Source organism: Pseudoalteromonas sp. 20-92 (assembly GCF_030847595.1).
GTDB lineage: Bacteria > Pseudomonadota > Gammaproteobacteria > Enterobacterales > Alteromonadaceae > Pseudoalteromonas > Pseudoalteromonas fuliginea.
The window spans coordinates 1-41504 of sequence record NZ_JANJGQ010000032.1 but is presented as its reverse complement, the minus strand read 5'-3'; the positions used below and the strand labels follow the sequence as shown (position 1 = coordinate 41504).

At 39.1% G+C, this 41504-nt stretch carries 41 protein-coding genes and 2 tRNA genes; 18 read left to right on the top strand and 25 right to left on the bottom strand.

All coding sequences use genetic code 11. The features are described 5' to 3' along the window. Positions 1-484 precede the first annotated feature (484 nt). Entirely contained in the window at positions 485-1624 is a 1140-nt protein-coding gene (locus NRL14_RS19315) for a hypothetical protein (RefSeq protein WP_306725396.1), read from the top strand. Between the two features lie 215 nt (positions 1625-1839). Here NRL14_RS19315 and NRL14_RS19310 read toward each other — a convergent pair whose 3' ends face one another. Beyond that, positions 1840-2922 (bottom strand): endonuclease/exonuclease/phosphatase family protein, encoded by a 1083-nt coding sequence (locus tag NRL14_RS19310; protein ID WP_306725395.1) that lies wholly within the window; start codon positions 2920-2922, stop codon positions 1840-1842. A 114-nt stretch (positions 2923-3036) separates the two neighbouring features. Next, a complete protein-coding gene (locus tag NRL14_RS19305) occupies positions 3037-3285 on the bottom strand; it encodes a TIGR03643 family protein (protein WP_033038018.1) in 249 nt (82 codons plus the stop codon). A gap of 125 nt (positions 3286-3410) precedes the next feature. On the opposite strand from NRL14_RS19305, the gene NRL14_RS19300 reads away from it, so the two are divergent. The 3 genes from NRL14_RS19300 to NRL14_RS19290 all read left to right on the top strand — a co-directional run bounded on the left by NRL14_RS19300 (position 3411) and on the right by NRL14_RS19290 (position 6994). Then, a complete protein-coding gene (locus tag NRL14_RS19300; protein ID WP_007377049.1) occupies positions 3411-4112 on the top strand; it encodes an ABC transporter substrate-binding protein in 702 nt (233 codons plus the stop codon). A 90-nt stretch (positions 4113-4202) separates the two neighbouring features. Continuing rightward, positions 4203-4859, top strand: coding sequence for a YoaK family protein (locus tag NRL14_RS19295; protein ID WP_007377050.1), 657 nt, complete (start codon positions 4203-4205; stop codon positions 4857-4859). Positions 4860-4933: 74 nt separating this feature from the next. Beyond that, on the top strand, positions 4934-6994 hold the full coding sequence (locus tag NRL14_RS19290) for a TonB-dependent receptor (RefSeq protein ID WP_306725394.1): 2061 nt from the start codon (positions 4934-4936) through the stop codon (positions 6992-6994). Positions 6995-7001: 7 nt separating this feature from the next. Here NRL14_RS19290 and NRL14_RS19285 read toward each other — a convergent pair whose 3' ends face one another. Then, positions 7002-7796, bottom strand: coding sequence for a helix-turn-helix domain-containing protein (locus NRL14_RS19285; RefSeq protein ID WP_306725393.1), 795 nt, complete (start codon positions 7794-7796; stop codon positions 7002-7004). Between the two features lie 107 nt (positions 7797-7903). On the opposite strand from NRL14_RS19285, the gene NRL14_RS19280 reads away from it, so the two are divergent. Next, the gene (locus tag NRL14_RS19280; protein WP_306725392.1) at positions 7904-9100 is read left to right on the top strand and encodes an MFS transporter; all 1197 of its coding nucleotides are present in this window, start codon (positions 7904-7906) and stop codon (positions 9098-9100) included. Here the strand turns inward: NRL14_RS19280 and NRL14_RS19275 are convergent. From NRL14_RS19275 to NRL14_RS19265, 3 genes are all read right to left on the bottom strand, one after another. Beyond that, entirely contained in the window at positions 9089-9310 is a 222-nt protein-coding gene (locus tag NRL14_RS19275; protein ID WP_306725391.1) for a hypothetical protein, read from the bottom strand. The two genes, NRL14_RS19280 and NRL14_RS19275, sit on opposite strands and share 12 nt — an antisense overlap. A 97-nt stretch (positions 9311-9407) precedes the next feature. Continuing rightward, a complete protein-coding gene (locus NRL14_RS19270; RefSeq protein ID WP_007377055.1) occupies positions 9408-9821 on the bottom strand; it encodes a GFA family protein in 414 nt (137 codons plus the stop codon). A 305-nt stretch (positions 9822-10126) separates the two neighbouring features. Next, positions 10127-11116, bottom strand: coding sequence for a fatty acid desaturase (locus NRL14_RS19265; RefSeq protein WP_306725390.1), 990 nt, complete (start codon positions 11114-11116; stop codon positions 10127-10129). A gap of 533 nt (positions 11117-11649) precedes the next feature. Between NRL14_RS19265 and NRL14_RS19260 the strand changes: the two genes are divergently transcribed. Further along, positions 11650-12033 carry a DUF1842 domain-containing protein gene (locus tag NRL14_RS19260; protein WP_008134994.1) on the top strand — a complete coding sequence of 128 codons (384 nt, stop codon included), beginning with the start codon at positions 11650-11652 and terminating at the stop codon, positions 12031-12033. Between the two features lie 363 nt (positions 12034-12396). Here NRL14_RS19260 and NRL14_RS19255 read toward each other — a convergent pair. Beyond that, positions 12397-12481: transfer RNA gene (locus tag NRL14_RS19255), tRNA-Leu, on the bottom strand. Positions 12482-12763: 282 nt separating this feature from the next. On the opposite strand from NRL14_RS19255, the gene NRL14_RS19250 reads away from it, so the two are divergent. Continuing rightward, positions 12764-13258, top strand: coding sequence for an RDD family protein (locus NRL14_RS19250; protein ID WP_306725389.1), 495 nt, complete (start codon positions 12764-12766; stop codon positions 13256-13258). A gap of 91 nt (positions 13259-13349) precedes the next feature. Here the strand turns inward: NRL14_RS19250 and lptG are convergent, their stop codons facing one another. Next, positions 13350-14417, bottom strand: a complete 1068-nt coding sequence (gene lptG, locus NRL14_RS19245; RefSeq protein ID WP_033015376.1) for an LPS export ABC transporter permease LptG — start codon at positions 14415-14417, stop codon at positions 13350-13352. Further along, positions 14414-15526: an LPS export ABC transporter permease LptF gene (gene lptF / locus NRL14_RS19240; RefSeq protein ID WP_007377062.1), complete on the bottom strand. Its 1113-nt coding sequence runs from the start codon at positions 15524-15526 to the stop codon at positions 14414-14416. The genes lptG and lptF overlap by 4 nt, the downstream gene beginning before the upstream one ends. 288 nt (positions 15527-15814) lie before the next feature. Between lptF and pepA the strand changes: the two genes are divergently transcribed. From pepA to NRL14_RS19225, 3 genes are all read left to right on the top strand, one after another. Further along, complete coding sequence (gene pepA, locus NRL14_RS19235; protein WP_096793662.1) at positions 15815-17326, top strand: leucyl aminopeptidase; 1512 nt, start codon at positions 15815-15817, stop codon at positions 17324-17326. Positions 17327-17484: 158 nt separating this feature from the next. Continuing rightward, positions 17485-17931 carry a DNA polymerase III subunit chi gene (locus tag NRL14_RS19230; protein WP_007377064.1) on the top strand — a complete coding sequence of 149 codons (447 nt, stop codon included), beginning with the start codon at positions 17485-17487 and terminating at the stop codon, positions 17929-17931. A 60-nt stretch (positions 17932-17991) separates the two neighbouring features. Then, entirely contained in the window at positions 17992-20847 is a 2856-nt protein-coding gene (locus tag NRL14_RS19225; RefSeq protein ID WP_306725388.1) for a valine--tRNA ligase, read from the top strand. A 112-nt stretch (positions 20848-20959) separates the two neighbouring features. Here NRL14_RS19225 and NRL14_RS19220 read toward each other — a convergent pair whose 3' ends face one another. Continuing rightward, entirely contained in the window at positions 20960-22228 is a 1269-nt protein-coding gene (locus NRL14_RS19220; protein ID WP_033031415.1) for an outer membrane protein transport protein, read from the bottom strand. Between the two features lie 284 nt (positions 22229-22512). Here NRL14_RS19220 and NRL14_RS19215 point away from each other — a divergent pair, with 284 nt between their 5' ends. After that, on the top strand, positions 22513-22836 hold the full coding sequence (locus NRL14_RS19215; RefSeq protein ID WP_033031413.1) for a YwiC-like family protein: 324 nt from the start codon (positions 22513-22515) through the stop codon (positions 22834-22836). Here NRL14_RS19215 and NRL14_RS19210 read toward each other — a convergent pair. Further along, positions 22796-24010, bottom strand: a complete 1215-nt coding sequence (locus tag NRL14_RS19210) for an HD-GYP domain-containing protein (RefSeq protein WP_007378485.1) — start codon at positions 24008-24010, stop codon at positions 22796-22798. The two genes, NRL14_RS19215 and NRL14_RS19210, sit on opposite strands and share 41 nt — an antisense overlap. Before the next feature lie 363 nt (positions 24011-24373). Further along, positions 24374-24448 (bottom strand) — tRNA-Arg (locus NRL14_RS19205). A gap of 245 nt (positions 24449-24693) precedes the next feature. On the opposite strand from NRL14_RS19205, the gene NRL14_RS19200 reads away from it, so the two are divergent. Further along, positions 24694-24876, top strand: a complete 183-nt coding sequence (locus NRL14_RS19200) for a hypothetical protein (protein WP_007378484.1) — start codon at positions 24694-24696, stop codon at positions 24874-24876. Here NRL14_RS19200 and NRL14_RS19195 read toward each other — a convergent pair. The 3 genes from NRL14_RS19195 to NRL14_RS19185 all read right to left on the bottom strand — a co-directional run bounded on the left by NRL14_RS19195 (position 24873) and on the right by NRL14_RS19185 (position 26752). Next, positions 24873-25679 (bottom strand): phosphotransferase, encoded by an 807-nt coding sequence (locus NRL14_RS19195; RefSeq protein ID WP_306725387.1) that lies wholly within the window; start codon positions 25677-25679, stop codon positions 24873-24875. The genes NRL14_RS19200 and NRL14_RS19195 overlap by 4 nt on opposite strands. A 3-nt stretch (positions 25680-25682) precedes the next feature. Further along, complete coding sequence (gene pnuC / locus NRL14_RS19190; RefSeq protein ID WP_008135692.1) at positions 25683-26300, bottom strand: nicotinamide riboside transporter PnuC; 618 nt, start codon at positions 26298-26300, stop codon at positions 25683-25685. 200 nt (positions 26301-26500) lie between these two features. Continuing rightward, entirely contained in the window at positions 26501-26752 is a 252-nt protein-coding gene (locus NRL14_RS19185) for a hypothetical protein (protein WP_008135690.1), read from the bottom strand. Between the two features lie 100 nt (positions 26753-26852). Here NRL14_RS19185 and NRL14_RS19180 point away from each other — a divergent pair, with 100 nt between their 5' ends. Next, positions 26853-27092, top strand: coding sequence for a DUF2960 domain-containing protein (locus NRL14_RS19180; RefSeq protein WP_007378480.1), 240 nt, complete (start codon positions 26853-26855; stop codon positions 27090-27092). A gap of 18 nt (positions 27093-27110) precedes the next feature. On the opposite strand, the gene alr is transcribed toward NRL14_RS19180, so the two are convergent. The 9 genes from alr to rpsF all read right to left on the bottom strand — a co-directional run bounded on the left by alr (position 27111) and on the right by rpsF (position 33516). Further along, positions 27111-28190 carry an alanine racemase gene (gene alr / locus NRL14_RS19175; protein WP_306725386.1) on the bottom strand — a complete coding sequence of 360 codons (1080 nt, stop codon included), beginning with the start codon at positions 28188-28190 and terminating at the stop codon, positions 27111-27113. Further along, positions 28190-29569: a replicative DNA helicase gene (dnaB, locus tag NRL14_RS19170; RefSeq protein ID WP_002963050.1), complete on the bottom strand. Its 1380-nt coding sequence runs from the start codon at positions 29567-29569 to the stop codon at positions 28190-28192. Before dnaB ends, alr begins: the two co-directional genes overlap by 1 nt. 112 nt (positions 29570-29681) lie before the next feature. Continuing rightward, positions 29682-30620 carry a DUF4097 family beta strand repeat-containing protein gene (locus NRL14_RS19165; RefSeq protein WP_306725385.1) on the bottom strand — a complete coding sequence of 313 codons (939 nt, stop codon included), beginning with the start codon at positions 30618-30620 and terminating at the stop codon, positions 29682-29684. Positions 30621-30629: 9 nt separating this feature from the next. Next, the gene (locus tag NRL14_RS19160) at positions 30630-31112 is read right to left on the bottom strand and encodes a hypothetical protein (protein ID WP_007378477.1); all 483 of its coding nucleotides are present in this window, start codon (positions 31110-31112) and stop codon (positions 30630-30632) included. After that, positions 31099-31647: an RNA polymerase sigma factor gene (locus NRL14_RS19155; RefSeq protein ID WP_033038111.1), complete on the bottom strand. Its 549-nt coding sequence runs from the start codon at positions 31645-31647 to the stop codon at positions 31099-31101. Before NRL14_RS19155 ends, NRL14_RS19160 begins: the two co-directional genes overlap by 14 nt. 437 nt (positions 31648-32084) lie before the next feature. Beyond that, entirely contained in the window at positions 32085-32537 is a 453-nt protein-coding gene (rplI, locus tag NRL14_RS19150) for a 50S ribosomal protein L9 (protein ID WP_002962755.1), read from the bottom strand. Between the two features lie 35 nt (positions 32538-32572). Next, positions 32573-32800 carry a 30S ribosomal protein S18 gene (rpsR, locus tag NRL14_RS19145; RefSeq protein WP_007378475.1) on the bottom strand — a complete coding sequence of 76 codons (228 nt, stop codon included), beginning with the start codon at positions 32798-32800 and terminating at the stop codon, positions 32573-32575. A 12-nt stretch (positions 32801-32812) separates the two neighbouring features. After that, the gene (gene priB / locus NRL14_RS19140) at positions 32813-33130 is read right to left on the bottom strand and encodes a primosomal replication protein N (protein ID WP_033015549.1); all 318 of its coding nucleotides are present in this window, start codon (positions 33128-33130) and stop codon (positions 32813-32815) included. Positions 33131-33174: 44 nt separating this feature from the next. Next, positions 33175-33516 carry a 30S ribosomal protein S6 gene (gene rpsF / locus NRL14_RS19135; RefSeq protein ID WP_007378473.1) on the bottom strand — a complete coding sequence of 114 codons (342 nt, stop codon included), beginning with the start codon at positions 33514-33516 and terminating at the stop codon, positions 33175-33177. Positions 33517-34277: 761 nt separating this feature from the next. On the opposite strand from rpsF, the gene NRL14_RS19130 reads away from it, so the two are divergent. Continuing rightward, positions 34278-37331 carry a hypothetical protein gene (locus NRL14_RS19130; protein ID WP_306725384.1) on the top strand — a complete coding sequence of 1018 codons (3054 nt, stop codon included), beginning with the start codon at positions 34278-34280 and terminating at the stop codon, positions 37329-37331. Between the two features lie 234 nt (positions 37332-37565). Here the strand turns inward: NRL14_RS19130 and NRL14_RS19125 are convergent, their stop codons facing one another. Then, on the bottom strand, positions 37566-38243 hold the full coding sequence (locus NRL14_RS19125) for a glutathione S-transferase family protein (protein ID WP_306725383.1): 678 nt from the start codon (positions 38241-38243) through the stop codon (positions 37566-37568). 177 nt (positions 38244-38420) lie between these two features. Between NRL14_RS19125 and NRL14_RS19120 the strand changes: the two genes are divergently transcribed. The 4 genes from NRL14_RS19120 to NRL14_RS19105 all read left to right on the top strand — a co-directional run bounded on the left by NRL14_RS19120 (position 38421) and on the right by NRL14_RS19105 (position 41204). After that, the gene (locus tag NRL14_RS19120) at positions 38421-39191 is read left to right on the top strand and encodes a DUF1223 domain-containing protein (protein WP_306725382.1); all 771 of its coding nucleotides are present in this window, start codon (positions 38421-38423) and stop codon (positions 39189-39191) included. 306 nt (positions 39192-39497) lie between these two features. Continuing rightward, complete coding sequence (locus NRL14_RS19115) at positions 39498-40178, top strand: CsgG/HfaB family protein (RefSeq protein ID WP_306725381.1); 681 nt, start codon at positions 39498-39500, stop codon at positions 40176-40178. After that, positions 40178-40525, top strand: coding sequence for a DUF4810 domain-containing protein (locus tag NRL14_RS19110; RefSeq protein ID WP_306725380.1), 348 nt, complete (start codon positions 40178-40180; stop codon positions 40523-40525). Before NRL14_RS19115 ends, NRL14_RS19110 begins: the two co-directional genes overlap by 1 nt. 1 nt (position 40526) lies before the next feature. Beyond that, positions 40527-41204 (top strand): DUF799 domain-containing protein, encoded by a 678-nt coding sequence (locus NRL14_RS19105; RefSeq protein WP_306725379.1) that lies wholly within the window; start codon positions 40527-40529, stop codon positions 41202-41204. Positions 41205-41504 lie beyond the last annotated feature (300 nt).

Here is a 41504-nt window from a genome sequence, read left to right as displayed (position 1 = left end):
ATCGACGTCATTACTAGGTGCGTAGTCATATTTAAATTGAGTTTAAATAATAAGAACACTTGGTTTTTGAATAAAAAAGATCAAGAAAACACAGCTGCCTGCTTGACCGGAACTTTCTAATGGGTGACCCTATTGGTTGCATTGGTTGACCCCATTGGTTGCATTGATTCCTGACCCCATTGGTTCCTAGTATTGTGTCCAGTTTCAGTGCTGGGGATCACTTCCAAAACGCCCATTAAAACAAAACCAAGTCCTCTTTTTATATTTTACTATAAATCAAAGTAACCGATTGAACCAAAATAGGAACTCAGCTATGGTTGAACCAACAATAAAAATAAATTACAAGCGAGTTATTCTACAGGCTCGTTACATGTACATCCAAATACATAACTAAATCTGAGTTAGCTAAGAGAGAAAAATGGGGCCTAAGAGGAGTTTCCGAAGAAATCAGCAAAATTCCTCGAGTGAGGATTTAGAGAAGGCTTTGAGCCGCCTCGCCAAAATATTGGATGAAAGAAAAAATAGCTCTTCATCGGGCTTTGAAAAATATAGCGCTATTATAGCCAATTTCTCCCAAGTCTTGATGCTCGTTGTTGTTGTATGGGGCTATCTCTACACAGTGTTACCGGTGTTCCAAAAGGAAAAATTAACAGAAGACTTGGCGCGCCTAGAGATCGAGAAGTCGCGCTGGGAGCAGGAGATCGAAAACTATGCTAAAAATATCCAGCGGAATCAAGCAGAGCTGTCATTACTGGAGTCGGATAAGTACGAATTAGAAAATTCATTAACCCGAATTAGATCCGAGAAGGAGCAGGGTGAGAGGGAATTAGAGCTATTGGCAGGTCGGGAAAAAATTTCTAGGGAAAAGCTTAAGACTACTGCTGATGCGTTAGCTGATGCAGAGAACCAACTTTATGAACAGCAGCGACTCAGACTACTCGGAAAAACCCCTATTTCCATAGAGTTCGTTTTTCTTTTAAATAAAGCGCGCAATACTTTTAGTATCTTTGAGCGTGATTCAGCTAGTACGGTAGCCGATGGATTAGCTTCCGCATTTATTCAGCCCATAGAATTTGTGGATAAGAAACTTGATAAGCTCCAAGAACAGGCAAACTCTGTCTCAAGCGAAATATATAGAAATGTTCAACTGCGTCTCATAGACGAGTTTAAGGCGGGAATTCAGAGGAACGCGTCAGTCCTTCAGTGCCCAGAACCAAATTTTCAATCTTGGGAAGCTGAGTTTGGTGGCGCGCTGTCCTTAGGCAATGAAATGGTTGAAAGCTGTATTGATTTCCATTTCAAGGTGAGAGCAGAAGAAGAGGATTGGTCTCAGCGTGAAATTTCGTCACTTCAAAGTTCAGAATTCTGGAATGAGCAGAGAGGAATCTATTCTCGAAGCTGTTCAATTGCAATTGATTACAAAATTAGAGATCTATATCGTAAACGTTGGATACATGTAAATAAACCATGCGAAGAGAGATTGAGAGAGATGAGTTCAATTGCACTGGAACCAGAGCCAATATTGAGCCTAACGCCTTTTAGGGATATGTCTCCACCTTCAGAATCTTATATAAGATCTGAAGTTCAGGCCTTAATTGATGGCTGGGATAAGCGCACGAACTAAAACATGTAACTGTAACAATCTACAGCACAGCGACCGATTTTACGCTGCTTCGCGGCTCAAAACCGGAGCGTGAGCCGAGCGTTACCAATGTCCGCAATTGGCACTTTCTAGCCACTCGACAACATAAACGTGATAGTCGTGTTGTTGCTAGCCAATTCATTATTTTTGTCGGATGGCGTGGCTTCGCCACTTATCCGACCTACACTGCCTAATAGCTATAACTCTTCCTCAAATCTTGGCACTTTTCGCTTGTCTGCTTTATTCATAGCAAGCTCTTGAATTTCTTCTTGCTTAAGTTCATCGGATTTAGTTTCTAATGATTGCTGATTAGCGTTTTCGTAGATAAGCTCAGTGAGTAGCGCAAAGTGATCAGACCCATATTTAGCTAGGCGCTTAATACGCTTTACTTTAAAACCTGGGCTGTGAAATAAGTGATCGAGTGGCCAGCGCATAAAAAAGTAACTTGCATGAAAAGTATTATAAAAACCTCGGCCTTTTCGAGGGTCTAAAAAGCCACTTATTTGCATAAACAAACGGGTGCTGCGCGACCAAGCTACATCATTTAAATCACCGGCAACTATGGTAGGTCGTGTTGGGTTTTTAAGCGCTTTAGCGACCATTATTAGCTCCGAGTCGCGCGGGCGCGATGAGTCTTCCTCTGTCGGGCTTGGTGGTGCGGGGTGAATAAAGTGCCCTTGCATTTGCAGGCCTTCATCGTTTTCAAACAAAATATGAATTGAGGGAATATCTTTTTCTATTAGCTCACATACTTGTGCATCGAGTATTTTAAACTTGCTGTATAAGTGCATGCCGTAACGATTGTCTTTAGGGCATTCTATGTAATATGGGTAATTTTTTTTAATGACTGATAATTTATTTTCCCACCAGCTATCGCTCTCAAGCGTAATGAGTAGGTCGGGTTGATGCTCATCAACAAGGCTAATTAACTGCTCACTTTTATGGTTCGACATAAGTACATTTGCCGACATAATTTGTATGCTATGGTCGATGTGCTTAGGTGCGCTTTGCACTTCTTTTTTAGCAAGCCACGTATACGGGTAAATCCATTTACCTTGTAAAATCATTATAAGCAATGAGGTTAAGGCTATAAATACATAGCCTATTGCGCTACTTTGCCATAATAAAAATAACGAAGTAACAGTGACTAAACTGGCAATATAAAACACTTGTAAGCGCACAAAGTCGCAACTACGCACCAAATAGTGTTGGCTGTAAGACATAGGTAACAAGGTAACCAGTAAAAAAAAGCCGATGATGATAGCCAGCGCAATGAGCATTTTAATATCCTTATAAGTTAACTTAGTGAATTTAATAACTGGAATTAATTTATGAGTTTAACAAACGGGTATGAACAACGAATGAAATTGCCAGCCATTAAAATTTAAGCTAACTCATCGCTGTTTATATTGTGTTTTACAGTGACTACGCATAATAGCAGGGTCACGTAGTTTTAAGTGTTTTGTTTTGCGACCAGCATGGCGTTTACGCCAAACTTTAAAACTACCATTTGAGATATTTTCACGCATAAAAACCACCAATTGCGGGTATTTTAATCCGTATAACTGCTCTATTGCCTCGTAAGGGGTTCTGTCTTCCCATGCCATTTCTATAATTCGTGATTGTTGCTCTGTGTTAAACATTTAGATTTGCTCAAATTGTGTTAATACGCTTTTTATATTTACTTAGATCAGTACAGTTAAACGCACCAGACTGGATAATCAAACATAATCTTCTACACTAATAAAAAAAACTGGGTTTTGGCTTAATGCGTGTAATTTTCTTTTTTATAATTTTATATTCAACACCGTTATTTGCATCGCAAAATAAAATCATACGCTGTGTTACTACTCACTACCCCCCTTTTACAATATATGACACTAACACCGAAACATTTACTGGTTTAGATATTGAATATTTAAGGTTTATTGAGCACAACCTAGAATTAAATATTGAACTAGTGCATTTACCTTGGGCACGTGTTCAAAAAGAAATGAAAAAAGATAACTTTGACTGTTATTTTTCATTAGGCAATAATCCAGAGCGTGCTAAATACTTAGACTTTACAACGGTGCCGCTGCATATAACTAAATTTGGCTTGTTTACGATTAACGATCAAAACGTTATTAATAATAATTTATCTCAAGCTGCAATATCAATGCTCAGAGGCGTTGATTTACCAGTAGAAATTGCCAAAAAGTACGCAATAGATTCAAATAATATAATGCGTTCACTTTCTAGCGAAGACACGTTTAAGCTCCTTAAAAAAGGGCGAGTGCAGTACGCTATTACAAATTACCAAGCTGGCCTTTGGTACACACAACCTTTCAAAAACATCACCTCTATTGAATTAAATGAATTTCAACTTCCTGTGTATATCGCATTTAAATTTGGAGTCATTGATACACATAAGGTCGATCAGCAAATTAAAGCTTTTCAAGCAAAGCGACTTAACAAAAACGATGACTAAATGCGTTTATCTTTATTTTATGTTCCTAAAAAAAATATCTTTAGGTGTATGATATAAACCTATCTACATAGAAATTATAAGATCTAAGCAATGTTTACAAAACTACCAAAGTGGGTTGAATATGGCGCGTTTACACTCGCATTTATAGCGGGCATAGTAAACGCTGTAGGCTTATTAGGATTTGAGCACCAGGCTATTTCGCATGTATCTGGCTCTGTTACTTTACTTGGTATTAAAGCAATAACTAATCCCAGTACTGCCTTATTGTTACTTTCAATAATTGTTAGCTTTATGTTGGGTTCGGCACTGTCGGGCTTTTTGCTCTCTGGTGGCTCATTAAAACTTGGTCGTCATTACGACACTTTGCTTTTTATTGAAGGATTGCTACTACTTGCGAGTGCTTATTTACTCAAAAACACATTCGTTTACGGCATTGTTTTAACGTCTGCTGCGTGTGGGTTACAAAATGCGCTAGCAACTAATTACAGTGGCGCAGTAGTTCGTACCACACACTTAACCGGTATTTTTACTGACCTTGGTTTAATGCTAGGTAAAGCGCTTAAAGGTGAGCAATTTGATACCCGTAAAGGCGTTATGTTTTTACTCATTATTGCAGGCTTTTTACTAGGCGGTATAACCGGCTACGTTTTATTTAAGCATTACTTAGTGCTGGCTTTGGTGTTTCCTGCTGTGGCTTGTTTTGTTTTATCAATTACGTATCGGGTTTATAGGTTACGTACGCTTTAACGCAACAAGTTTAAATGCATATTAAAACCGCATATTATAGAGGCAATGCAATATAGATTACTTTCAAGGAATGTATGAAACCTTATTTTCTGCCGCTGATATTACCCTTTAGCCACACTGCGTTTGCCGATAATAAAAACAACGATGCAATAGAAACCATAACAACTACGGCATCACGTATTGAAGCGCTATCTACCCCGCTTCCTTTATCAATAAGTACACTAACTCAAGCGCAGCTAAATAGCATAGCGCCTACGCATATTGAAGAAGCCCTGCAACGTGTAGCGGGTGCTAATATTCAACGCGGAAATGGCCAAGAGTATTTACCCGCACTTCGCTCCCCGGTACTTTCGGGCGCAGGCGCATGTGGTGGCATATTAACCTTAGAAGATGGCATACCACTTAGAGCCGCTGGGTTTTGTAACATAAACGAGTTATTTGAAGCGCACAGCGAAATGGCGCAGCGTATTGAAGTGCTAAAAGGCCCTGGCTCTGCACTTTATGGTTCAAACGCTGTGCATGGTGTTATTAATGTAATAACGCCCGACACTACTCAAGGCGGTGGTTTAGTTGGTTTAGACTATGGCTCGTACGGCTATACTCGCTACAAATTACGTGCAGGACAAGATTACGGCAAAAGCGGTATCGGCATTAACGCAAGTGTTACCGATGATAGCGGTTACCGCGACGACGAAAGCGTAGAGCAACAAAAAGTAAATATTCGCCATCGCTATTCAAATAATAATTTATTACTTACCTCAGGCCTTACTTACACAAATCTTGATCAGCAAACGGCTGGATTTATTACAGGCTTTGAAAGCTATAAAAACGAAGATCTCGCGCAAAAAAACGCTGACCCAGACGCATTTAGAAAAGCACGTGCATTTAGAGCATGGAGCAATGCAACATGGCAATTAAATAACGATGATGTGCTCTCTACTACGTTATATTTTCGCGACCAAAGCATGGACTTTTTTAAGCACTTTTTACCCGGCACACCGCTTGAAACAAACAGCCAAACAGGTTTTGGCGTACAATCGCTTTATCAATATAATTTACAAAGTAATATAAAAATAAACCTAGGGCTTGATGGCGAATACACGCAAGCCGACTTTACTCAAAGCCAAAACGAGCCCACTCAAGGCTCTGCATTTTTAGTTGCTACAGTACCCCAAGGTAAGCATTACGATTACGATGTAAACGCCACGCTTTATGCCCCTTTTGCATCGGTTGATTGGCAATTAAATAAATGGTTACTTACCGCAGGTGTGCGCTACGAGCATATGCAGTACGACTACACCAATAATATGCTAGCAGGTAGAACAAAAGACGATGGCACAGAATGCGGCTTTGGTGGCTGCCGATACAGCCGCCCAGCGAGTGCTAAAAATAGTTTTAGTAATCTATCGCCAAAGCTTGGGGTAAGTTATCAGTACAATACAAATAACACGCTTTATGCAAACTTTTCTCGCGGTTACAGAGCGCCACAAGCGGCTGAGCTATACCAATTACAACGCGAGCAAACTACTGCAAATTTAAGCGCCGAAATAGCCAATAACGCAGAGCTGGGTATTAAAGGGATTTACGAAAAACTACGTTATGGTGTGTCACTTTACGCTATGAGTAAACACAATACGATTTACCGCGATAGTGATTTTTTTACAGTAAATAATGGCAGCTCTCGCCATCGTGGTATTGAGCTTGAGCTTGACTACCAGCTCACTAAGTCGCTTGCACTTAACTTTGCTGGCACTCACGCAAAGCATACTTACACTAACAACCAAATACTTAACGGTTTAAATATAAACGGCAACGATATAGATACCGCGCCGCGTAATATTGCTAATCTCGATTTAACATGGCAGGCACTCAGTAATACGCAATTTGCTTTGCAGTGGCACCGCGTTGGTAACTACTACACCGACCCAGAAAACTTAAATAAATACCAAGGGCATGATGTTTTAAGCCTACGCGCACAGTGGCAAGTTACTAGTAATCTTGAGCTACTTGCTCGTATTATTAACTTAACTGATGAGGCTTATGCGGAGCGCGCCGATTACACCAGTTTTACCGGCGACAGATACTTCCCTGGCAAACCACGTAACGCCATGCTTTCAGCAACTTATACGTGGTAATGCTTACTTAAGGGCTAAGCTGATTTAAGTCGCTCATGTATTTCATGGGCGACTTTTTCATTACCTTTTTAAACATAGTAATAAATGCACTCACCGACTCATACCCTAATAATTCCGACACCTGCTGCACACTTTGCTTATCAGAAAGCGCTTTTAAGGCTGTAATTATATGCAATTGCGTACGCCACTTTCCAAATGTCATACCTGTTTCTTTTTTAATTAACCGCGCTAATGTGCGCTCAGTTAATGCAAACTGCTTAGCCCATTGTGGTAGTGTTTTTCGGTTATTTGGCATATTTATAAGCTGATCGCTCATGGTTTGAATTACCTCGTTTTTAGATAATACAAAATCAAGTGGTTGTACGGGCATTTCAATAAGTTGATCAAATAACACCTGCGCTAAACGCGCTGTTTTACTATTTAAAGTATAGTGCTGATTATGCCCAGCCAACTCACACATTAGCTCTTTAACCAGCGGCGTAATAGCTAACGTACAGGTATTTGGCGGCATACCGTTTTTACTACTATCAATAAATAAATGACAAAGCTGCGCGTTATCAGACGCCCTATTGCTATGCACCTTTTGTGCTGGGATCCAAATTGCACTGTGCGTGGGCACCATCCACATTTTGGCCGACACTTCACACGTTACATAACCATGTAGCGCTAAAATTAATTGCCCTTTTGGATGGGTATGCAGTGGTATTTCGTGACTGGCATGCGCGTGCTCTATTTTGGCTATTATAGGCTGCGCCATAGTTTCAAAATTTTTAATATCGTCCCAGCCAATTGCATCAAACATAGTTTTGTCTGTTTTTTAGTTATTTAATGTCATTATCTCTAAATTATAGTTTTTGCTAAGCCTTTATACTAGCGCCCATTAAGTATTAGCTTTAATGGTCTTCCCTTTTGTTAAATAACACACCTAAACCACGCTTTGCTGGCATATTACTTGTGCTTGGCATATTACTTATTGCCGCAAATTTACGCGCCACATTTACAGGTATTGCACCTGTGCTTAAACAAATTATTAATCACTTTGGGCTTAGCGCATCGCAAGCCGGTTTTTTAACAACACTGCCACTCATTGCCTTTGCGGTTGTATCGCCAATGGCCGCAACTCTTGCTAAAAAGCAAGGGCTAGAGCGCACCTTGTTTGTGGCTTTGTTATTTATACTTGCAGGGGTTGCAGCGCGGGTAATAAATACCTCAGCCATGCTTTTTGTAGGCACCGCTATTATTGGTGTAGGTATTGCCATCGCAAACGTATTATTACCAAGTTTAATTAAGCGCGACTTTCCTGCAAAGGTTGCGTTAATGACCTCAGCCTACGTGCTTACTATGGGCGTGGTATCGGGTGGGTTTTCCACTTTGGTATTTCCGCTTAGTCAGTTAAACGGATTAGGATGGCAACTTGCGCTGGGCTCATCAGCTCTTATTACTCTGGCGAGTATTATTGTATGGATGTCACAATTAAGTAAGCACACAAAACCCGCGAGTATTGCTCAACACGCTGACACGTCAAAAAGTGTATGGCGCTATTTACTAGCATGGCAAATTACCCTACTGCTGGGCTTAAACTCATTCTTAAATTATATAATTATCACGTGGTTACCTAGCATATTAATCGAAACAGGCCAAAGTGCCACGCAAGCAGGTGCTTATCATGGTGCTTTTCAAATAGCGACTGCATTACCGGGTTTAATATTAATTCCGTTACTTGCCAAATTAAAAGATCAAAGCGCGCTTAGCTTTATTTTAGCCATGTTGAGTGCACTTAGTGCATTGGGGCTGCTTTACATGCCTAACTTTGCCTTTGTTTGGACCTTAATGCTGGGTTTTTGCTCTGGAGCATGTTTTATACTTGGGCTGTCGTTTATTAGTTTACGAACCGATGATTCGCAACAAGCAGCGTCGCTTTCAGGCATGTCGCAAAGCGTAGGTTATTTACTCGCGGCTATTGGTCCTATGCTAGCTGGTGCATTACACACGACTACGGGAAGTTGGAGTGCGCCATTATGGCTGTGCGCTATTGCCGGAGTACTGTGTGCATTATGTGGTTTAGGCAGTGGTAAAAACACTACTTTAGCTAAATCAGCTAACTAGTTGCTGTAACCACGAAAATAAACCAGACGAAGTTTTATTACTCGCGTGCTTTTGCTCGTAGCGTTTATTAGTTGCTTCACGCTGTTCACGGCGCTCTTGCGCTAAATTAGCCTTTGCAGCAAAACGTAAACGCTGTTCTTGAGTAAGCTCATCATTAAAGTTTATTGCAGTTTTATTTACTGCTCGGCTGCTTTTAGGTGAACTACACATATTATTCTCCAAATGACTGACTTATAAGTAGACAGTCATTTGGTTAAATAAATTTCAAACCGCTTACTAAAAAAGTAATACTGATAACCCCAACTAACTAGTTTTGTGGTGTTGTATCAAATGCAGGTACTTCGTGTAAGCCGCTCAACCAGCTCAATGTTGATTTAGCCCAAATTTGTGCTGTTGGCGTAAATTGATCACGCTGATCAACCGCACCAATACGCAAACCATATACACGGTCAGCTTTAGCTTCGTTAGTTGCATAAAGTGTTGTACCACATGTGCCACAAAAACCTTGCGCACGCTTGTTACCACTTTGCGCTGTTTTAACAAACTCTTTTGGCTCACCTTGGGTAAACACCACTGAATTTGGCTCTGCAATTATAACGGCTCTAAATGGGCCGCTCGACATACGTTGGCAATCGCTACAATGGCAAACAAGTGCATTGTTATTTTGAGACTTTGCCTGGTATTTAATTTCACCACAGTAACAGCTTCCAGTAATTTCCATTATTTAAATCCTTAATGCTTATGAAGATTGAATCGAGATATAAGACCGGCAGTATCGATTCATTATTTTTAAAATATAAAAAACTGCTCGCCGGTTCATTTGTATATTCGGTTAGATTTTTAATTTTTGAGAGTGATTTTTTAAAAGTTGAGCAAGTGCTACAAACATAATCCGATGTTTTAAATAAAACAGCAATACCACGTTAAGCTAATAGCGTAACGTGGTACATCTAAATTATTTTTTATATGCGTTTAGATAATAAAATAAGAATAGCAATGTAGAGCCTCCCCTTATGTTGGGAGTAATTATTTAAATGCGTTAGCATTTTTTATGCTATCAAAATCGTTAAAGCGCACGTTATGCTGCGCCATTACTTTAAGTATTTTTTTACTTAGCATTTGGCGTAAATAAAACGGCTGATTTGGCACAAAATGATGGATAGTATGCGTTTTGCCAAAGTTAAAACAAAACAAGTGAAACGGCATAAATAAACGACTCGTTAGCACGTGAGTTTGCTCAAGCATGTTATTAACGCCGCCATAGTAATGCATGCTTGAGGTAACAAAGTTAAGCGAGCTTGAACGAATAATATTAGGCAAAATGAGCACGACCATTAAAAATTCAAACACATTCATTGTACTTAACAACCAGCTTGGTGAATTTAGCGAAAGTGGTATAAAAAAATCAACGCTATGAAACACAATAACGCTGTATAAAATAGCAAAATACACAGTTGTTACCGGAAATCCTGCATTAAAAATACTCGAAAAACTAAAGCCATTAATTTCTTTTCTAAAACGTTTACTAGAAATAATCAGCCCTAACAAACCATCAACAATAACTAGCGCACGTAAAAATGGGTTTTTGATGCCATTTCCAACCAAGCGCTCTTCTAGGTCTTGCTGTGTGCCGGAAGTTTTATGATGGTGTAAATGCATTTTACGCCGGTACCATGGGCTAATAGTATTTGGGCGCATTAGCCATACTGTCAACATCATAAAATTATGCATGAAAGGCTTATTACTAAAGTATTGTTTATGTATAAGGTCGTGTTCTAACTCATGGGAAATAGATGCAGCAATAGCCGCAAGTGCTATACATACCCAAGCCGGTATTATCGCTAAATAATATAAAACACCAACACCAGTTAATGCGCTAAGCGACAGCAATAAAATAATTAACCCTAAGGTATTTTGATGTGCAAGTAATGGGTGTTTTTGACGAAGTAACACTTCTTCTGCCTTGATTGCTTTAACAATCGCTTGAATGTTCTGTTTGGCACTTAATTGGGTCATGATGATGTCTTAAAAAACTTGATGTACAAATAATACCTGAATTAAGCGTAACATCTAAAAAAATGACAATAAAAAATGACAATACGCTTGATGCTAAAGTGTGCTTTCGCACAGCAATAAATACAATAATAACGAGACCACACACGACTAAACTCATACCTACTATATTTTATATTCAACTACTCTGGCTTTAATTACATGATTTTCGAGATCCAAACATCTAATTAGGGACACCTTTGCCTGTAATGTTCTGTAATACATATTTAGCTGCAATCGTTCTACACTTTCCTTAGTTAACCTGAGTTCTGGATAATAAATCAATCTCAAGCAACTATTTTCAGCGCTAACTGAGTTGAATTCATTTGAATCAGATCCGCTATTGGCGGTGAATTCACCTTATTTTCACTGAAAAAACCTAGCTATAAAAAATATCAATACAGTTCAATATGTTAGTAAATCTTTACCTGGGTTTTAGGTTAGTTAGTGAATAACCACTAAATATTGTTCATACACACTTAAAAAGGAAGATTAAAATGTCTAACGAAAGCTTATATCTGGTTAAACTACAGTTTAAATCTGGCGTTGTTGGTGGTGGTTCTATGGAATTACAATTATCAGTAGATCCAAAAACAGGAGCATTAAATGGTAGAGCAAATGGGGCCATTTTAGAGGGAACTCAGCATGCGCCGCAATTTACTTCTAGCGCATCAGGGCATATGCATGCAACAGGTTACAATGACGTAACCAAAGTTGGTGCAGTCACTGGCCAAGCCATTGTATCCTTCCCACCACCTGCAATTGGTAGCTATCAGTCGCCATTCACGGCAAGCTTCGCAGTAGATAATCAATGGAATGGTAAAGGTAGCTTTTCGGTTGGTGATAATACTTACCAAGGCCAAGTAAGTTTAATCGACTAATATAAAGAAAATATTTTTAACGGCACTTAATACATTTAAGTGCCGCTGTTACAGTCTTGCAAAACCCCCTCATTACAACAAAAATAAACAGCACGTAAGTAAAGCAATCAAAAGTTAAAACAGAGTACTTAAACTATACCGTTCTGCTTATTGTATGGGGCCTATTTTTAGGTAAAAAACCTTGCCGATAACAAGGCAGGAATTTCAAATGCAGTTGATATCAGGTTTAGTCCCTAAAATTAATTAAGAATTATCACGAATTGATATTATATCTGCGCTATATTATTAGTAATACTTTAAGCTAATCACTCAAAATTCAGGCATAAAAAAACCCCTGCTAAATCTAGCAGGGGCTATAAAAAGTGGTACCAGCGGCCGGACTCGAACCGGCACTCCTTTCGGAAGGGGATTTTGAATCCCCCATGTCTACCAATTTCATCACGCTGGCGTCATTTTTCTTTAACCTTCTAAACACGAGAAGATAAAGAAAAACCACTTTAGAGCTAAGGTTTGTTTATATGCCTTCGTCTCTATGCCAAGCATTATACAAACAATACATGCAGCAGCAAGCGTTTTATGACATTAGCATGATCAACCGCTTAACATTTAGCCATCTATTAACATTTACAAAAGAGATTGTTAGGTTAAATAGTATCGCTAAACTATAGCACTTAGTATTTGTAAGCTTTTTTGCTAAACTAGCGAGCATATTAATAGTGAGAGTGTCTTTATGTCTGGTAAGTTTCCACGGGCGAGTTTTTGGCGTCGTTTTGCGTCTTTAATTTACGATGCCTTAGTCGTAATTTCTTTATCTATGCTTACAGCCATACTTTATTTTGCAGTAATTCAAGGACTAAGTGCCTTGGGTTTTATTGCTCAAGCAGAAGATCCTGCAGCTTATATACAGGATTCCCCACTGCTATACAGTATTAGAAGTACGTTATTTGTAGGTATAAACATTTTCTTTTTTGCTTACTTTTGGACTAAAAGTGGCCAAACCATTGGTATGCGCGCATGGCGTTTAAAAGTACAAACACTCGACGGTAACCTTATTAGCTGGCCTCAAGCGATTATCCGCTGTGTAAGCTCACTACTTGGGTTAGGCAATTTAGTGGTGTTAGTTGATTTTAAAAACAAAAATGCATTACAAGATTATATTTCTAAAACCGAAGTAATTGCACTAACAAAAGAAGAAAACAAGCGTATTTATCGTGAGCTAGATTGAACCTATATCACTTATTTTAAAGTAAAAAAGCGTGGCTACTGTCACGCTTTTTTATGTTTATAAGTTTATTACCTACACTATTTTAAAAGCATTAAACTCGTTTATTCATCAAGTATGTCGCAAAACTTATAAATATTATGCTTGGTAATACAGCACCTACAATAGCTGGTATTTGATAAACCATAACCACTGGGCCAAATATTTCGTTAGTTAAATGAAACACGATACCGGTTACAACACCCATAATAATACGCGCCCCCATAGTAACGGTACGTAGTGGGCCAAATATAAACGAGAGCGCCACCAGCAGCATTACCGCAACAGATACAGGCTGCATAAACTTACGCCAAAGGGCAAGCTCGTAGGTACTAGTGTCTTGCTCATTTTGTTCTAAATACCCTAAATACGACCATAAACCAGTAAACGATAACGACTCTGGCTTGACTGATACAACACCCAGCTTTTCAGCGGTGAGTTGTGAGGCATAAAATTCTTCAGGCACCTGTTCTGTGGTAATTTTTTCGTCGGTGATAATTACCTTATTTATATCACGAAGTAGCCAACCGTCATTACGACTCAAAGCATTTTTTGCTTTAGTGATTTGAGTCAAATCTAATGATTTGTCAAAATGATACATATACACACCATGCAGCATTCCATTTTGATCAACATCTTCTATGTTAATAAAGTTATTACCATCTTTAGCCCATACGCCTTTTTGCGCATTAAATACATCACCGCCATGTATTGCCTGATTACGCATTTCTTTAGCGTGCAGCTGTGCCTCTGGTGCACCCCACTCGCCAAGTGCCATCATACAAAAAGCCATAAATACGGCCGTTTTCATTACCGAGCCGATTATTTGTAAACGCGACATACCAGCCGCTTGCATTACCACCAGCTCACTGTTTGAGGCGAGTGCCCCTAAACCCGTTAATCCGCCAATTAGCGCAGCCATAGGGAAAAATACAACAAGGTCACCCGGTATAGTATATAAAGTGTAAAGCATTGCGGTAATTAAGTCGTAACTACCACGCCCTACCGATTTTAACTGTTCAATAAATTTTATGAGGGTACTAATACCCACTAATACCAATAAGGCAAAGCCTGTTGTTTGTAAAATACTGCGGCCTAAATACCAATCAAGCGTTTTCATCATGAGCCTAGTTCTCGCTTAGTTACAACAGCTTTGAGCCAAGCGCCCAATGGACGCCCTTTAATTATTAATAGCCCACCTATAAATAGGGCACTTATGTGGATCCACCACAACCCTATTGATGGTGGTATTTTACCATCCTCAACTGCAAATTTAGCTGCATTAAGTAAAATAAAGTAACCCAAATACAAGCTAATAGCGGGCACTAATTTAGCAAACTTACCTTGACGCGGGTTTACAACACTTAATGGCACAGCGAGCAAAGTAAGCAGTGGAATAGAAAGTGGAATAGCGAGACGCCACTGCCATTGTGCTATAGATTCAGGGGTATTTATTGCCAGTAACTGATTAGTTGGCACCGCTTCTAGCTTACGGCGTTGATGCTCTATTTCTTGATCGCGGATTTGTACGCTATAGCCGTCAAATTCAGTTAAATTAAGTGCAGGTGTTAAACCGTCAGTTTCATAACGTTTACCATCAGTAAGCACTAACTGCTGTTCACCATTAACGGCTTCTACTACTACGCCTTGTTCTGCGTAAACTAGGCGTGCAAGGTTATCTTTTTCGCTGTTAGGTAGTTGCGCTACAAATACCTTATTAAGCTCTTTGCCGCCTTTTTCAATATTGTGAATAAATACCACGGCTTTTTCGTTACCGGTTTCTTGAAATCGCCCCGCTCTTAGCGCGGATAAACCGGCATCGGCTTTAGCTTGTTCTTTTAATTGGTATTCTTGCTCACTTGCCCATGGTGCTATGTACATGGTGAGCGCTGCGGCTAAAAATGCCAACCCTGCACTTGATATAAGCGTAACGCGCACAACGTACCATTCACTTACGCCACAGGCTTTAAGCACGGTCATCTCGCTATCAGCATAAATACGGCTGTAAGCTAAAATAATGCCTAAAAATATACTCAGCGGAAGTATTAAAGAGGCTAATTGCGGTAATTTAAGTGCAATCATCGACAGAACTAGTTTGGCAGGGATACTACCCTCGGAGGCATCGCCTAAAATAACAACTAACTTTTGTGACAAAAAAATGGTCATTAAAGTTAAAAATACGGCGACCTGCGATTTTAAAACCTCTGAGGTCAAATAACGGAAAATTAGCAATGCTCGCCCCTGTTAAACATGGAATTTCACTAAGATAGTGATAATTTAATAGTTAAATAGCTATTTTACGCAGCTTGTACTGGCAAATTAGCCATTATTATAAGCCATCAAATTTAATTATCCTACCTAAGAGCACGATATAATGTTGCATTAGTAGCCCTTAAGCATATAAAGTTCAATTACACAGTAAGAGTCTAGCAAAATCAGCTAATATTAGAGTTATTAGACTAGAAATCTTTTTTTTAGCCCCTATTTAATAGCCTAATCGACTCAAAACCAGGAGTGACAATGGAATTTAGCGTAAAAAGTGGTAGCCCAGAAAAACAACGTAGCGCATGTATTGTAGTTGGCGTTTACGAGCCACGTAGGTTATCCCCCATTGGTGAACAACTCGATAAAATCAGTGACGGTTATATCTCAAACTTACTTCGCCGTGGTGATTTAGAAGGTAAACCAGGTCAAGTTTTATTATTGCATCATGTACCTAATGTATTAAGCGAGCGCATATTGCTTGTAGGCTGTGGTAAAGAACGCGAACTTGACGATAAACAATACAAACAAATTATTTCTAAAACAATAAATACCTTAAACGATACTGGTTCAATGGAAGCGGTATGCTTTTTAACAGAACAACACGTTAAAGGTCGCGACACCTACTGGAAAGTGCGCCAAGCGGTAGAAACTACGCAAGATTGTTTATATACGTTTAACCAATTAAAAAGCAAAAAAGTAGACCCTCGTCGTCCATTACGTAAAATGGTATTCAACGTGCCAACACGCCGTGAACTAACTATTGGCGAAAGTGCCATTGAGCATGGTTTAGCCATTGCTGCAGGTAGCAAGTTATGTAAAGACGTAGCCAATATGCCACCAAATATTTGTAACCCTGCTTACTTAGGTGAGCAAGCACAAGAGCTGGCAACTAATTTTGACAACATCACTGTTGATATTATTGGCGAAGAACAAATGGCAGAGCTAGGCATGAACTCTTACCTAGCTGTTGGTCGTGGTAGCGTTAATGAATCTGTTATGTCGATTATTAACTATAAAGGCGCAGCCGATGACCAAGCTCCAATTGTACTTGTTGGTAAAGGTTTAACGTTTGACTCAGGCGGTATTTCATTAAAACCAGGCGAAGGCATGGACGAAATGAAATACGACATGGGCGGCGCTGCAGGTGTTATTGGCGCAATGCGTGCGCTTGCACAAATGCAATTGCCAATTAACGTTATTGGTGTTTTAGCGGGCTGTGAAAACATGCCTGGTCCAAATGCTTATCGCCCGGGTGATATTTTAACAACCATGTCGGGGCAAACAGTTGAAGTGTTAAACACCGATGCTGAAGGCCGTTTAGTATTGTGTGACGCGCTAACGTACGTTGAACGCTTTAATCCAGATACGGTTATTGACGTAGCAACACTTACTGGCGCTTGTATTGTAGCCCTTGGCGCGCATGCGACTGGTTTACTATCAAACCATAACCCACTTGCACACGATTTATTAAAAGCGTCTGAGCAAAGTGGTGACCGTGCATGGCAGTTGCCACTGTGGGACGACTATCAAGATCAGCTAGATAGCCCTTTTGCTGATTTTACTAACTTAGGTGGACGTTCTGCTGGCACAATTACCGCTGCATGTTTCTTGTCTAAATTTACTAAAAAGTATCATTGGGCGCATTTAGACGTAGCCGGTACAGCGTGGAAAAGTGGAGCTAAAAAAGGCGCAACTGGTCGCCCTGTTCCTATGCTTACTCAGTACTTGTTAAATAGAGCTGGCGTAAGTGAAGCCGCTCAAGATTAAAGTGAACACTTAACTTTAAACCTGTTTATAAGGCGCCGTTTGGCGCCTTATTTATTTGTGTATTAATTGAAGCAAAACGCGTTATATGGCAAAATCTGCCTCTTAATTTATGTGTATCAACTTAGTGCACATTTAATGTTATGGGAAACCCCGATACAATGAACATGAACGCCCAATTTTTCGTTCTAAAGCAACAAGATGAATCGTTGGCAAAGCCAGACGATCATTTTGCTTTGGCAGCTCAAATTGCAGCCGATCAGTATCGAAACGGTCAACGCGTATTTATATGTGTCGATAACAACGAGACCGCCTGTGCCATTGATGAAATAATTTGGGCATTCGATCCCGACAGTTTTGTACCTCATAACCTACAAGGTGAAGGCCCTAAAGGCGGCGCACCTGTAGAAATTGGTATAACGCCTCCTGTTGGTAATCGTAAAGTTTTAATTAATTTGGCTAATAACTTACCGGATTTTATTCGTCGATTTAACCAAGTTTTTGATTTTGTACCCGTAGAACCCGTTGCTAAGCAAGCTGCTCGCGAGCGCTTTAAAAAGCTGCGCCAACTCGGTGCCAATCTCACCACGCAAGATATTAATAACTAAAAACACGTTTAGTTAAATAGCTAACCAACTAATTTAAGTACTTATTTAAGGTTCTGTGTAATGGATAAAACCTACAATCCGCAAGATATTGAACAGTCTCTATATCAAGACTGGGAACAAAAAGGCTACTTTAAGCCATCTGGCAAAGGCGTACCATATTCAATTATGATCCCGCCGCCAAATGTCACAGGTAGCTTACACATGGGCCACGCCTTCCAAGATACAATAATGGATACCTTAACGCGTTTTAAACGTATGCAAGGTAACAACACATTATGGCAAGTAGGTACTGACCACGCAGGCATTGCAACGCAAATGTTGGTTGAGCGTAAATTGCATGCTGAAGAAGGCAAAACACGCCACGATTTAGGCCGTGAAGATTTTATTAATAAAATCTGGGAATGGAAAAAAGAATCAGGCGGCACTATTACTAAGCAGCTTCGTCGCCTTGGCGCATCGGTTGATTGGGATCGTGAACGCTTTACAATGGACGATGGTTTATCTGAAGCCGTTAAAGAAGTGTTTGTACGCCTTCATAAAGAAAACCTAATTTACCGTGGCAAACGCCTAGTAAACTGGGATCCTAAATTACACACTGCTATTTCTGATCTTGAAGTTGAAAACAAAGACAAGCAAGGCCACATGTGGAACTTACGTTACCCACTGGCTGATGGCGTAACAACACAAGACGGAAAAGACTACATAGTAGTAGCTACAACTCGCCCTGAAACCATGCTTGGCGACTCGGGTGTTGCAGTAAATCCAGATGACGAACGCTATACAGATTTAATCGGTAAAGAGATTTTATTACCAATCGTTAATCGTCGTATTAAAATTGTTGCTGACGAACATGCCGATAAAGATAAAGGCACGGGCTGTGTAAAAATAACCCCAGCGCACGACTTTAACGATAACGAAGTGGGCAAGCGTCATCAAATGCCGATGATCAACATTTTCGATAAAGACGCCGCTATTCTTACCCAAGGTGAAACATACACCTTTGACGGTAAAGGGCTTGAGTTTGATGCGCCAATTCCTGAGCGCCTACACGGCCTTGATCGTTTTGCTGCGCGTAAAGCAATTGTGGCAGAATTTGAAGAGCTAGGCCTACTTGAAAAAATTGAAGACCATGGTTTAACCGTTCCTTACGGCGATCGCTCTGGCGTGGTAATTGAGCCACTACTTACCGACCAATGGTATGTACGTGTTGCACCACTAGCTGAACCTGCAAAAGACGCAGTTAAAAACGGCGACATTCAATTTGTACCTAAGCAATACGAAAACATGTACTTCTCGTGGATGAACGACGTACAAGATTGGTGTATTTCACGCCAGCTTTGGTGGGGTCACCGCATTCCAGCTTGGTACGACAGTGAAGGCAATGTATTTGTTGGTCGCGACGAAGCTGAAGTACGCCGTGAAAACAACATTGCAGACAGCGTAACGCTAAGCCAAGACGAAGACGTACTTGATACGTGGTTCTCATCAGCGCTTTGGACGTTCTCTACACAAGGTTGGCCAGAAAATACCGATGATTTAAAAACCTTCCACCCGTCTGACGTGTTGGTAACTGGTTTTGATATTATTTTCTTCTGGGTTGCGCGCATGATTATGATGACGCTGCACTTTGTAAAAGACGAAAATGGCAAACCACAAGTTCCGTTTAAAACCGTGTATGTAACTGGCTTAATACGTGACGACAATGGCGATAAAATGTCTAAGTCAAAAGGTAACGTACTTGACCCATTAGACATGATTGACGGCATTGAACTTGAAGACCTAGTACAAAAACGTACTGGTAACATGATGCAGCCAAAACTTGCCGCTAAAATCGAAAAAGATACGCGTAAAGTATTTGCAGGCGGTATTGAAGCACACGGCACCGACGCCCTTCGCTTTACACTTGCTGCAATGGCATCTACCGGTCGTGATATTAACTGGGATATGAACCGCCTTGAAGGTTACCGCAACTTCTGTAACAAATTATGGAACGCGAGCCGTTACGTATTAATGAACACAGAAGAGCAAGACTGTGGTTTTGCAAACGGTGCTCAAACGGAGCTTTCATTAGCTGATCGTTGGATTTTAGGTCAATATGAAGCAACCGTTAAAACCTATACAGAGCATTTAGATAACTACCGCTTTGACTTAGCTGCTAACACGCTTTACGAATTCACTTGGAACCAATTTTGTGATTGGTACTTAGAGCTCACTAAGCCGGTATTATTTAAAGGTAATGAAGCGCAGCAACGTGGTACCCGTAATACACTTATTACCGTACTTGAAAGCTTACTGCGTTTAATGCACCCAATGATGCCATACATCACTGAAACTATTTGGCAACGTGTTGCACCACTTGCAGGCCTTAAAACAGAGAACACCAGCATTATGGTTCAGCCGTTCCCTGTATATAATGAAGCAAGCGTTGATGCTAAAGCGATGGACGATTTAGAGTGGGTTAAACAATTCATTTTAGCTATTCGTAATATTCGTGGTGAAATGGATATTAGTCCAAGTAAACCACTTAGCGTATTACTTGCTAATGCATCAAGCGATGACGTGCGCCGCATTGAAGAAAACAAATCATTTTTAGCATCACTTGCAAAAATTGAAGAGTTTACAATGCTTGAAAACAAAAACGACGCACCAGCATGTGCGACTTCTTATGTTGGCAACCTTGAGATCATGATCCCAATGGCAGGCTTAATTGATGTGGAAGCCGAACTTTCGCGTATTAATAAGCAACTCGAAAAAGCCGAAAAGGGCCTAGCACAAGTGCAAAACAAACTCGCTAACGAAAAGTTTGTTAATAACGCTCCTGAAGCGGTACTTGCTAAAGAAAATGCAAAATTGGCTGAGTTTAGCGATGCTAAAACTAAGCTACTTGAGCAAAAAACTAAAATAGAAAGCTTATAATTTTAGTTATTATGCCTATTAACACTATTTAATAGGCATTAAAAAAGCCGCTCACCTTAATAAAGTGAGCGGCTTTTTTGTGCCCTGTGATTAACCACAAGACACTCCTACATTAAAATTTGTAGTTATACTGAGCACCAATTAGTACTGCGTGGCCTTTAGATTCGAAGCCCCACTGGCTGCCTGAGTCATCAGCTTCTGTAAACGTTTGTGTTTTACCACGGATAATACTTACACCAAGATCAACATTAGAGTTTTGATCGATAGTGTAGTTACCACCAAACGAGAACCAGAAACGGTCTGTATCAGGAATCGAAATTGATAGATGTGTTTGTGATACAGGAGACTCATCAAATGCAACACCGGCACGTAGTAATAAATCTTCGTTTAACTGGTAATCTGCACCGACTGAGTAGCGGAATGAATCGCTAAAACTCTCGTTCTTTTCAAACGCGGTAAACTTGTTACCTGTTGGTGCTGTTACTTGCGCTTCTAAAGACTCAAAGCTACTCCAACCAGTCCATAATACACTGTAGTGCAGCCCTAATTTTTCGTCTAACTGATGCGAACCAGAAAACTCAGCAATAGCTGGTAAAGTGATTTCTACAGAACCAGGAAGCACTGTGCCTTGTGTGCCGCCAGCGGCTGCAGGTAGCCCATTAGAAAAATCACCATCAAACGTGATATCAGTTTCTGTTCTGTAGTTAAAACCAAAACGGCTGTTTTCATCTAATTGATACATTAAACCTACGTTTAAACCAAAACCAGTATCATCACCTTGAAGATTTACTGCATCAGTACCAAAGTCAAAGCCACTTGCATTTGCGCCAACTTTACGAATAACTGTTGCATCAGCATAAATAGCATTTAGGCCTATACCAAAGCTAAATTGTTCAGATACTTTATAAGCAACGCTTGCATTAAGATTAACAGTAAATATTTCTGTTTCACCTGCAATTTGCCCTGCTACGTAGTCATTTTTAAACTCAGTAGATAAACCAAAGTTAGAAAAAGCACCAAAACCAACTGATACTTTGTCGTTATAAGGCATAGTAAAGTAAATTGCAGGAACAACGGCGCTAGGAGCAATGCTGTCATCATCTAATGCGCTTGGGTCAATACCGTTATTAGTACTTTCACCTTCAAGACTTACATCAGGAATAACGCCAATAGCAGCAACACTTAGTTGCTTGTCTTTAAATAAAGTCATTAGTGCTGGGTTACGTGCAACAACAGATGCGTCGTCTGCAATAGAAGCTTCACCAGCATATGCACGGCCTAAACCTGATGCATTTTGTTCTGCTAGTTGAAATGCAGCTGCAAAACTGTCTGCAGAAACAAATGCAAGCGAAGCTGCAATAAGAGTTTTAGTAAATTTCATTGTTGTGTCCTTAACCAAACTAACTGTTTGGATAGCTATGTGTGTTGTTATTAGGATTTCAAACCAGGCTACACTACCTGATTTTTTTATAAAAGACTCTATGAATACGTCAAAATACTATGAAAAACATGGTTTTTAACGACATTTTAACAACTAATTAAAACTCATCGGACTAGATCTGTGCTATTAGAGTATATACTCTAAATGTAATTAGTTATCATTTAGATTGACTTGAAGTAGTTAGCAATTTACACTCACTACAAAATCACAAAGGAAATAAAACTGTGATCATTTCACTTATTGTAGCTGGGCTTATTTTTTGTGGGGCGAGTGTATTTTGTTTTTATAAAGCAAATTACTGCGCATGTACGCAAGCAGGACAATGCGACAATCCAGTAAATCACTATTGGCTTGGTGCTATGCTAAGCGCACTAATTTCGCTCGCATTTTGTTGTTTAGCACTGCATGTAGAGCTAGGCACTTTATTGTGGCTAACACTGATGGGAAGTTGTTTTTTAGGGGCATTTATTTCAGCTAAGAAAAGCAATCAACGAAAGTGTACAAACACTACGCAAGCAGATGCTCTTTTAGTAAACGAGACAAATTAATTTTATAGTCTAGTGGTTTAACACTCGCTAAAATTTTAAGCTCTTGGTTACTGTCACTTAAATCAATATCTTTGGCAGTTACATGATGCCCATGTTTAGCATTAAAAAATAACTTAATTTTTGGCTTTATCGGATTCAAGTTATTCCCCTCCAATACTAACGCTAGGCGTTCATTAGTTAGCTTCACAATAGTCCCTACGGGATGCACGCCCAAGCACTTTATAAAACGCTGCACTAATTCAGCATCAAACATTTGCTTGTTAGCCAATAAGTAACGCAGTGCATTAATAGGTTCTTCGCCATCTTGATGAGGCCTGTCTGCTGTCATCGCATCATATACATCTACAATTGCCATTATCCGTGCGGGACGGCTTATTTTTTCTGCAGCAATGCCCCGGGGATAACCTGAACCATCTAATCGTTCATGGTGATTGACTATCATATCTAACATAAGTGGCGAAATACTCTTTTCACCTTTGACCAGACCCAGCCCTAAAGCAACATGTTTTTTAATACTCGCCATTTCGTTATTAGTAACTTTGCCTGGTTTTGATAGTATGCCTTGCGGTAGTTTAGATTGCCCTAAATCATGCAGTAGTGCGCCCATAGCAAGCTCCTGCACAAGCGCTTCTTTGTAACCTAGGTATTTAGCAAATACACTCGTAAAAATGGCGCAGTTGATCATATGACGCCAATTATAGCTGTGCTTATCTTTAATTCGAGTAAGGATTGTCATCGCATTAGCATTACGAAATACTGAAGCAACGATTTCATTTGCTATTTCATCAAGTACTTTTACGTTAAGAGTTAATCCGGCTATTAAATCGCTATATAAAGATTGTATTTTACGGTTATGTTGGTCGTAACTTACACTCGCTTTAGCAAATTCTTGCTGTACCGTTATTGCAGATTTGGCCTTAACTGGTTTTTGTTGGCTGCTCGATGTTTTAGGTTTATTTTGTGGCTTATATTTGGCGGGGATTGCGACTTCACTCTTAGCGAAATCAATAAGAAGTTCAAGAACCCCTTCTGCAATTAAACGCTTAATTATAGATTTGTCTCTGACTAACCCGCTAGTCTTAATTTTTATACTATTAATCCCTTCATGTTGCTTAGTAACACTGTCGACATACATGCCAGGTATTAGCTCAGGGATAGGTAAAGTTATTAGCATAAAAGCGGCTATTTCTACAATTAATGAATATGTACCTTAAATAGCATTGTTTAATACTTAAAGTCCATTCATTCGTACTTTAGTAGTTATAATTCACTAAAAAGTAGTAATTTATATTATTAAATAATATCTCATTTAATTTTGCGTTATTTTTAATTTAATGGGGAACGCTAAAGGGTTTTGAACTGAGATACTAAAAGTTTATTTTCATTCAAGTTTAAGTGTAATTAATAAGAACACTATTTTTATAAAAATGAAGTTCAATCAATGTTATCTAGTATCGTTAACCAATTTTAGATATTGAAAAGAGTTTGATTATGCAAAAGTACTGAAATAATTTAGGTCATAAACATATAAAGCAAATGGCGCTCTCGGTAGGGATCGAACCTACAACTCAGCCTCCGGAGGGCCACGTGATATCCATTTCACCACGAGAGCACATTTGTTGCCGCAGCACTAACTCGCGATATCAATGCTTTGGCGTCTATAATGATAAAGATATCCGTCGTTAATTGCCAGCACCATGCGTTTAGATGCCTATTAATTAAGCGATTTAGAATAAAACACTTCACAATTAGTTAAAAACACGCTTTTTATCAATATTAGATAAAAAAAAGTAACTGTTTAGCAACATTTTAACTATTATAGTGACTATGTGATTTGATTTAAAAGAGGAAGTGATTATGAGTTTGATGTCTACTGAGCAAGTTGCTGAGTTTTTAGGTGTAAAAGTAGAGCGTGTTAAACGCCTTACTCGTGAAAGTTTACTAATTGCGAAATCGCAGGATGAAAATGGCGAACCGCAATTTGATGCTGATGAAGTAAAAAAATATAAAGAACTAGCTGCACGTTTTGGTGGTCTTTAAAAACTCATAGATAAAGTGAGTTTATTTAGTTGCGCGCGTAATTCAATTAAGTGATTAGTTATGTCGCGCTGCTCATACCACCCTATACTCAATATTAAAAAAAACAGCTTAAAAAAATCAAGTTTATTTACTGATTTAAAAAAGCTTACACCGGCTCTACTGTACTTACTATAATTATCTAATAACTCACCTTCACTTTGCCCATCCAAATTAAAGCTCACGCACAGCGCGGCTAAATCAAAATACACATCGTTAGTTTGTCCGTACTCAAAATCAATTAAATACATACCCGAAGCATTTACAACAATGTTGTCTCTTACTAAATCGTTATGACAAAAGCCCGCATTAAATGGCATCGCTGTAACTGCTTTTAGTGCCCGCTCTATTTGTGATTTGTATAACGTATATACATCCGTATTTTGATAAAAGTGCAGCTCTTTGGCTATATCCATTGGTGTAGTCGTTGTGCTGTAACTGTGTACTTGGGCTAATTTATTAACTAAGCTGAGCGTTATATCTGACTGTGCGGTTTCACCCTCAATATAATCAAATACCGCACGACTATTCTTTTTATCGAGCCAAATAGGCGCAGGGCATATATCCAAGTCACTTAAAAAGCGCTGCGCTTCAAGGCCGTCACTTGGCCAACGGCTTTTATAACACTTTAACAAATACCCTTGTTGCTCGGTACGTATTAAAAAATTATCGTTGCTAAAGCCATTCAGCAATCGCTCGCTTGAAACAATGCTTTTAGGCTCTATAAACGCACTACACATTTTTACTAACTGATTATACTCAATCATTAATTAAAGCTGCGCTAAAGGCTTAGCTTGGCTTTGTTCGTACTCTTCGTACCAGGTTTTGAAGCCCCACGCTGCCATAATGGTATAAAATATAAAGAGTGCTAGCGTTGGGTAATAGCCTTTTTCGTAGTATAGATACATAGAAGCGGCATCTATTACAATCCAGTACAGCCAGTTTTCGAGGACTTTTTTAGCAACTAAGTAAGTAGTTACTACTGCAAAACATGTTGTAAAGCTATCAAGATAAGCAAAGTCGGCATGAGTATAGTTTTGCATAACGTAACCAATAACTATTGCAGCTACGGTTGTTAAACTGATTAAAACAGCATGACGGTTCATCGACCAAGACGTAATATTTAGATTTTCAGCTTTGCCTTTTCGCCATACAACCCACCCAAATACAGCCATATACATATAATAAAAATTAAGTAATGACTCCATTAATAATGCACCATTCCAGTACATTATTGTATAAATGAGTGTGCTAAAAAATGCTGCAGGCCAACACCATAAGCTTTCTTTTATTGCCAATAATAAGTACGCCATCGACAACCCCACCGCTATGTATTCCCAATGCGACATCGCTGTAAAACCACTTAAGGTTTGTGTTAAAAAGTCCATACTATGCAATCACCGTTCAGTTGTGCCGATTGTTATACCAATCTGCTTATATACAGGGTCTATTTAACGTTAAGAAAATTACGCTAGAACTAGGCAAAAATTTTTGTATCTAGTTGTTCTAAATAAAAATTTTTAACGACGTTATAGTGCGATTTAATTCGTTAAATTGATCAAAGATTTATGCAGGTTGGTATTATAGATTATTCAGGCGATAAGTCGCCAGAGAGAAACTTACATACAAAAATAGCTTTACCAAATTCTTCATATGAACGCTTAATTTCGGTATTTAACACCTGCATAACTAAATCGTAATCACCAAAAATTTGCGTTGATAACGTATTAGTAATCACTTTTAAATCTTCGTATTCGTTTAAGCGGTCGATAAAGCCTTTAATAAACGGAATGTAATCTTGGTGAAGTGGATATTTACTGATCTCTACTGATAATTTCATTTTAAACTCTACTTTTTAATTATTTGATTTAAACAAATCATTCAATGCCAGTTCAATACAGTGTAAAATTATACTAACACTCAATTTAACTGAGCTTATTATGGCACGTAGAATAACGTATACGTTTAAAAACCAACCGCGCGAAATTAACTTCGCAAAAGATAAATACCACGACATGTATCAAGCAATTGCTGCCGCCGAAGGTATTGATTTAACAAATTACTTAAGCATGGTACGCCAAATAGAAATGACCTCAAAAGGGTCTGCTTCTGTGCGTAACTTTCGCGACCAAGAATTTGCCCGTATGGGCTTTAGCGACATTTACTTTATAAAAGAGTAAGTATCGCTTATAGCTGTATTAACGCTGATACTCATAACTTACGCGTGGTGTAATATTACATAATAGCTCGTAAGGAATGGTACCAGCGCACAGTGCTATTTCTTCAACGGGTAGCTCAGGGCCCCACATAGTGACTCTGTCGCCAACTTTAATATTATGCTCATTAGCGCCTATATCAACGCTGATCATGTCCATAGCTACGCTTCCTACAATACCATAACGCTGCTTACCAATTATTACCGGTGTCCCCTCTTTAGCATGCCGAGGATAACCATCGCCATAACCCATAGCCACAACAGCTAACTTGGTTGGTTTATCGCTTTTCCAACGACCACCATATCCAACAGCCTCATTAGCAGGCACATCACGCACTGCAATTACGCGCGTAGTTAAACGCATAACTGGTTTTAATTTGTGTTGTTGCCCAATGCTATTTGCCATTGGCGATACACCATAGAGCATAAGCCCAGGACGTACCCAATCACCATGACCGCTTGGCCAGGCAATAATACCAGCCGAATTTGATAAACAATGCGCTTGCTCAATGCCATTCACTAAATTATCAAACAACGTAATTTGTTGAACCGTCTTAGCATTATCAACGTCATCAGCACACGAAAAGTGGGTCATTAAATTAACGGTATTTTTAGCGTTAGGTGTTTTTTGTAAGCGGTTATAAAACGCTTCAAACTGCTCTGGCGCAATACCTAATCGATGCATACCTGTATTTACTTTTAACCAGCATGTTATTGGCGCATCGAGCTTTGCTTTTTCAAGCGCAGCTAATTGGTATTCATCATGAATAATAGTTTGAAAGTTATTAGCGAGTAAAATAGGTAAGTCAGCTTTGTTAAAAAAGCCTTCTAGTAAAACTATTGGCTTTGTTAAGCCCCCAGCTCGAAGGGCAAGCCCTTCATCAATACGCGCCACAGCAAATGCGTCAGCATTATTTAAATGCTGCGCAATCGTTACTAATCCATGCCCGTAGGCATTTGCTTTTAGCACCGCCATTACTTTGCTGTTAGGTGCAAAGCCCTTAACTTGCGCTAAATTATGCGCAAGTGCAGCTAAATTAATTTCAGCAGTGGCTAAGCGCATTAGTAATCGTCATCTACCGCTGGTCCCGCATAGTTATCAAAGCGAGAAAATTGACCTTGGAATGTTAAACGCACTTTACCAATTGGGCCGTTACGTTGTTTACCTATGATGATTTCGGCAATACCTTTATCGGTACTGTCTTCGTTGTAAACTTCGTCACGGTAAATAAACATGATTAAATCGGCATCCTGCTCTATCGACCCTGACTCACGTAAATCTGAGTTAATTGGGCGTTTATCGGCACGTTGCTCTAGCGTACGATTTAGCTGCGAAAGCGCAACAACCGGACATTTTAGCTCTTTTGCTAGCGATTTAAGTGAACGCGAAATTTCAGCAATTTCAAGTGTTCGGTTATCAGCAAGGCTAGGTACGCGCATTAGCTGCAAGTAATCGACCATGATCATACTAATGCCGCCGTGGTCACGCGCAATACGACGTGCACGAGAACGAACATCGGTAGGTGTTAAGCCCGAGGCATCATCAACATACATTTTGCCTTTTTCCATCAACAAGCCCATTGTTGATGAAAGTCGCGCCCAATCGTCATCATCTAACTGACCTGTACGCACCTTAGTTTGGTTAATACGGCCAAGAGACGCTAACATCCTCATCATAATTTGTTCTGAAGGCATCTCTAGCGAGTAAATTAGCACGGGTTTGTCTTGAGTCATTGCGGCATGTTCTGCAAGGTTCATCGCAAAGGTGGTTTTACCCATAGATGGACGCGCTGCCACAATAATTAAGTCAGACGGTTGCAGGCCCGTCGTCATTTTATCAAGATCGGCATAACCTGTACTCACACCCGTTACACCATCTTGTGGCGATTGATAAAGCTCTTCTATTTTATCAACGGTTTTTTCGAGTATGTTATGAATACTTTGCGGGCCTTCCGTACTTTTTGTACGTTGCTCGGCAATTTTAAATACTTTGCTTTCGGCAAAATCGAGTAGATCGTGACTAGTACGCCCTTCGGTATTAAAACCCGCTTCTGCAATTTCATTTGCCACGCCAATCATTTCACGTACAACAGCACGCTCTCGTACAATGTTTGCGTAGGCATCAATGTTGGCTGCACTTGGGGTATTTTTAGCAATTTCGGCTAAGTAAGCAAAACCACCAATGCCTGCAAGCTTATTATTTTTTTCTAAACTTTCAGAAATAGTGATTAAATCTATCGGATCGCCAATCTCAGCAAGTGCCGTCATCGCCTCAAAAATTAACTTGTGCGTGCGGGTATAAAAATCCTGTGATACAACAAGCTCAGCTACGCGGTCAAAAGCTTGGTTATCAAGCATTAAGCCACCTAAAACAGATTGTTCAGCTTCTATTGAATGGGGAGGAACTTTAAGAGTATCGACTTGCTTATCTGGTTTGGCCATAACTTCACAGTAGTAAAATTGAATGGCTCTATTCTATCGACTTGCAGGGGCTGTGCAAATAGAAAAGCAGGAAATCTTTCCTGCTTTTTGTAATCGTGATGGGGAATGAGTGTTATTTGGTACGCAGCTCTATTCGCCCACTAATGGTATTCATTTCAACATTTGCATTACCGCCATTAATACTAAACTCTAAATCACTGGCTGGGCCATATTTAGCTTTACTGACTTTGTCACTACTGACTTTGTTAATGATTTTACCATTAGCATGGGCTTCAATTTCAAACTTTGCTGATACACTTTGTGGGAAATAAAAGTCGGCATCACCACTTACTGATTCAAAACGTACATCACCGCCTTTTAAAAGCTCGTTAATCTGTACTTCTGCTTCGCCATTGACCGTATTAATACGTAGGTTTTTAATAGCCGATAGCGTAAATTTTATATCGCCATTTACGTTTTCAAGGCGTACATCATTAGCGCTTGAAGTTGATTTAATATCACCATTAACAGCGCTAAAACGCAGCTCTCCACCTGATTGCCTATCGTTAATTTCACCATTTACGGTTTCAAATTGAATATTACCGTTTAAGTTTTCAGCGTTCACATCACCATTTACAGTGGTGAGCTTAATGTTGCCAGTAATATCATCTACCGTAATTTCGCCGTTAACCACATCAACTTCAGCGCCATTTTTAAGCTCTTTTGCAGTCACCGATACATTTACGCCAGCAAACTCTAAGCTACTGCTTTTAGGCATAAATATGGTTAAGCTTGAGCCATCGCCATTATTACCCCAATTTGATTTACGTGGCATTTTTACAATAAACTGTGTTTTATCGCCATTTGTTTTAAGCTCATAACCCTCGGCTTTGTCATCAAGTTCGCCAGATACTTTAAATTCGTTTTTATCCCAGCCTGTAATATGTATATCACCGCGTTGGTTTTCAATAAAAATAGTGCCGCCACTTGGTACGTCTATTTGCTTATCTATTTTTTCACCCGCAAATACTGCCAATGGAAATAAGCTCAGTCCTAATAAAATCGCTTTCATGTCGTACTCCTAAATGTGCTGCCAACGTGGCGCGTGCACCTTGTTAATTAAATCAAGTTGTTGTTGATATATTTGCGCTAACATTGTCAGTAGCGCTTGGTTTTGTGGTTCGTTTTCAAGAGCTTGCTTTATTGCTTGCTCAGCTTCTTCCAGTTCTTGTAGTTGCGTTTGCCAGTTAGTGGTCAATGCTTCTTTATTTTCGTATTCAACCAACAAACTGTTTTTTTGCGCCGAAAAGTAATCACTTATAGCCACTACGGGTTGTGGCTCGGGCGCTATAACAATTAGATTTACAGCAATTAAAGCAGCTAATGTGCAGGCAGCTATTGCTGTTAGTTTTGGCCAAATAATAGTGCTGTTTGGACTCTGCTTATTATTAACAATTGCTCGCTCAATCCCCGCCCATAAATCTTTTTGTGGCGTAATTTCTTTATCAAGCGTGTTTAATGACTTATTTAAGTAGTCGTTAAAGTTTGGTTTACTCATTTTCATACCACTCTTGTAATAACTGCCTAGCACGATGATATTGTGACTTACTTGAACCAACAGCCATACCTAATTGCTCCGCGATTTCCTCGTGCCTGTAACCTTCAATAGCAAATAATACAAATACCATACGTGCGCGCTCAGGAAGCCTTACTATTAACTTATCGAGGCCATTTAAGCCTTTGCAGTCGTTAGCTGATTGCTCATCCATACCGCTGTGTTCAATACTTACTACTTTTTGTAACCAGTTTTTTTGCTTGCGCAGGTAACTTATCGCTACATTACTGGCAACACTATATAGCCAAGTAGAAAACTGCGAACGCCCATCAAACAATGCTATTTTATGCCATACCTGTACAAATACCTCTTGGGCGGCGTCTTCGGCGTGTGCTTGGTCTGCTAATAAGCGTAAACATAAACCGTATACTCGTTTTATATGTAACTCATAAAGCGTTGTGTATGCGCCTTGATCACCCGATTTAACTCGCTCAATGAGTGCAGCTTCGCACAAAAGCGTTGGTTCGGGTTTAACGTGTAACATCCGTGATGCCGCCTTTTAATTATTATTGTTGAATTGCTATTTAAGTGTATTGATAAGTTAGACGTAATGACAGTTCGAAAAGGTTTAAGGAGAATGAAAAAATAATTGAATAAAAAAGGGGCTTATACGAGGCTTTATACCAATTCGCTTAATTAAGTGATCTATTTTGAGGATGGAAAAACGTGTTGATAGCTAGACAAAAAATTCGCTATTTAGTTGTTCTCGGCAATTGCTCCTGCATTGCTCTACCTTCTGCATCCATGCAGTCGTAAATGAGAATTTTTTAACACAGGTAGCGACACGTTTAGCCCCGCAACATGATTAAGTATTATTGCGGATTGGTATTATTTAACAGTGCCCTTAACTAATAAAGTTAGTCAAATTATAGGCACAAAAAAGCCGTGCTAATAGCACGGCTTTTTTCGCTTAATTAAAAATTAAGCTTCAGCGATTACGATTACTTTGATAGTAGCCGTTACGTCTGAGTGAACTGAAATTGATACGTCAAATTCACCAGTCTCACGGATAGTACCTAGAGGCAAACGAACTTCTGACTTAGCAACTTCAACACCAACAGCTGAGATAGCGTCAGCGATGTCACGAGTACCGATTGAACCGAATAACTTACCTTCGTCACCAGCTTTAGATACTAATGTAACTTCTGCTAATGCTTCTAGTTTTTCAGCGCGTGCTTGTGCAGCAACTAACTGTTCAGCGATTTTCGCTTCAAGTTCTGCACGACGAGCGTCAAACGTTTCAATGTTAGCTTTAGTCGCAGGAACTGCCTTACCTTGAGGGAAAAGGAAGTTACGTGCGAAACCAGATTTAACTACAACCTGTTCACCTAGGCTACCTAGGTTAGCGATCTTATCTAGTAGAATAACTTGCATGTTTCTACACCTTTTAAAAACTGTTAATCCGCTGCTTACTTATGTAAGTCAGTGTATGGAAGAAGGGCTAAGTAGCGAGCACGCTTAATAGCAGTTGCTAGCTGGCGCTGAAATTTAGCGCTAGTACCTGTGATACGGCTAGGTACGATTTTGCCACTTTCTGTAACATAGTTTCTAAGAGTAGCTAGATCTTTGTAATCGATTTGTTTTACGCCTTCCGCTTTAAAGCGGCAGAACTTACGACGTCTGAAATAACGTGCCATGAGATTAATTCCTCAAATAATTCTTTCGATATGCTGAGCATGCAAAACCAATTGGCTAAGGCCGTTACGACCTTCGTGGCGATTTAAAAAACCACTCACTTGCAATGCCTGCCCAACGTGCAAATGTTGAGTCTGTTGTTGCATTTGCTTTCCACTGGCAACTACCTGAAGCCTCACGTAACTATTACGGTTAAGGTCTGCTTCGGTTTGCATCGATTTATGTTCTACAACAAAAATACAATGCGGGATGCCAGCTGGGCTTTGGCTAAACTTGGGCGTTTTACAAACTACCCCAGATATAACCAGCTGATTCATAAAAGGGCTAACCATTTATATTTACCGCCAGTTAAACGCCATGCTTGGACTCAAAACAATTAAGCAGCTGGTGCTTCTTTCTTCTCTTCTCTTGCAAGAGGAGACGCTTCAGTTTCAGCAGTTTTAGTGCGGATAACTAAGTTACGAAGCACTGCATCGTTGTAGCGGAAAGTAGTTTCTAGCTCGCTGATTACTTCAGTTGGTGCTTCAACGTTCATTAGAACATAGTGAGCTTTATGAAGCTTGTTAATTGGGTAAGCCAATTGACGACGGCCCCAATCTTCAAGACGGTGGATAACACCACCAGCTTCAGTGATAGAACCAGTATAACGTTCGATCATACCAGCAACTTGCTCACTCTGATCTGGGTGAACCATGAATACGATTTCGTAATGACGCATGGATATTCCTTACGGTTAATAGAGCCTTCTACCGTTTCGGCCGGTCGGTTTAAGGCAAGGAATTAATAGTTTAAAAGCCGAAATGAGCGCGCATTTTACGCTTAGTAGGATAATTAAGCAAGCAAGTTTTTAAAGCTTTTATAGATAAGTGTTTATAGGTAAGTATTACGAGCTTTGCTCGTCGCGTCAGCAAGCTGTACGCCTACAGGTAAAGCTGAACTCGGGGTTTAATATTTATTGTAGACGCCGAGCTTGCTCGCGTGAAAGCGCAGCTTTTAATCAAATCGTTATAGTTACGATTACAACCAAAAAACATTACGAGCTTTGCTCGTCGCGTACAGCAAGCTGTACGCCTACAAATAAAGCTAAACTCGGGTTTAATACTTATTATAGACGCCGAGCTTGCTCGCGTGAAAAGCGCAGCTTTTAATCAAATAGTTTATTCTAGTTACGCTTACAACCAAAAAACATTACGAGCTTTGCTCGTCGCGTCAGCAAGCTGTACGCCTACAGGTAAAGCTAAACTTGGGGTTTAATATTTATTGTAGACGCCGAGCTTGCTCGCGTGAAAGAGCAGCTTTTAATCAAATCGTTATAGTTACGATTACAACCAAAAATTAAGCACTTATGATTCAATCAATATGTTGTTTAAAATATAGCCTTGCCATTTATTTAACAGCAATTTATTCTAGGTTACAGTTGATGTAGTCGCATAAAAGGTGATCAATAAAATATAAACTAAAATCAAAAGGATTTTTAAAATGATATCACTAAAATCACTTGATCGCGTTGTTCCTTCCTCATATTTAGCACCAGCTAAAGCCCACGACTTACTCGAAAGCCTATCTTCTGCCGCAAATTTAAAAAAGTACTTTAATATTGATGAAGCAAATAGCACTAAGCTTTCTGATATTATTACTTTGGTTGACAGTGCTTATGAAATTATTAAAGACCCCAATATAGATGACCTAGTCGAGGAAATAAAAAAGGTCATTGAAAATATAGTCGTTCTTTTTTCAGCTGAACAAATAAAAAAAATTAAAAGCTCTGAAATTTATCAAGAAGCCTATAAAGCATTTCAACTTTGGTCTGTTCTTGAAACACCAATTGGTGAACAAACTAACGGATTAAAAAAAGAGTTTGAATTTACTAAAGAGCACAAATCAAAAATTGATCAACTTAGTGTTGGTGTAACAGCTGGTGCCTACGGTGAATTTAGTATCTCTGTTTTAAATGACACAAAGCGCCCAACATTTTTATCCAAAACACTTCCAAATGGGTTTTGCCTCGTCAATCAAGATGTAAAAGCTGCCTATGATATTAATGTATCAACATCAACCTCTGCTAATATTTTTAAAATAGGTGCCGGTTTAGATAAATCAGGTAGTGTGGAGTTTGATTCGTACTACCAAGTAAATGAAGAAACTACTAGCTATAAAACCCTGTGGAGTATGTTTAAAAAACCAGTTCGCCCTTGGAACTTGAACGATATAAACACTCAATTAGTCAAGCGTACTAGTAGTGATGCTAGAGAGGGATATCGTGCATTTTCAATTAAAATGGCATCTTCTCTAATATTATCTGGCGAATTAGAAATTGGAAAATCACTCGCTTCAAAAACAAATCTTAAAGGGCATCTTATTGGAGTAGACGCCTCCGTAGCAGTCTCACTTTCAAGGCGCCAAGAAATAGCTGGTGACTTGGAACTTGATGTATATCGTAATGATCAACAGCAAATAGAACTATTACTAACTTTAAGAGAAACAGAGCAGACAAAAAACACCTTAAAACTAGCACTTGAAGCAGAAATTGAAGGAATGGATGCACTCGCCAAACAGTACATAGAAATGCTGCTTGGTAAAGGTAATGAACTGGTTAGTAAGCTTGAGGAATACAGTAACCCTGGCCAAATCTTAGTTGATGACATATTACATACAATTGATGAAGATACATGGTACAAGCCAATAGCCGAAATCACACTAGGACAAAATGAGATCGATGATGTAATTAAAAAGTTACTTGATGATGAGCTAATCGTGCAATTCAATAAGACATTGCTCTCAACAGAAGCGGCCCCAGACGACTTAGCAACATCTATAATTAATAGATTACTGAGTTTATTTGGTGTTGTGCAATCAAATGCTGACCCTATTTTTATGGCTGCTCAGCACAAGTCAGAAAAATATCTGTCTGAAAAAATAAAAATATTACAGCAAAAACTTCGTGAGAAAGCGGATGAGTTTGCTAACGATTTAAAAGAGAAAACAGCTTCCCAACTAAAACCTATCGCTTCGCTCGGCGATGACGTAGCACAGACGATTGCTAATTTTGATCAAAATATAGAAGCTAATTTTAATCGTGTAATAAATCGATACCAGATATTTAAAAAGAACATCACTGAAAAATTAGAAAAAGCAGCCAACATTAAGTTTGGTCTTAATTTAGAATCGATTAAACAACAACGTTTATTCGAACTTCAAAAATTAAAAATAACAATCCTCCAACCAGAAAATAAACAAGTACAAACCTTATTCCGCTGTTTAGCGATAGGCGACGGGAAAAAAGCCTCATTACTTATGCAAGCATTAAACAGAGCGGGTGCAATAAACTTAATACCTATCACTACACGGTTTGAAACAGCACTTAATAGTTCAACTCGGCTGGGCCTAAACATTATTGGCTTTGATATTAGTAAAGTACGCGATATTAATCGAGACTTAACGGTTGAAGTTGATGCCAATGGTAACTTATATGTTAAACACGATTACACCATTAAAGGAACTGCATCAGGGCTTTCAGAATCCAGACAAGCAAAATTAGGAATCATCTTTGGTGTTGCGCAATCAGCATTAGATCCCGAGTTTAATGGTGCTATTTCACTTGAATATACAAATCAAGATAACAAACTGCACAATTTAAGAGAGATTGAAGACTTCTTTGATTCCCTTGATTTATCGACCCACCGTCATGCCGACTCTTTACCAATAAATGTACCCATACTTATTCCCGAGCAAAATATAAAAGTCGCAATTAATCGTTATCAACATAGTATTGAAAACAGCAACATTTATACTAGTAGCGTCATAGCAATGACGATGCGTTCTGGGCATGAAGTCTATGCACAATTTGAACAACTAAATGGCGATAAGCTATATCATAATGCAGCACGTTATTTAATTTACTTACAAAGTGGTTCGCCTTTTGAAAGGAAAGTTATTTTTAATATACTGCATTTATATGCCCTAAAAGATGAATCATATAATGATCTAAGTATATTGTTTGACCATTTATTAGATGGGGATTCTAGTAGAACCGTTGATTTCCGTCGTATTAAAAAAGATTTAAAAAATACAGATAAATGGGATGACTATCTTGCGCTTGTCCCTGATTCTCAAAATGGTGCCAATGTAAATAAGTCATGGAAGGGAGTAGCTAAACGCCTTACAACCATTGGAAAAGCTGCAAGAGCACTAAAGCGTTTTCCAACAACATTAAAAAATGTAAAAAAAGCAGTTAAAGCATTTGATGCCAGTACAAACCATTTTGAAACGCTAGAAAAACTAAATCAAACCTTACTAAAACTCACTCACGAATTGGAAGAAGACTTAGATTATTGGATTGGGGTTAAAAGCATAACGCAAAACCTGATAGATGATTTATTCTCAAAATTAGGATGGGGTAAAGCAGGAATAAATACGCGTTTACTTATTTTTTGTCTTTTACTAGAGGACTCTATCGAACTTGAGAGTTCACTATTTTTAACGACCATCACGTTAAGTAATCAGTCCAACAATAGAGAAATCATTAAAATTTGATAATCAACCTGGATTCTGGTTAAGACACTTACTAACCTACTGAATTATAATGATATTTAAATTTATTTTCTCTAGCCAGAGATTTTCAGTGAAAACAAGGCGAATTTACGCGTCAATAGCTGACCTATTGCAAGTAAATTCAACGCAGTGAGCGCTGAAAATAGTTGCTTGAGGTAGATTTATTATCCAGAGTTTAGGTTAACTAGCGGCCCATAATAAGCTCGCTTACTATAGTTATTGTTTAGGGTAATTGGAAGGGAAAAATGCTTTTTTAGCATCTTCATCAAACTCTTTTTTAAAGGCTATATCAGTACCAATTACGCGTGCACGTGCAACCGCTGGGCGGCTATCAATGCTTTCAAACCAACGTTTAAGATTAGGATAAGGCGCTAAGCCCTCTTCACCTAATACAACCGGTGCTTTATCAATCCAGCCCCATGCAGATACATCAGCAATGGTATACGTATCACCCACTATAAAGTCACGACCTTCAAGGTGCGTATCAAGTACTTCGTAATGGCGCTGCGCTTCACGTAAATAACGATTAACCGCGTAATCAAGCCCTTCCGGTGCCATATGTCTAAAGTGAACACTTTGTCCTGAATACGGACCTAAACCCGATGCGATAAACATTAACCACGACAGCATTTCAGCGCGGTCATCGCCCTTGCCTTCTAGCTTCCCATACTTTTCAGAAAGGTACATTAAAATAGCATTCGAATCGAACACACGCGTTTCACCATCAACAATTGCTGGCGCTTTAGCGTTTGGATTAATTGCTTTAAATTCAGGTGTATGTTGCTCACCTTTTAAAGTATCAAGAGGAACAAGTTCAAACGGTAAGCCTGTTTCTTCTAAAAAGAGTGCAACCTTCATTGGGTTAGGAGTATGGTGAAAATAAAATTTAATCATGTAAAGTTCCTCAATAATTGAGCAACGATTAAAGCACAACTTGAGCGGGTGTTCAAATTAAGTTTTAACCAAGTAAAATACACAGTTAAAACGTGATTTAATTGTGAGGATTTCGTGATACCTCATTCGTAAATATCATTTAAGCTGAATGCAATATCAGCCTTTGCGAGAAGTAACATGCCTTTTAAAGCACTATCCCATCCATTTTTTATCTCACTTGTTGGGTTAATAATTTTTTGCTTTCAAAGCCAAGCTGCTGAGCAAGTAACTATTTCCAGTACAGCTAATCCGACTACCTTTTTAGAGCTTTACACATCGCAAGGTTGCAGTAGTTGCCCACCAGCAGAGCGCTGGATTTCAACGTTTACAGATGATGAAAAGCTATGGACTGATTTAATTCCTATTAATTTTCATGTTACTTATTGGGATTATTTGGGATGGAAAGACCCGTTTGCCTCTGCTGTTTTTAGTAAAAGACAACGCACGTATAAGGCACTCGGTAAAAGTAAGATTGTAGCAACACCCGGGTTTATGGTTAACGGCAGCGGGTGGCAAGGTTGGTTTTATAAACAAGCCATACCTGTAGCTAAAGCCCCTTATTTAGGCAATTTAAAAGCGACTATAAACAACAGTAAAATTAATCTCGAATACGATACGGTTAATACCGAAGGTGGTACTAACCAAAACTTAATAGCTCATGCAGCTCTGTTAGGCTTTGGTATAGAAACACAAATACACAGCGGCGAAAACGCAGGCCATAAATTAAAGCACGACTTTGTAGTTATTGGTTACGAGCAAAGTGACATGCAAACCAAGCAGCAATTATCACTAACTGACTTAACCCTGCCTCACGCTAAAAAAATATCGCCAACAAAGCAAGCCCTAGTACTTTGGGTATCTGAAAAAGGCGACCCTACCCCGCTACAAGTTGCAGCCGATTGGTTTTAAAAAATAAGGTTAATTGGAATAAAATTACTAATTAACAACTCAGCGCGCAATAAATGTCCTTTATATCAACTATAGAAAAAGGCTTTCAATAATTTAAAAACTAATGAATTAGCATTGTTATTACAAAGAATTTATTCTTTTTTATTGTGTGTACCTGCATAAAACATAAATAACATTGTATTTACATCAACTTTTGTTTATAAAGTAAGTTGAATGGACTCTTGAAATAAGTAATTGACTTATAAGTATAAAAAACAAGCGCCTATCAATAAAAACTTCTGCAATTATCTATATGGACAAAAATTTATGCGAATTAACCAAAGCCACATTAAAACAATTGTAATCGCTGCAATTACAGCTTCGTCTTTAGCTGGGTGTGCTACAACATCATCAAAAGTAATAGAAACACCAACTGTTGCTAGTTATAACACAAGCTACTCAGGTACAAAAAGTAAACTAGTCGTAGGTCAGTTTGTAAACCGTTCGAGCTTTCAAAATGGTATATTTTCATCAGGCCAAGACCGTTTAGGCAGCCAAGCAAAAACAACACTAATGAGCCACTTACAACAAACAAATCGCTTTAGTGTGCTTGATCGCGACAATATGGCAGCCCTTGCAGAAGAAGCAAAGTTAACAGGTACAAAACAAGTTCTTAGCGGTGCTAAATTTGTTGTAACTGGTGATGTAACAGAGTTTGGCCGTAAAGCTATTGGTGACCGCCAACTTTTTGGCTTATTGGGTAAAGGTAAATCGCAAATTGCTTACGCTAAAGTAACGCTTAATGTTGTTGATGTTACTACATCAGAAGTTATTTATTCAGTGCAAGGTGCTGGTGAATACAGCCTATCAGAACGTGAAGTTATTGGTTTTGGTAGCACAGCTTCATACGATGCCACATTAAATGGCAAAGTGCTTGACCTAGCTATTCGCGAAGTCGTTAACAAGTTAGTGACTGGTCTTGAAGCTGGCCAATGGGGCAATAAATAATGAAAAAGCTAATTACCTTAGCATTTGTTTGTATAGCCCTAACGGGTTGTAACTCAACGAAAGAACCTATTTACTATTACGGCGACTATAGCACTGCCGTATACGCCTATTTAAAAGCAGATGACGTAACAGCCGAAGATCAAATTAGTATGCTTGAGCAAATTATTGCCGATGCCGCAAACAAAAGTAAGAATGTTGCGCCTGGCCTACATGCTCATCTAGGTATGCTGTACTTTGAAACGGGTAATCCTTCATTAGGCACTACCCACTTCGAAACTGAGAAATCACTTTTCCCAGAATCAGTTCATTACATCGACTTCCTTCTAAAATCTGCGAAAGGCGCTTAATATGCTTAATTTAAAATCATACACAGCGATCGCATTAGTCACATTACTCGCTGGTTGTGTTTCGCCTCCACCAGCACATGACTACACAGCATTTAAACAAGCAGACCCTCACTCAGTTATTATTTTACCTCCACTGAATAATACACCTGAAGTAATTGCACCATACAGTGTGATGGCTCAAATGGTCGCGCCTATAGCTGAGTCGGGTTTTTATGTTTTTCCTGTTGCTTTAGTTGATCAAACCTTTAAAGGTAATGGGCTCACTGTTGCAAGCGACGTGCACCAAGTACCAGTAAATAAATTACATGAAATTTTTGGTGCAGACTCTGCGCTTTACATCACTATTGAAGAATACGGTACTAGCTATGTTGTAATTTCTAGCGAAACAGCTGTAACTGTGTCAGCCTCATTAGTTGATTTACGCACTGGCGAGCAATTATGGCAAGGCAAAGCAAGAGCCTCTTCAGCTGAACAACAAAGTAATGGCGGTGGTGGCCTTGTAGGCATGCTTGTTATTGCAGCAATTAATCAAATTGCTGAAACTGTCACTGATAAAGGTTTTGAAATCGCAGCAATGACTTCAACACGCTTACTTTCTTCAGATGTTTACAATGGCTTATTATATGGACCTCGTTCACCTAATTATGGCCAACCAGCACCAAGCGAAAAGAAAAAATAACTCTTATTGTTATTAACCTAAAGCTTGAAAAGGCCGAACCATTAAATGGGATTCGGCCTTTTTAATAACAGCTTACTTAGCTAAAAAGCTTAGTAAAGTTACTTTTAAGTATTTAGAGCAGATTTTAAAAACTAAAATTAATAGCAACAGAAAAAATAGTTTTTATAATAATACTAACTAAAAAAGCCACCATAAAAAACATAGCAAATGCTGAAACAGCCCTAGGGCAAGAGCATGAAAAAAGTCTATGCGTTCAGTACCTTTTCAAGGTAGGCTGTACTGCGCATAGCTTTTTTCTGT

Excerpts from the sequence above, each read along its gene's own strand:
- NRL14_RS19110 (WP_306725380.1), top strand. The coding sequence starts at position 40,178 with ATGAAAAAGCTAATTACCTTAGCATTTGTTTGTATAGCCCTAACGGGT.
- priB (WP_033015549.1), bottom strand. The coding sequence starts at position 33,130 with ATGGTTAGCCCTTTTATGAATCAGCTGGTTATATCTGGGGTAGTTTGT.
- NRL14_RS19290 (WP_306725394.1), top strand. The coding sequence starts at position 4,934 with ATGAAACCTTATTTTCTGCCGCTGATATTACCCTTTAGCCACACTGCG.
- NRL14_RS19210 (WP_007378485.1), bottom strand. The coding sequence starts at position 24,010 with ATGCTAATAACTTTACCTATCCCTGAGCTAATACCTGGCATGTATGTC.
- NRL14_RS19265 (WP_306725390.1), bottom strand. The coding sequence starts at position 11,116 with ATGACCCAATTAAGTGCCAAACAGAACATTCAAGCGATTGTTAAAGCA.
- NRL14_RS19155 (WP_033038111.1), bottom strand. The coding sequence starts at position 31,647 with ATGTTACACGTTAAACCCGAACCAACGCTTTTGTGCGAAGCTGCACTC.
- NRL14_RS19125 (WP_306725383.1), bottom strand. The coding sequence starts at position 38,243 with ATGATTAAATTTTATTTTCACCATACTCCTAACCCAATGAAGGTTGCA.
- NRL14_RS19105 (WP_306725379.1), top strand. The coding sequence starts at position 40,527 with ATGCTTAATTTAAAATCATACACAGCGATCGCATTAGTCACATTACTC.
- pnuC (WP_008135692.1), bottom strand. The coding sequence starts at position 26,300 with ATGGACTTTTTAACACAAACCTTAAGTGGTTTTACAGCGATGTCGCAT.
- dnaB (WP_002963050.1), bottom strand. The coding sequence starts at position 29,569 with ATGGCCAAACCAGATAAGCAAGTCGATACTCTTAAAGTTCCTCCCCAT.
- NRL14_RS19275 (WP_306725391.1), bottom strand. The coding sequence starts at position 9,310 with ATGTGTAGTTCACCTAAAAGCAGCCGAGCAGTAAATAAAACTGCAATA.
- NRL14_RS19185 (WP_008135690.1), bottom strand. The coding sequence starts at position 26,752 with ATGAAATTATCAGTAGAGATCAGTAAATATCCACTTCACCAAGATTAC.
- NRL14_RS19115 (WP_306725381.1), top strand. The coding sequence starts at position 39,498 with ATGCGAATTAACCAAAGCCACATTAAAACAATTGTAATCGCTGCAATT.
- NRL14_RS19165 (WP_306725385.1), bottom strand. The coding sequence starts at position 30,620 with ATGAAAGCGATTTTATTAGGACTGAGCTTATTTCCATTGGCAGTATTT.
- NRL14_RS19285 (WP_306725393.1), bottom strand. The coding sequence starts at position 7,796 with ATGTTTGATGCAATTGGCTGGGACGATATTAAAAATTTTGAAACTATG.
- NRL14_RS19225 (WP_306725388.1), top strand. The coding sequence starts at position 17,992 with ATGGATAAAACCTACAATCCGCAAGATATTGAACAGTCTCTATATCAA.
- NRL14_RS19195 (WP_306725387.1), bottom strand. The coding sequence starts at position 25,679 with ATGATTGAGTATAATCAGTTAGTAAAAATGTGTAGTGCGTTTATAGAG.
- lptG (WP_033015376.1), bottom strand. The coding sequence starts at position 14,417 with ATGATGAAAACGCTTGATTGGTATTTAGGCCGCAGTATTTTACAAACA.
- NRL14_RS19180 (WP_007378480.1), top strand. The coding sequence starts at position 26,853 with ATGGCACGTAGAATAACGTATACGTTTAAAAACCAACCGCGCGAAATT.
- NRL14_RS19220 (WP_033031415.1), bottom strand. The coding sequence starts at position 22,228 with ATGAAATTTACTAAAACTCTTATTGCAGCTTCGCTTGCATTTGTTTCT.
- NRL14_RS19270 (WP_007377055.1), bottom strand. The coding sequence starts at position 9,821 with ATGGAAATTACTGGAAGCTGTTACTGTGGTGAAATTAAATACCAGGCA.
- NRL14_RS19305 (WP_033038018.1), bottom strand. The coding sequence starts at position 3,285 with ATGTTTAACACAGAGCAACAATCACGAATTATAGAAATGGCATGGGAA.
- NRL14_RS19310 (WP_306725395.1), bottom strand. The coding sequence starts at position 2,922 with ATGCTCATTGCGCTGGCTATCATCATCGGCTTTTTTTTACTGGTTACC.
- NRL14_RS19295 (WP_007377050.1), top strand. The coding sequence starts at position 4,203 with ATGTTTACAAAACTACCAAAGTGGGTTGAATATGGCGCGTTTACACTC.
- alr (WP_306725386.1), bottom strand. The coding sequence starts at position 28,190 with ATGCGCTTAGCCACTGCTGAAATTAATTTAGCTGCACTTGCGCATAAT.
- NRL14_RS19300 (WP_007377049.1), top strand. The coding sequence starts at position 3,411 with ATGCGTGTAATTTTCTTTTTTATAATTTTATATTCAACACCGTTATTT.
- NRL14_RS19130 (WP_306725384.1), top strand. The coding sequence starts at position 34,278 with ATGATATCACTAAAATCACTTGATCGCGTTGTTCCTTCCTCATATTTA.
- rplI (WP_002962755.1), bottom strand. The coding sequence starts at position 32,537 with ATGCAAGTTATTCTACTAGATAAGATCGCTAACCTAGGTAGCCTAGGT.
- NRL14_RS19200 (WP_007378484.1), top strand. The coding sequence starts at position 24,694 with ATGAGTTTGATGTCTACTGAGCAAGTTGCTGAGTTTTTAGGTGTAAAA.
- pepA (WP_096793662.1), top strand. The coding sequence starts at position 15,815 with ATGGAATTTAGCGTAAAAAGTGGTAGCCCAGAAAAACAACGTAGCGCA.
- NRL14_RS19230 (WP_007377064.1), top strand. The coding sequence starts at position 17,485 with ATGAACATGAACGCCCAATTTTTCGTTCTAAAGCAACAAGATGAATCG.
- NRL14_RS19120 (WP_306725382.1), top strand. The coding sequence starts at position 38,421 with ATGCCTTTTAAAGCACTATCCCATCCATTTTTTATCTCACTTGTTGGG.
- NRL14_RS19260 (WP_008134994.1), top strand. The coding sequence starts at position 11,650 with ATGTCTAACGAAAGCTTATATCTGGTTAAACTACAGTTTAAATCTGGC.
- NRL14_RS19250 (WP_306725389.1), top strand. The coding sequence starts at position 12,764 with ATGTCTGGTAAGTTTCCACGGGCGAGTTTTTGGCGTCGTTTTGCGTCT.
- rpsF (WP_007378473.1), bottom strand. The coding sequence starts at position 33,516 with ATGCGTCATTACGAAATCGTATTCATGGTTCACCCAGATCAGAGTGAG.
- NRL14_RS19160 (WP_007378477.1), bottom strand. The coding sequence starts at position 31,112 with ATGAAAATGAGTAAACCAAACTTTAACGACTACTTAAATAAGTCATTA.
- rpsR (WP_007378475.1), bottom strand. The coding sequence starts at position 32,800 with ATGGCACGTTATTTCAGACGTCGTAAGTTCTGCCGCTTTAAAGCGGAA.